Here is a 57,671-nt window from a genome sequence, read left to right as displayed (position 1 = left end):
GGGGTCCGGCACTGCTGGGCCACGCCCACCCGGAAATCCAGGCAGCCGTGCACGCGGCGGTGGACCGCGGCCTGTCCTTCGGCGCATCCACCCCGGATGAGGCCAAGCTCGGCGCGCTGATCAAGTCCCGCATGGGCGGGGTGGACCGCGTGCGCATGGTCTCCACCGGCACCGAAGCCACCATGACCGCGGTGCGCCTGGCCCGTGGCTACACCGGCCGCGACCTGGTCATCAAGTTCTCCGGCTGCTACCACGGCCACCTCGACGGCCTGCTGGCCGACGCCGGCTCAGGTGTTGCCACCCTGGCCCTGCCGGGTTCCGCCGGGGTCACCGCAGCCACGGCGGCAGAAACTCTGGTCCTGCCCTACAACGACCGATCGGCCATCGAGGCGGCCTTCGCGGAGCACGGTGCGAACATCGCCGCGGTGATCACCGAATCGGCTCCGTGCAACATGGGAGTTGTCGTTCCCGAAGACGGCTTCAACAAGTTCCTGCAGGAAACCACCGCCAAGCACGGCGCGCTGCTGATCCTCGACGAGGTGCTTACCGGCTTCCGCGCATCTTCCTCGGGCTACTGGGGTTTGACCGGAAAGGAAGAGGGCTGGAACGCAGACCTCTACACCTTCGGCAAGGTCATCGGTGGCGGCCTGCCTACCGCTGCCTTAGGCGGACGCGCCGAGGTCATGGACTACCTCGCTCCGCTGGGCCCGGTCTACCAGGCAGGCACCCTGTCGGGCAACCCGGTGGCCATGGCCGCCGGCATCGCCCAGCTGACCCACGCCACCGAGGACGTCTACGCGCACCTGAACAAGCAGTCCGAGGCGCTGCAGACCGCGATCACCGAGTCTTTCAACGCCGCAGGCCTGGATCACTCGATCCAGCGCGCAGGCACCTTGTTCTCGGTAGCCTTCGGCACCTCCGAAAAGGGCGTGCACAACTACGCCGATGCGCAGGGACAGGAAGCGTTCCGCTACGCACCGTTCTTCCACTCAATGCTGGACTCCGGTATCTACCTGCCGCCTAGCGTCTTCGAGGCATGGTTCGTCTCGGCAGCCCATGATGATGCGGCGATGGAGAAGATCTTCGCTGCCCTTCCAGCAGCGGCCCAAGCTGCTGCGGCCGCTACGGCTTGATCGTAGTCACTGGAACGAAAGGCTAGGCCTGGCAGGCACCGCGCGGTGCCTGCCAGGCCTAGCCTTTTAATTGCTGCTGTTCCATCCCGGACAGCGGCGGGAAACGCGACTGCCCGAGCTCCTTGCAAGGAACTCGGGCAGTCGCGGATCACGCAGGGACTACGCCCCGTGGCTGGAAAACCGGATTAGAAAGCGGCGATAACGCTGCCGTCGGTCCAGGTCTTCTCGATGTAGTCGCGGACCTCATCGGAGTGCAGCAGCTCTTCGAGCTTCGCAATTGCAGGAGTTTCTTCGCCGTCGCGCCAGGTCAGGAAGTTGGCGTTCGGATTGTTCTCGCCGGATTCCTGGGCAAGAATTTCATCCTTGTTCAGCTTCGCCTGGACGATGTAGTTGCCGTTGATAACTGCCAGGCCGATGGAGTCATCGGACTTGTAGTACTGGACGACCTGCTCTGCGTTGGCGTCAGTGATTTCCAAGTTCAGCGGGTTCTTGTCCTTGTTGCCATTCACGGTCAGCAGGGAGTCGTCATCGCTGAGGTTCTGCAGCAGGCCAGCTTCTTCCAGTACACGCATGCCGCGGATCTGGTTCACCGGGTCGTTGTTCAGCAGCACCTTGGTGCCTTCGGCGACATCCTTCGGGTCCTGGAACTTCTTCGAGAAGACGGTCATCGGTTCCACGTGCACGCCCGCGCCGTGCGCGAACTCGTAGCCCTTTTCCTTCATTTCGGTAGCCAGGTAGGCCTCGGTCTGGAAGTAGTTGGCATCCAGCGAGCCGTCGGCAAGTCCTGTGTTCGGCGTGACGTAGTCGTCGATTTCCATGACGTCCAGGTCGATGCCGGCATCCTTGGCCAAATTCTCATCGATGAAGTTCAGGATGTCTGCCTGCGGGACCGGGCTGGCGCCCACCTTGATCACCGTAGGGTTTGCTGGATCCAAGGTAGCTGCGGTGTCTGCAGTTGGTTCGCTGCTGCCGCAAGCGGCCAGGGCGAATGCAGTGGCAACACCGGTGATGGCGAGTGCGAGTTTCTTGCGCATAACTTGTCTTTCCTTAGGTAGAGCCGTGAGGCACAATGCCAGTGGTTGGCCGTGTCCTCAGCGATTCGACGGCTCCGCCGGATCAACCGGCGGAAGTTCTAATTAGCGGTGATCAACCTTGCGGGCAATGGCATCGCCGATTATTTGCACCAGCTGGACCATGATCACGATAATCACGATGGTCGCAAGCATGATGGGCATGTTGTAGCGGACGTAGCCGTAGTTGTAGGCCAGACGGCCCAAGCCGCCGCCGCCTACGAGGCCGGCCATGGCGGAGTAGCCGATCAGGGTCACCATGGTGGTGGTGACCGCCGAGATGATGCCGGGCATGGCTTCCGGAACCAGGACCTTGCGAATGGTTTGCAGCTTCGTTGAGCCCATGACCAGGGCAGCATCGACCTTGCCGCTATTGACATCGCGCAGGGCGGTTTCCACCAGGCGGGCAAAGAACGGGATGGTGCCGATAGTCAATGACACGGAGGCGGCGATCGGGCCCAGCGCGGTGCCGATGAGCATCGCGGCGAATGGGATCAGGGCAACCATCAGGATGGCGAACGGGATGGAACGGGTGATGTTCACGATCACCGTGGAGAGAATCGCGTTCAGCCAGCGCACGGGCGCCAGGCCGCCCTTGCCGGTCACATGCAGCAAAATGCCCAGCAGCAGACCGATGACGACGGTGATCACACCAGAAATCACGACCATCTGCAGGGTTTCGACGGTCGCTTGGCCAACGGCCTTGAGCACGGTGGGGGTGAAGAAATCCATTGCTTACTTGGCTCCCTTCACGGTAACGGCGATGCCGCTGGACTTCAAGTAGTTCACGATTGTCTCCAGGTCCGCGTCGGGAGCCAGTTGCAGGCGCAAGTGCGCGTACTGCTGCTGGCCGAGCTGCTCAACGGATCCGGCCAAGACATTGACATCGGTGTTGAACATGCGCGAAATGGAAGAGATGACTGGTTGGGTCGCCTGGTCGCCGGTGTAGAGCAGATCGAGGATCGGGCCCTCACCGTCCACGCGTGGTGCATCGCCCGGAAGCGGGAGCAAAGTGGAAGCCAGGCTTCCTGCGGCGTTGGTAATGACCTGCTCGATGTTGCCGTGCTCCACGATCTTTCCGGCTTCAAGCAGCGAGACGGAATCGCAGGCCTGCTTCACGACATGCATTTCGTGGGTAATGATCAGCACGGTGATGTTCAACCGATCGCGCAGCTTCTTGACCAAATCGAGAATTTCGTCGGTGGTCTTCGGATCCAGTGCACTGGTCGGCTCATCGCAGAGCAGGACATCCGGATCGGTTGCCAGCGCCCGGGCGATGCCCACGCGCTGGCGCTGGCCACCGGATAGCTGGGATGGGTAGCCCTTGGCGAACTTGGACAGTCCCACGAGCTCCAGCAGTTCGGCGACCTTTGCGTCGATTTCCGCCTTGGGCGTGCCGACTAGCTCTAGCGGGTAGGCCACGTTCTGCTCGGTGGTGCGCGAATCGAAGAGGTTCGCGTGCTGGAACACCATGCCAATTCGACGCCGCGCGTTCCGCAACTCGTCGGGGCTGACGTTGGTCAGCTCCTTGCCGTTTACCGCGACGGTCCCGGAGGTGGGCTGGTCGAGCAAGGTCAAGCAGCGGACGAGAGTGGATTTACCCGCTCCGGAATGTCCGACAATGCCATGAATTTTCCCGGTAGGGACTTCAAGGCTGACACCATCAAGGGCAACAACATCTTTGCCGTCTTGCTGGTAGACCTTGCGCAGGTCACTAACTGTGATCACTAGGCGTGTTCCTTCAGATTCTCATAGGGTGTAGAGAGTACCCTCTATTGAATCACTATCGAACAAAATCGCCCGAATCAAGGGAAAACCGCGGTCAAGATTCTTAGTATGAGGACTTAGTAGGCAAGCCTTCGAATATAATTTGCTGAATTATGACAGAAAATGAACGTTTGACTTCCGCATAGTGGTCCTCGCGCCCAGCGTGACCTATGTGAAATGGCGCACAGGAAGCAGGATCTCTTGAAGTTACGATTCCGTGATGGGCCACGCACCATCGACAACCGCTTCGGGCTTCGTCTTGCGCAGGTATTTCTGGAAACTTTCGGCCTGCTCTTTTGCCCAGCCAATCTGCCAGCCGTGCAGGACCATCGGATCCACTTGCAGCTGCGGGTAGCGTTCTCCCAATTGGCGGGCAACCTCCACGCAGGCGATGGCATCAGCCAGAGACGTGTGCGCGTTTTCAAGGACTACGCCGTAGAACTCGCACGCCGCGGCCAGGGTGCGCTTGCCCTTGCGGAATTTGTCGACCTGCTTGTCAATGATGAACGGATCGATCACATTGCCCGGGAAGAACGGTTCGAGGTCGTAGCGAACGGCTTCGCTATAGAGGACCGAAAAATCATAGGAAGCGTTGAATGCAACAATCGGCGCTTGCTCAGAGGCGAACTTCAGCAAATTCAAGATCTCCTGCACCGACTGCTTCGCCGGGGCGCCTTCGGCACGAGCCTTCTCGGTAGAGATTCCGTGAACTGCGGCTGCAGCCTCCGGGATCTCGACCCCGGGGTTCACCAGCCACTCGCGGTTGTTCACCACCTTGCCCTCAGCGTCGAGCAGCACCACCGAAGCGGTCACGATGCGAGCCGTGTTGGTATCAACGCCAGTAGTTTCCAGATCAAAGCCAATCGCCAGGCCCTTATGCCATTCAGTCATGGATACAACGCTACAGCCAACGCATGACAGGACAGCCCCGCGCATTGCGTGTTGTGGAGGACTGCAAGCTAATTGGCAGAATAGGGCTATGACATCTGACGCAGCCGAAAAGCCTCTGGACTATTCCGAGGCGGTGCATCGACTCGCGGCGATGGTCCCCGCCGGTGCGGTGATCAGCTACAAGGACGTAGCGGAACTACTCGGCAGCGGGGGAGCACGCCAGGCCGGCAAAGCGATGGCCAGCGCTCCGGCCGGGACGCCGTGGTGGCGGATCATCCGTTCCAACGGTTCCCTGACCGAGGCACTTGCCGAAGCAGCGGAACAGCACTGGATTTCCGAAGGGCTGGCCGTGCCAGGCCGGCACGTGAACATGGCCAAAAACCGCTGGAACCCCAGCGAAACGGCCTGGGGAAAAATAGATGCACTTCGTTCCGCGCTGGGCAACCCCAAAATGTCCGAGATGGGTGATCAACTATGAGTATGGAAGAAACCCGAACCCAGTCCCGAGAGGACACCGCCAAGCTGCGCGGCCACCTGCATCCGGTGAAAGGCCCGGTGCTGGTCACCGGGGCGCCGGGTACGGGAAAAACCAGCCTGCTCATCGACACCGCGGTTGCGCATCTGGACACCGGCCTTGACCCGCAGTCCCTGCTGATCATCGGCCCAACTCGACTGGCCGCAGCCTCGATCCGCGACGAGCTCAGCCGCCGAGCCGAGCGGACCTTCACCGAACCGATAGTCCGCACCTGGTCGGCCTATGCCTTCGATTTGATCCGCCGCGCTCGCGTCGAAGGGCTCTTGCCCCAGCTTGAACGGGTTCCCCGACTGCTCTCCGGACCGGAACAGGACACACTGATCGGGCACCTGCTGGAAGGGCATGCTGCGGGGCTCACCGAAGGCCCGCCGTGGCCAAGCGAGCTGGCGCTGGCAGTGGAGACTCGCGGCTTCCGCAAGGAGATCCGCGAGTTCTTCGACCGTGTCTCCGAGCTCGGATTGGAACCTGCCGACATCGCCGACCTCGGCCAGAAAGCCAACCGTCCCGAATGGCACGCTGCGGCGCTGTTCTACCAGGAATACCGCGACCTGCTGGATTTGGGCAGCGCCGAGGCATTCGACCCGGCCGGGCTGATTACCCGTGCGGCGGAAATCCTGGAAGACAACGAGGCGTTCCTGCACGCAGAGCAGGATCGGCTGGCCCTGATCCTCGTGGACGACCTGCAAGAAGCCACCCTGTCGCAGCACCGCTTGCTGGCGCTGCTCGGCAAGGACCGCGCGCTGGTTGCCTTCGCGGCACCCGACAGCGTAGTCCAGGGATTCCGTGGTGCACGCACCGATGAATTGCACCGTTTCGCGCAGAATTACGCGAGCACTGGCGAAGCAACGAGCCTTGAATTGACCCATGGTTATCGCATGTCCGGACCGATCACCGAGGCCTGGCAACGCATCGTCAGCCGCATACCGCTGGCAGCAGGCTTGAGCGGACGGGCCATCGAGTCGATGAATACCCCGGAGCATGCGCTCTGCGAGTCGTTGGTCTTCGAGAATTCCACGCTGGAAGAACGGTTCATCGCCCAGCGGATCGTGCAGCTGAACCTCTACGAAAACCGCAGCCTCGAGGATATCGCGATCGTGGTGCGCAACGGTTCGCAGGTGCGATCCTTGAGCCGCTTTCTCGAGGGCCAGGGAATCGGCGTGCAAGTGCCACCGGCTGAAATTCCATTAAAGGACGAGGGCGCGGTCCGCCCGCTGCTTGACCTTCTGTCTTTGGCATTCAGCGATTCCGTCGCTGACGATCCGTTGCTGATGCAGAACTTGCTGCTCTCGCGCTACGGGATGAGCACCGCGTTGGAAATTCGGCGGATCCGCCAGCTATTGCGCCAGCAGGAAGCCACGGCAGGCGGACGCCGCTCCAGCCAGGAACTGCTTGAAACCTGCCTGCGTGAACCGGCCATGGCCGAGAATCTGGGAAAGCCGGGGTACGGGCTGCAGCGCCTGCTGAAAATGTACGCTGCCCTGCAAGCGGAACTGGCCAGCGGAACCGCTACACCGGAAACAGCGCTCTGGGCAATGTGGGAAGCTTCGGGCCGTGCCAAAGCCTGGCGCGACGAGGCTCTGGGGGCCGGAACCGCCGCCCGCCGGGCTGACCGTGACCTGGACGCTGTCCTGTCGCTATTCCAAGCCGCAGAGCGTTTCGTGGACCAGCTCCCCGGAGCCAGCGTCCAGCAGTTCATTGAGCACATCCTGCACCAGGAACTGCCCATGGACTCCCTGGCCACCCGTGCCGCCGGCGGGCAAACCGTCACGGTGCTCACCACCGCGGCAGCCGCCGGGAAGCAATGGCCGGTGGTGTTCATTCCCGGGCTGCAGGAAGGATCCTGGCCCAACCTGCGGCTTCGAGGCGAGCTGCTCGGCTCCAATGCGCTCGCCGATGCCGCGGAGCACGGCATTGAGTTCCTGGCCACGCGAACGCCTACGCATTTGGTGCGCCAAATCCGCAACGACGAATTGCGCAGCTTCAGCAATGCCGTCTCCCGTGCCGCCGACCAGCTGATCTGCACTGCGGTGGACAACGAGGACAGCCAGCCATCCTCCTTCCTGGACCTGGTCGAGCCGCCGGGACCAGAAGGCAGGAAGCCCACTGCGGTTCCGCGCATCCGCTCGCTTCCGACCTTGGTGGCTGAGCTGCGCAGCACCGCGGAAAGCGCCAAGGCGGCAAGCCTCGGGGCAGTTCCGGCCGCGGACGATGCCGATGCGCAGAGCCTGTACCAGGATGCCGTCCACGTGCTGGGGCGCCTGGCGCATGCGCAACCCGCTGTGCGCGGAGCGCATCCCGACACCTGGTGGGGACTGCGCGAGCTGTCCACCCAAGGCCCGGTGATTCCACAGGACCAGCCCCGGCGGGTATCGCCATCCAAGGTGGAAACCCTGGTCAAATCTCCACTGAACTGGTTCGTGCAAAGCGCCGGTGGCACCGCCGCCCACGATTTCGCGGCATCCCTGGGCACCCTGATCCACTCCATTGCCGAAGAGCACCCCGAGGCCAACGGACACGAATATGAGCAGATCCTCGAACAGCGCTGGCCGGAACTGGAAAAACCGGAAAACTGGGAGGGCCAACGGGACTTCGACCGCGCCAACGCCATGCTCAAGAAGTTCTCAGCCTACTGCGTCACCATGCGCCAAGAAGGACGCGAATTGGTGGCCCGGGAAATGCCATTCCAGCTGGAGGTACCAGCCCCTGACGGCACGCAGATCCAGCTTCGCGGAATCATTGACCGCGTGGAAGCCGGCGCCGACGGGAACGTTCGGGTCGTGGACCTGAAAACAGGGTCCACCGCACCAACCAAGGACGCGACCTTGGAGCACCCGCAGCTGGGCGTCTACCAAACCGCAATCCAGCTGGGCGCATTGCAAGAGCACGAGGCAACTGCAGGGCTTTCCGATGAGCCGGCCGGCGCGTCCTTGGTCTACGTGGGTACCAGCACCAAGAGCGCCTCGGTGCGAGAGCAACCATCCATCGGCGAAGCGGACTGGGCCCGCACGCTCATCTTCGAAGCCGCCGCCCTGATGGGCAACAGCGAATTCATCACCCGGCACGTTTCGGGAGCCGCCGGGATACTGGGCAACTGCACGCTGCCTGAAATCTGCCCGTTATGCGCCCAAGGACGACAGGTTACCGAACCATGAGCAATATCAGATTCACCCCGGAAGAGCTCTCAGCAGCGCTCGGCGAGCAATTTCCGCCCACCGCCCAGCAGTCCGAAATTGTCGCCGCGCCGCTGGAACCCATGCTGGTCATCGCCGGCGCCGGCTCGGGCAAGACCAAGACCATGGCGGACAAAGTCGTCTGGCTGGTCGCCAACCAGTTGGTCAGGCCGGAACAAATCCTCGGCGTGACCTTTACACGAAAGGCCGCCGGAGAGCTGTCGGTCCGCATCCGCGCCAAGATCGCCCAACTGGTGTCCACCGGGCTGCTCAGTGCCGAAGAAACCCGCGACTTCCTCGATCCTGCGGTATCCACCTACCACTCCTACGCCAACACGCTGGTCCAGGATCATGGGCTGCGGCTTGGCCTTGAGGAAGACAGCGCCTTGCTGGGCGCGGCCCAGTCGTGGCAGGTGGCGCACTCGGTGCTGGAACGGTACACCGGCAATTACGAGCATCTGAACAGCGCCACCAGCACGTTGATTGATGCCATCGTCTCCTTCAGTTCCGAAGCCTCCGAGCACCTGGTCACCGCACCACAGGCGCACCAGTGGATCGATCAGCTGGTGGCACGCCTGCGCAGCCTGCCGATGGACGCAGAAAAGCCGAAGAAGCCGACCCAGGCAGCCCTTAAGCTCATCGACAAGCTGGCCTCGCGTGCCACGATCGCCGAGCTTGCCGAGGAGTACGCGCAGGAAAAGAAGCGCCTCGGGGTGATGGACTATGGCGATTTGGTAGCCCACGCGGCGCGTATCGCCCAAGAGGTGCCGGCGGCTGCGCTCGCCGAACGGGAGAGCCACAAGGTGGTGCTGCTCGATGAATTCCAAGACACCTCGCACGCGCAGATGGTGCTCTTCTCGCAACTCTACGGCGAGGGCCATCCGGTTACCGCAGTAGGCGACCCCAACCAGTCAATCTACGGATTCCGCGGGGCCAGTGCCGGACAGCTGTTCCGATTCCCGGAAGTCTTCCCGATTGTCCGGGACACTGGCCGGGAAGTTGCCCATGTAAAGCACCTGACCATCGCATGGCGCAACACCGTCAACGTGCTTGCCGCAGCGAATAGCATCACTGCTGGCGGACCGCAGCATCAAGGTCCGGTCTCGGTCAAGCCGTTGGATTCCTCCGCGCATGCCAAGGCCGGCCGGGTGGTGCTTAACCGCTGTGCGACGGTTCGCGAAGAAGCGGAAGCCATAGCGGACATGATTGTTGCCGAGAATCGGTCAACTTCCGAGCCGAAAACCAGTGCAGTGCTCTCGCGCAATCGCACCCAGCTGAGCATCATGGGCGAGGTGCTTGCCGAGCGCGGCATCAAGTACCAGCTCGTGGGACTTTCGGGATTGCTCAGCACCCCTGAGCTCACCGACCTGGTCGCATGCCTGCACGTGCTGGTGGACCCGCTGCGCTCGGATAAGCTCATGCGCCTGCTGGCAGGAGCCCGCTGGCGCCTGGGCGCCTCCGACCTGATGGCTTTCGCAGATTGGTCCCGCCAGCTGGAACGGCGGCGGGCCCGCGGCCTGCAGCCAGATCCGGCCGAAGACGAAGAAACGCCAACCCCGGACGAAGCAGCCGCTGAAGCTGCCCGCGCCGAACTCAACGATGCCGCTAGCCTTGTCGAAGCATTGGACTTCCTGCCCAAGGAAGGCTGGAAAAGCAATGACGGCCGGAGCATCAGCGCTGCCGGCTACGAACGGCTGGCTGCCTTGCGCGATGAATTGGCAAGCTTGCGGCTGGTGGCCAATGATGACCTGGAGACCCTGGTTCGCGAGACCGAACGCGCCATGAACCTGGACATCGAGGTGGCCGCCCGCCCGTGGATTTCCCGAGACAAGGCACGCGCCAATCTCGACGCCTTCGCCGATGTGGTGCGCGAATACTGCCGCAATGCGCCACGTGTCGAGCTGGCTGGATTCCTGATGTGGGTGGAACAGGCCGCCGAAAAGGAAAAAGGCCTCCCGCTGCCCAGCGAAGATGCGGATCCGGCCGCTGTACAGTTGCTGACGGTTCACGCTTCCAAGGGATTGGAATGGGACATCGTGGCGGTGATGACCCTGAACGACGGGGTGTTCCCGGGTGCCAAGTCGGATCGCTGGACCAGCGGCGACAAGGCGCTGCCCTGGGAACTTCGTGGCGATGCCCGCGACCTGCCCCAATGGGACACCGAGCAGCCGGCCCTGAAGGAGCTGCTGGAAGCCGAATCGATCTTCAAGGGCCAGGTCGAAGACCATCATATTGCTGAAGAACGCCGCCTGGCCTATGTCGCGGTAACCCGCGCCAAGTCCCTGCTGATTTGCAGCAGCAGCGTCTGGACGAGCACCCGCACCAAGCCCACCGAGGCCTCGGAATTCTTCAACTGCCTGCTTCCGCTGACCGAAGGCGAAGACCCCCAGGCTGAAATCGGCCTCTGGGTGAAGGATGAGGAAGCTCCGGAACAAAACCCGAGCACGTTGACACCCCTCGAAGCGCTGTGGCCCTACGACCCGTTGGAAGGTCCCGTGGTCACCGGGGGAGTGCAGAAGACTCCCTATCCGTACTCACGCCGCAAGATCATTGCGGATGTGGCGGAGGATCTTGAATCCATTCCAGCCGACTATGAGCCGTTGACCGGTATTGGCCAGCAGTGGGCTGAAGAAGCGGAGAAACTCCTAGGCCAGCGAGAGTTCTTGGCTGTTCGTGAGCGCAGCATCGAGGTACCAGAGCATGTACGAGCTTCATTGTTTGTCGAGCTGGCCGAAGACCCGGTAGGCGTGCTGGAAAACCTTCGGCGCCCGGTGCCACGTCGCCCGGGCCTGGCGGCACGGCGAGGTACCGCGTTCCACGCCTGGATCGAGGAGTTCTACGAGAAGACCTCCATGCTGGATCTGGGAGACCTGCAGGAACCAGCCGATGGCTATCTTGACGAAGCACTGGACCTCGAAGCTATGAAGGAAGCGTTCCTGGCGAGCGAATGGTCCAAGCTGCAGCCCGCCTACGTCGAGGTGCCCTTGGAGACCCGTGTGGGTCCGGTCGCTGTGCGCGGCCGCATAGATGCCGTCTTCCAGATGGATGACGGGACCTGGCTGATGCTGGACTGGAAAACGGGCCGGGTACCGAGCGGCAAGGATTTGAGGAGCAAGCTGGTCCAGCTCGCAGTGTATCGCTTGGGCTGGTCACGCCTGCACGGAATCCCGCTGGAGGAGATCAAGGCCGCCTTCTACTATGTGTCGGCGGGCATCACGATCCACGCGGAGCATCTCTCCGATGAGCAAGAACTGGAACAGATGATCAGCAGTGCATTCGAACAGCTCAACGGCTAGCGGCCGGAGGATGCCGGGAAGTGCCTACTTCCCGGCATCCTTGGCAGGCTCGTTCTCGTCTCGAGCAGGCTTCTTCGCGTCGGCTGTCCCATCTGCAGACGGCGGTGCTTCCGCTGCCTCTTTCTCCTGATCGGCGGGCTTTTGCCCGGGCTCCTGCTTCGATGGGGTGCTGCTATCTGAACCAGCCTCGTCAGCATCCGCAGTTGGCTGATCCGCAGATTCTCCGGAATCCTGCTGGTCCTGTGGCGAGGCGCCCTGGGGCGTTGCGGACTTCGGCGGTTCGGCGGCCAGGGCAGTGACCTTGTCGGTGTTGATGCTTGGGGCGGTGATCGCCACCGGTTTTTCCGGAACCTTCTGGGACGAAGTTTCCGGCTGGGCAGCCAACGGACGCGGGGCCTCCACGACCGACAACGGCTGGCCGCCATACTCGGCAATGTTCTGGTCCAGTTCTCGAAGCATCTCCTCGGCCTCGGCGATGCGTTCGTAGTCCTTGGAATCCAAGGACTTCACTAGCCACTGCGCCAAAGCGAATTCTGCGGCCAGCGCGGCGCGGCGCATGATGTGCGGATCGGCGGCCTTCCCGCGAGCTTCGACGTAGGCGGAGAACACGCGCTCGCTGAAGCTCTGGTCTTCGATGGCTGAGAGCCAAGCGAAGTCATCTGCTGGGTCGCCGACATGCAAATCGGTCCACCCTTTGACCGCAGTGATGCTGGAATGCGAAATCTGCAACTGCTCTTCATCGAAGTCGCCGTGAACTACGGCAGCGTTGAAACGCCACAGTGCCACGTCCTCCATGGCGTGTTCCCAGCGGCGCAGCAAACGGCTTGGCACCTTGCCGGTCGCCGCTGCGGTATCCAGCTCGTTGAGCTTGCGCTGGCGGATCTCGTCGGCGGTATAGGTCGGCAAACCTGCAACTTCGACTGCTTCATCGGGAATCTGGTGGATGGCAGCCATGCAATTGCCCAAGGACTTGGCCAGGTTGCTGCCCACATCAACCAGTTCGTCGAGGCTAGGAACATGACCGGGCATGTCCTTGTAGACAAAGGTCCGCAGTGGGCCCTGGCGCACTGTACCGGCTACGGCTGGCAAGGAAAAAGGCAGTGAAGCGCGGACCTTGGCTGAAAAAGCGCGCAAGGCCGAAAGTTCGGCTTCCAAGCGCATGCTTGCTTCATCGTGGCGAGGTGAACGGACGCGCCAGCGATGCTTGAGTGCGTCGACGACCAATGCTGAATCAAAGTCTTCCGCATCGTCGGACAGCGCCGCGAAGCCAACCGGGGTCAATCCGGGGACGGCGGCGGTGGCAATTGCGGCGAGTTCCATGGCAGTGCGTTTCACAAGTTCCACCGTATGCGAGATTCTCTTTTCTATCGTTGAATGACGCACGGAATATGGCGGGATTCACCGGCAACGTTCAGAGTTGCGATGAATCTCATTCATCAACTGCAATCCACAATGAGAATGCATCAAGATTCTGGGGTGTAATGTGCATTAGGTTAGAGGTATGGCTCTGGCAGAAATTTATCGAACCCCGCTTACCGGACTTCACTTCGGGCAGTCGCTGATCGAGCGACCGCTGACCGAAAAGCAGGATCCGACGCTTGTGCCGAACCTGTTGAATCAACCCAGTACAAAGGTGCTGCTGATCAGTGGCGCTGGCGCGGCAACTTCCGGAACTGAACTCTTCTTCCTCGACGGAACGCAGTATCGTGCGAAAGACTCTGAACGCCAGGTGTATTTGGGGCGCGCGGCAGGCACCGAATACGTGTTGGCTATCGTTGATGCCGAAGATTATGCCACCAGTGGTATTGACCGCTGGGTGACTTTGCGTGAAGGTTTCACCGTGCTTCGCGAACTGCATGCAGAACTTTTCGTGGAAGCGCAAGCGATCGCCAACTGGATTCGTTCGGAGAAGTTTTGTCCGCGTTGCGGATCGCCAGTCGTGGCAGCCACCTTCGGCTGGGGCCAGCGCTGCGTAGAGAATGACCACGAGCTTTTTCCACGCACCGACCCGGCAATCATTGCCTCGGTGATAGACAGCCAAGATCGACTTCTGCTGGGATCCAATGCCACCTTCAAGCACCGGATGTATTCGGTGCTGGCAGGATTTGTCGAGGCGGGGGAGTCCCTGGAGTCTGCCGTGCGCCGCGAGATTTATGAGGAATCTGGCGTGCGCGTTGGCGATGTCGCCTACCGCGGTTCCCAGCCCTGGCCAATGCCGCGTTCTCTGATGCTTGGCTTCGCGGCTGAAGCCCTGAGCGAAGAGCTGGTTCCCGACGGCGCAGAAATCATGGACCTTCGCTGGTTCACACGAGCTGAACTGCGTGAGGCCCTGGAATCAGGAACAATAGATATACCGCGTGGAGTCTCGATAGCCCACGCATTGATCCGTACGTGGTACGGCGAACCCCTTCCGGAGGCCCTGAGCAAGTGACCGAGTACGACAATCCGCCAGCAACCGATTTGCTAGCGGGACTGGATGCTGAACAGCGGCAAGCAGCTGAAACCCTCAGCGGTCCACTGTGTATTCTGGCAGGCGCAGGAACCGGAAAGACCAGAGCCATTACCCACCGGATTGCCTACGGCGTGCATACCGGCATCTACAACCCGACCAGCGTTCTGGCTCTGACCTTCACCACTCGTGCTGCCGCAGAAATGCGCACCCGCTTGCGTCAGCTCGGCGCCCCCGGCGTGCAGACGCGAACTTTCCACGCGGCGGCGTTGCGCCAGCTGCAGTACTTCTGGCCGCAGGCCATTGGCGGAACCCTGCCGAACCTGGTTGAGCATAAGGCCCCGTTGATCGCAGAAGCAGCGCGTCGTCTGCGCATTTCCAGCGACCGTGCCATGGTCCGTGATCTTGCTGCCGAAATCGAGTGGGCCAAGGTGTCCATGCACACACCTGAGAGCTATGCCAAGATCGCAGCATCCCGCGAACTGCCCAACGGTCTTGAATCAGTCAGCATGGCTCGAATCTTCCAGACCTACGAAGAGCTTAAAGATGACCGCGGTGTGATCGACTTCGAGGATGTGCTGCTGCTGACCATTGCGATTCTGGAAGACAACGAAAAAGTCGCAGCCAGTGTACGCCAGCAGTACCGCCACTTTGTCGTGGATGAGTATCAGGACGTGTCGCCGCTGCAGCAGCGGCTCCTGGATCTCTGGCTCGGACAACGCAACGAGCTGTGCGTGGTGGGCGATGCCTCCCAGACCATTTACTCGTTTACCGGTGCGCGCCCTGACTACTTGCTGAACTTCAGTGCACGCTTCCCGGAGGCGAAAGTCGTGAAGCTGGTCCGCGATTACCGTTCCACACCTGAAGTGGTCAATTTGGCTAACAAGGTGCTGGCTAACCGGCGCATTGAATCCCAGGTCCCAGACCGCCATGTCACCTGGCCAGAACCGCTGGAACTCATCGCGCAACGCGACCACGGTCCAGCCCCCGAATTCTTTGAAGCGACTGACGACGAAAACGAAGCCGATGAAGTCGCACAGCGGATCAAGCAGCTGCTCAAAAACGGCCAGGACATTTCCGAAATTGCCATCCTGTACCGCACCAACGGACAGTCCCAAGCCTTTGAGCAGGCTCTGACGGGACATTCCATTCCCTATGTGATGCGTGGCGCAGAACGATTCTTCTCCCGCCGCGAGGTGAAGGAAGGCATGCTCGCGCTGCGGGCCGGCTTGAGTGTTGCCGCGGATGCTCCGGTCGCGCAGATGGTACGCGATATCCTTTCCTCGCATGGCTACTCGGTGAACGCTCCGAGTGGCGGCACCGGTGCAGTGCGCCAGCGTTGGGAGTCGATGTCGGCACTGGTTCGCCTGGCCGATGAAGTCGTTGCTTTCAAGAAAGAACAGGACATCGATGCCACGCTGCACGATGTGGTCAAGGAGCTCGAAGACCGCGCGGCGATCCAGCACGCGCCGACGCTAGATGGCGTCACTTTGGCGTCCTTCCATGCGGCTAAGGGGTTGGAGTGGGACGCCGTATTTCTTGTCGGGTTGAACGAAGGCTTGGTCCCGATTTCCTATGCCAAAGACCAAGCGGGCTTCGACGAAGAACGGCGCTTGCTGTACGTGGGCATTACCCGTGCACGGAAGCACCTGTACCTGTCCTGGTCGCTTGCCAGGACGCCGGGTGGACGTGCGCACCGTTACCCATCGCGATTCCTGGATGGGATTAAATCAGTACGCCAAGCCAGCAGCAGGCAGCAGACCAGCTATCGCAAGCGTGAACAGAAAATCACGCCAGCCGTCTGCATGACCTGCGGCTCGTTCTTGACCAGTGCGAAGGAGCGAAAGCTTAAGCGTTGCGCCTCATGCCCGGCCGCTTATGATGAGGCACTGTTCGAGGAGTTGCGTGAATGGCGATCGGAAGTTGCCCAGTCCAATGCGGTCCCGGCTTTCGTCATCTTCACCGATGCAACCCTCATGTCTATCGCGGAGCACCAGCCGGATTCAATCCAGGGATTGTCGAAGATTCCAGGAGTGGGGCGCAACAAGCTTGAACGATATGGTGAGGCGGTATTGGCGGTCGTTGGCGAGCGCCGCGCCTAGGGTTCTCCACAGCCGGTGTACCGGAGGCGAAGTGCTTCGGGCCCCGGGCTTAGCTTAATGAGATGACTCAGTGGGTGGATAGGACGATCCGCTTCACTGCCAGAATCGAGGAATGGGGCGCTGTGCCATGCCAGCTTTTCCAAATACTGTCGACTTCGTAGCGCCGGACGAAATTCCCGTGCGGATTCTCCGTTCAGCCAAGCGCAAGAAAACTATTTCATCCCAATGGCGCGATAATCGGCTGATTATCCAGGTTCCTGCGGCGCTGGACGAAAGAACGGAACGTGCCTTCGTTGAAGAGATGATCGCGAAGTATCGCAAGGGACGCCAGGCACGCACAGCTGGTCTTACCGATGACGCGCTGGCACACCGTGCTGCGTCGCTCGACCAGCAGTATTTTGCCGGCAAGGCCGCGCCGCAATCGGTGCGCTGGGTAGCCAACCAGAACAAGCGCTGGGGCTCGGCTTCATATCGGCAGCGCAGCATCCGCTTATCGGTCACGTTGCAGCATATGCCCAGCTGGGTGCAGGACTATGTGCTCGTCCATGAATTAGCGCATCTCGTGGCTCCTAGTGCCGGCCACGGACCAGGATTCCAGGCGTTGCTGAACCGATTCGAACGCAGAGCGCATGCGGATATTTTCTTAGAGGCCTTTCACGCCGGATACAACGCCCACGCCAAGGAACTGGGCCGTGACGAAGATGAGCTGTCCGGTTTCGGCCATGACGAGGAACAGTAGTCCAACACAAAAAGGAGGGGTGTGCACGTGTGCACATCCCTCCTTCGATGTCTTAGCACCTAGTCAGCTCTTTGGATTCTCTGGCTTACCAGGATCGTCGTCCTCGGAATCGGATTCGACATTGTCGAAACCGCCGTCCAAGAGCTTGCCCAACGCCGCGTCGAAGTCATCGAACTCGGTTGCGGCAACTTCACGGCGATGCGTAAACCCCTTGGGATCGGTGAGATCTTCTGCAGTAGGCATCAGGTCAGGGTGGTCCCATACGGCGTCACGGCCGTCGATACCACGCTCATCGTACAGATGCTCCCAGAGTGCAGCCGCTTCACGAAGCTTGCGCGGGCGCAGTTCAAGGCCAACCAGAGATGCGAAAGCGGTCTCCGCCGGACCACCGGATGCACGGCGGCGACGCATCGTCTCGCGCAGGTGGCCGGCAAATGGCAAGTTCTGGGCAGCCAAGGAAACTACGTGGTCAACCCAGCCTTCGATCAATGCCAACGTCAGCTCGAGGTTCTCAAGAGCTTTCTCCTGGGCTGGGGTGCGCTGCGGGGTGAATATCCCTTCGCCCAGCATCGACTGCAGGGCTTCCGGGTTGGACGGATCAATGCCGCGTACGGCATCTTCGATTCGCGACATGTCGATGTGGATGCCGCGAGCGTAGGATTCGACGGAGCCAATCAACTTGGAGCTCAGCCATGGCACCCGGTTGAACAATCGCGTATGTGCGTTCTCGCGCAGAATCACATACAGCAGGACTTCCTGCTCCGGGATTTCAAGGCCGTCGCCAAACTTGCTGACATTGGTCGCGATAATTCCGGGAGTGGTTCCTGCCAGCGGCAAGCCGATATCGGTGCCGCCAAGAACATCGGTTGCCAAGCCGCCCAAAGCAGCGCCCAGCTGCATGCCGAACATGCTGGCCCCGAGGTTGCGGAACATGCCATCGGCGTTGCCGAGCATGCCCTTCATCTCTTCGGGAATCTGGTCTTTCATCGCGGTGGTGATGGCCTTGGCCACGGACTCGGCAACAGGTTCGGTGACCTGCTTCCACGTGGCCAAAGTCTTGTCGTACCATCGTTTGCGAGTCCACACCTCTGTCGCGTGGCCGTTCGACTCGAACACCGTGGCGTTATCCAGCCACAATCCCGACAGGTTTGAAGCATCGCTGATGGCGCTGTTCCGCGCTTCGGAAACAGCAGGATCATCGCTGGCATATGCCTGCAACGCTGTGTCGGATGCAAGCTTCCAGTTCACCGGACCAGAAGAAGCGTTATTGCTCATCATCGCGGTCATCATGGCCTGGGCCTGCTGCATCATTTTCTGCATCGCAGCCGGATCGCCTTGAGCGCCAAGGGCATCACGAAGCTGCGGCGGGAGGTCATTCGGGTCGAATCCGCCACCGAAGAGCTGACCAAACATCGCAGAAAATGGGTCCTGCGGATTGTTTTCGTCGTCATCGCCGTTTGGGCGGTTGTTCGGGGGGTTCTGTGCCATGCCTTTAAAACTACCGCGAGCGCCTGATAGTTCCCATCAATCTGGGCTCCAGTTCGCTTTCGGCACATCGAATACGCCTTGGTGCTGATGTTTTTAGACCCATGGCTTCAGTAGGCTAAGAGTGGGGATGTCTGCGAGGACGGATCCGCGTATTTTTTGACAGTTGGCGGGAGCAAGATCAGTGCACGTACGGGAACCACAAGACTCGACTCAGGAGCCAGGTAATTCCGGCCGTGCTCCTCAAGGTTCCAAAACCATGAAACGCACCAGTTCCGGCATCGTTGCACTGCTCCTGATCGGCGTAATGATGTTTCTCCCCACGCATTTCATGATCCGATCGCCGGGCCCCGTGTTCAACACGTTGGGCGAGGACAACGGACACGATGTGGTGTCCATCAAGGGGGCCGAATCATACCCTTCGGACAGTGTATTGGACCTGTTGACCATTTATGTCCAGGGTGGCGGGCAGAACCGGATTACCATTCCTGTCGTGCTCGAAGCACTGATTAATCCGGCCAAGGATGTCGTCCCCGAAGAAACGATTATTTCCCGTGGAGTCTCCTCGGAAGAAAAGAATGAGCAAAACGATTTCCTGATGACTTCTTCGCAGGACTTGGCTGTAGCGGCGGCGTTGACCGAGCTCGGCAAAGACTTCACCGAATGGCTGACAGTCGCGGACTTCTCCGCCGACACGAATGAAAAGGTGCTGGAACCGAAGGACCGCTTGCTGGAGTTCGAAGGGGAGAAGATTACTTCGCTGGAGCAGCTGAAGGAGAGCCTGAACGACCACGGGGCAAAACCAGCAACCCTTACCGTCGGCCGACCGGATAAGCATGGTGTCTACAGCAATGTGGACGTCACCGTGCATACCAAGGAGGCCGAGAATGGCGAACGCCAGTTGGGTGTCTTCTTGGGTAGTGAATACGAGTTCCCCATCGACGTGAGTTTCGGGTTGGAAAACGTAGGCGGTCCGAGCGCCGGGATGATGTTTGCCTTGGCGATCATTGACCGCTTGACTGAAGGCTCGCTGGCGGGGGACCACCACATTGCCGGCACCGGCGAAATTTCTGCCGATGGTGCGGTCGGTCCGATCGGTGGCATAGCCCAGAAGATGGTGGCAGCCAAGAACAATGGGGCGACGGTGTTCTTGGCACCAGCCGATAACTGTGCTGAAGTCATTGGCCGAGTTCCCGCCGGACTCGATGTCATCAAGGTAGCGACCCTGTCGGAGGCCCGCCATGCCTTAGAGAAAATCGCCAATGGGCAAGACCCGGCGACTTTCACGACATGCGAATAGATTTAGCCGTGCATCAAAGGAAGAATTGATGCAAGGAAACCAATCTCGTGCATAACGCCCGTTCATGAATTAGGTACACGAGTTCTCCCGTTGGAAACGGCGGGAAGAACCCAAAGTAAGGAATAGATAGTGTCATTCGGATCGGATAGTCCGTTCGGGGGTCCTCCGCGACCCCAAGAGCCACAACGACCTTCCAACCCTTCAGGCAAGAAAGCGTCGCCGCTGACCCTGACCATCTTCGCGGTGGTCATCCTCGTCGCGGTCTTCGTTTTCTTGTCGAATTTCTACGCTGATATCCTCTGGTTCAACCAGCTGGGTTTCTCCGAGGTCTACTGGACTGAGCGGATCGCCAAACTAGTGATCTTCCTGATCGCTTTGGTGTTGATGGCGGTTCCCATGTGGTTCTCGATGCGCAGTGCCTACAAGCACCGCCCGGTCTATGCACCCAACTCGAACCGTCCCGATTCCATGTCGCGCTACCAGGCCCAGTTGGAACCAGTGCGCCGTTTCCTGATGGTGGGCATTCCACTGGTGATTGGCATTTTCGCCGCCGTTGCCGTGGCAGGACAGTGGCAGACGATCTTGCTGTTCTTCAACCAGGTCGGTTTCGGAAGCACTGACCCCCAGTTCAATATGGATCTGGGCTTCTTTGTCTTCTCCCTTCCCTTCATTGCGCTGGTCAACGGCTTCTTGATCTCGGTCGTGCTGCTCAGCGGCGTGGCCGGTCTGCTGACCCACTACCTCTACGGCGGAATCCGTGTCGAAGAACGCGGTGGCATTACTGTTGGCAAGGCTGCTCGCGTGCACACCGCAGTTGTTGTGGGAATCTTTCTGCTCTTCCAGGCCGTGAACTTCTGGATCGGCCAGTACGAGACCCTCACTGACCAGTCAGGGCGTGTCGCCGGTGCGCTGTACAAGGATGTCCATGCAGTCATCCCGGCGCAGATGATTCTGGCCATCGTGGCGATCCTGATCGCCATCACCTTCGTGATTGCGGCGATCAACGGGCGTTGGCGCTTGCCATTGATTGGCACCGCCATGCTGGTAGCAACGATGATTGTTGCCAGCGGCGTCTACCCGTTCCTAGTCCAGCAGTACAAGGTGGTCCCTTCGCAGAAGGCGCTGGAGAGCGAGTACATTGAGCGCAATATCGAGATGACTCGTTTGGCATTCGGCCTGGATGACGTGGAAGTGACCGACTACGACGCAAAGATCTCGACCGAGAAGAATGCGCTGGCTAAGGAAACTGCCACCACCGCGAATATCCGTCTGCTGGATCCGAACCTGGTTTCGGCTGCTTTCGCACAGCTGCAGCAGTTCCGTGGCTACTACACCTTCGCAGAGACCCTGAACGTTGACCGCTACGAGATCGACGGCAAGGTGGAAGATACCGTTATTGCCGCCCGTGAAGTGAACGTCGATCCAACCGACACCTGGGTGAACCAGCACATCAACTACACCCACGGCTACGGCCTGGTGGCCGCATACGGCAACCGTGTGGCTGCAGGTGGCCGTCCGGACTTCATGCTCGGTGGCATTCCGACCTCTGGTGATTTGATCACCGACAAGGAATACGAACCGCGGATCTACTTCGGTGAGAATTCTCCGTCCTATTCGATTGTGGGCGGACCGGATGAGGGATGGACCGACCAGGAACTTGACCGCCCGGGTACCGGTGGCGAGAACCAGGACACCCGCTATACCTTCAAGGGCGATGGCGGTCCGAACGTTGGCAACTTGTTCAACCGCTTGGTCTACGCGCTGAAGTTCGCCTCCACCGATCTGTTGCTCTCGCAGAACGTCAATAGCGAATCGCAGATCCTGTACGATCGCGACCCTCGCGATCGTGTCAGCAAGGTTGCACCATACCTCACGTTGGATTCCCAAGCGTACCCTGCCATCGTCGATGGCCGGGTGCAGTGGATCATCGATGGCTACACGACCTCGAATGACTTCCCATACTCCCAGCAGCAGCAGCTGGATTCGGCAGTGACCGACTCGCTGACCAACGCGCAGGACCTGTCGCTGACCGGTCGCGTGAACTACCTGCGCAACTCGGTGAAGGCCACCGTCGATGCCTATGACGGATCGGTCAAGCTCTACGCCTGGGACACCGAAGATCCAATCCTGCAGTCTTGGCAGAAGATCTTCCCTACGGCCTTGAACCCGCTGGATGACATGTCCGCAGAGCTGATGGAGCACGTGCGCTACCCGGAGGACATGTTCAAGGTGCAGCGTGAAGTGCTGACCACCTACCACGTGGACAACCCGGATGCATTCTACGAGTCCAACGATGCATGGGCCGTGCCTGACGATCCAACTTCGTCTGCTGCCGGCGTGAAGCAGCCGCCATACTTCATGTCCTTGAAGATGCCTACCCAGGATGAAGCGTCGTTCTCGTTGACCTCGACCTTTATCCCGGCTGCGGCAGCCAACGGCCAGCAGCGCAACGTGCTCTTCGGCTTCCTGTCGGCGAATGCCGATGCCGGCTCCACGCCGGGGGAGAAGGCCGACGACTACGGCAAGCTGCGGCTGCTTGAGCTGCCACGAGACACTGCAGTTCCTGGCCCGGGCCAGGCTCAGCAGAACTTCGATACCAACACCCGAGTGACCACCGAACTGAACCTGCTGCGCCAGGGCGCCTCGGAAGTCAAGAACGGCAATCTGCTGTCCTTGCCAGTTGGCGGCGGTATCCTCTACGTCCAGCCTGTATACGTCCAGTCTTCGGGCCAGACCAGCTACCCGACCTTGCGCAAGGTTCTGGTTTCCTTCGGTGACAAGGTCGGCTTCGCCGATACGCTGGCTGAAGCACTGGATGAAGTCTTCGGTGGCGATTCCGGTGCGGTAACCGGTGAGACCGAAGGCGTGTCGCCGAGCGAAGACCCTGAGGGCGAGGCGGAACCGACACAAACCGATACCGAGAAGCTGACTGAAGCTCTGGCTGATGCGAACGAAGCGATCAAGAATGGCCAGGAAGCATTGGCCAAGGGTGACTTCGGGGCTTACGGTGAATCGCAGAAGCAGCTGGAGGACGCCCTGAACCGTGCGATGGAGGCAGATGCTGCCATCAACGGCACCGAGGTTGAGGGAGACGTGAAACTGGACGAAGGCCAGAACAACGACGCCTCCCAGTCGCCAGCGCCAACCGATGGCGCGGAAGGCTAGGAATAGCAGTAACCGCCGATTTGCTTTCACTCCGCGATGATGCAAGAATTGTCTAGTCATCGCGGGGTGGAGCAGTTCGGTAGCTCGCCGGGCTCATAACCCGGAGGTCAGAGGTTCAAATCCTCTCCCCGCCACGAATGGCAAAATGGAGATCCGAATGGATCTCCATTTTTCGTTAACCCGAAACTCTCCAGCCACCGAACCCGAAGGACGCCCGGGAGGCAATTGTTGCTAACCCGTACGCAGGAAAATCGTCGGGTGGCAGAAGACAACGTCTCCCTGGCGCCGTCCCGAGGTCAATGAATGCCCGTTACACGGCTACGGGCAAGGGCATTGGCAGATGCATTTGATGACCCAGGTCAGAGCAAGTACGCTCGCGACTTTCCGGGCCGGGTGCAGCCAGTGCAAGAAATATGGTCAGCACCGCAGAGCAATTCGGGTCAGGTGGGACATTCGAGGGGAGTGGGATTAAGGACACGCTTTTCGATTCGCTATTGAGTTCAACAGTTGGTAATGTTGTATTTACCGACGCGGGGTGGAGCAGTTCGGTAGCTCGCCGGGCTCATAACCCGGAGGTCAGAGGTTCAAATCCTCTCCCCGCCACGAAAGTGGAAACGGAGATCCGAAAGGGTCTCCGTTTTCTTTGTCTTGGCGGCTTGGCGGCTTGGCGGCTTGGCGGCTTGGCGGCTTGGCGGCTTGGCGGCTTGGCGGCTTGGCGTCGCTGCCGGATCACTGCCAGTCGTTGATCAGACCCACGAAATCAGAAACTCGGATCTCTGCCCCTGCTGCGAGTCAGTACGAGCGGCCATCTGGTTCCCGACAGCTAATTCTCTTGTCTGCCTACCAGGTGCATCTGAAAAGATCCTTCGTTACCCGCTCATGCTGCGGGGGACTGGTGCTTTGTTCGATGCCTCCAGAGTGCTGGATCTTTGCGTGACCAAGCGCACTTCCTCAGGATTGGCCAAGTCATTCACCGATTGGTAAAGTTGTATTTACCGACGCGGGGTGGAGCAGTTCGGTAGCTCGCCGGGCTCATAACCCGGAGGTCAGAGGTTCAAATCCTCTCCCCGCCACGAAAGTGGAAACGGAGATCTGAAAGGGTCTCCGTTTCTTGTTTAATCATCAAAAGCAATTGGCTGGCATGCTTGCGCACTGCCAGCCAATTGACAATATCCCGTTATTCGAGTTCCTAGCTTTCCAAAGCACCAGTCTGCTTGGCCTTCAGGGCCGCCAGACGAGCTTCGACTTCGGTCTGCTCACCCAGATCTTCCAAGGACTCGAACTGGGCGTCCAGGCTTGACGCCTGTAATTCTGCAGCACCGCGGACTCGGGCTTCTTCGCGGCGAACCTTTTCCTCGAAGCGGCCGATCTCGCTGGATGGATCCATGATGTTCACGGATTTGATGGCTTCGTTGACCTGGTTCTGAGCGTGAGCCGACTTGGCGCGGGCGACCAGCTCGTCGCGCTTGCTGGCCAACTCGGTGCGCTTTTCCTTCATCATGTTCAAACCGCTCTTGAGTTTGTCCACGATTTGGCGCTGCGATGTAATCGTTGGCTCTGCGGTCTTCATCTCGGACTCGGCCTGCATTTGGCGCTGGATGGCGACCTTAGCCAAGTTGTCGAACTTCGCGGCATCATCTGCCTTGCCTGCGGAGCGGAACTCCTCCGCCTTGTTGGACGCTGCCAGAGCTTTGGCACCCCACTCGGAAGCTGACTGCTCGTCCTCGCGGTAGTCGTCTTCCAGCATGCGCAGGTTGCCGATGGTCTGGGCAATCGCCTGCTCTGCTTCGGCGATATTGTCGTTGTAGTCGCGCACCATCTGATCCATCATTTTCTGAGGGTCTTCAGCTGCGTCGAGCATCGCATTGATGTTGGCCTTGGCCAGCTGGGAAATGCGTCCGAAGATTGACTGCTTGATCATGGTTGGACCTTTCTGTCCGTCAGGAAAAAAATAGGTACTTCAAAACAACTAGTGAATCTATTCCGGCAAACTAGAAATTGCCGCCTCCGCCGCCTCCGAAGTCACCTCCTCCGAACCCGCCTCCGTCGCCGAAGCCGCCGAAGCCGCCCCCGCCGAAGAATCCTCCGCCGTCGCCGCCATCCGAATGACCGCCGTGGCTTCCGCCACCGAGGATAGTATTTATCAGGATGCCGCCGAGCATGGCACCGCCGATGCCATCAAACATCCCGCCGCCGCGGCCGCGGCCGTAGTTGCCGTAATTTCCGTATCCGCGGGAGCCGCCAAAACCGTCAAATCCACTGACATCGTTTTCGGCCATCTGCGCAGCCTGATCAGCCAACTGAATTGCACGCTGCGCCGAACCCACGGCACGCAGCGGATCGCTGCCGGAAAGCGAACGGGCTTCATCGAAGGTGCGTTGCGCTTCAGCAAGACGGGTGCGTGCCGAGGAACGTACGCCACCGCGCCGGGCACGGATGTAATCGTCCGTGCCGCTGATGCGTGATGCTGCCGTATGCAAGAGCGAATCAAGCTGCGCACGGGCAGACTGTTCCTGCTGCGCCCGGTCACGCGAACTAGACAGGGCCTCTGAGAGCGGTCGCACGGCCTCGTCGAGCTGGGTGATCAACGCCAGCGGGTTGTATCGGTCGCTGTTCAGAGCTTGCTTGGTATTATTCAGGGCGCTTTCCACACCGGCCACGGCACTCGCCAACCCGGGATTCGAACCGTTTGCCATGAAAGCTTTCGCTTGGGCCAGGTCCCGTTCGGCAAGTGCCATTGACGACTTCAGATCTTGCTGGGCTTGCTCCAACGCTTCGCCGGCTTTGTTGATGGCTTTGAGCAGTACGTCGGCTTGGTCCTGCGCTTCTTCCGCGTTTTGGATCAAGATCGCGGCATTGGGACGGTCATTGGCCAGTTTCTCCGATGCCTGCTTCAAGGCAGATGACGCAAAGGACAAACGTTCTGCGGCTTGTTCGGCATTGTCCTTGATCTGTGCAACTGCGCTGGCATCGTATCGGCCAGCGAGGCGTTCCAAATCGGCAACTCGAGCCGAAAGCCTCTGATTGAGCGGTTCTTGATTCGCTGAAACCTCAGTTATGCGATCCTCCGCGTTCTGCTCCAGCTGACGCAACTGCTTGAACTCGTTGGCATGAGCCTGCAGGGAATGATTAACCTTCTGGCAACGGTCAATGATTTCATTCAGCCAAGAACGCTGATCCTGTTCGGTATCCGGGATATCGTCATCCAACTGCTGCTGCAAACGGAAGGATTCCGACAGGTGGGTCTTGGCCTGTTCGATATCTTCGAGATAGACCTGGACCGCTTGCTTCCCGTACTGAGCCTCGGCGAAGCCCAATTCCTGCTGGGAAGAACGAATCGAGTCGTCTGCTGCTACCAGCAACTGATCTGCCTGCAAACGGAGCTTGTCCAGCGGGATCAACTGTTGCTGCGGCGCAGGAGAGCCATAATTTCCAGGGTGTTGACCCCGGCCCTGGCCGAGTGGGGCGGTCTTGTTCTTGCTGCGCCGTGAAAGGAACAGGTACCCAACCACAGCGACGGCGCCAATGACCAGAACGACTGTCAGGAAACCGCCGCCGGAGGAGGAGCCATCGGGGCTGCCACCGCCTTCGACACTGCGCATGCCATCGATAGCGCCTTCAACGGCGCCAGCCCAGTCATTTTCGCCGAGTGCTGGACTGATCTGGCTGCTGTAGATTTCGGTGGCGGCCGAGGCAATTGGGCCTCCCTTCGCGCCAGCAAAATATGCCTGCCGGGTTTGGGTCGCTACCACCAAGATGGAGTCGGCACTGCCCAGCCCTTTCTTGTTGGTAACCTCGGTGGCCCATTGATCAGCTTGGGCTGGGTTCGAGAACTCATCGACGAATACCGCAAAGAGATTCAACCCTGTATCGCTGCGGAGCTCTTTGATTTCGGACTCCAAGCGCGCCTCGTCCGAACCAAGCACACCTGAAGAATCGACTACGAAATCGCCGGGTGGAATAGTAACCGGCGATTCAGCCATTGCCGGTGCCGATAAGCCGAAAGAGGCTGCGGCTGCCAATAGTGCTCCAGCAATGAGCCGTCTAGCTTTCATACGCATGTCTTGTTTCCCGCCTGAAATACAACAGCCAATCCAAAGATCAGGAGAGGGCCGATCTGGCAATCCCCAGAGATTGGGTTCACACTTATGATTGATTCTATTTGCCCTAATGAACCACGTCTACGCCATTCAGCTGGCAGAATAGTTAACTCACAGCAGGTGCTCAGACACCACAATTCGATGCCACAGACCTGAGTTGAATAATTGAACTCAAGAGAATTCGACAGTTCGAAAGAGGCAAGCCATGAGCCAGACACCGAATGAGCCACGTGGGAACGATGCGGGCAATTCATCAGAGCCAAAGAACAACAACACCGACCCAGTGGCTTCGAGTGAACCAACAGTGAGCTACCCGAGGGTGAACCCGGGCCCAAGCACCAGCGAGCAGCCAACTAGCGCATACCCAACGGCGGCTGCCGACAGCACGCCGAATTCGGCCCACCAACATGGCCAGCATTCCGATGCCCAGCCAGTCCAGAACGGATCTGCTTACGGTTCGGGCTACGGCTTGCCGTTCAACGGGCCAGTGCACTACCCAGTTCCACCGGAGAAGCCTTCCAAGAACAAGAAGTCCTTCTCCGGCAGCACCCTCATCGCGGGAATGGTCGCGGCGGCACTGGTCGGCGGCGTCACCGCCGCTGGCACCACCTATCTTATGAATGACAACGCAGGCTCTTCCTCGGTCACCAGCTCGCCGCGCGAGGGAGTGGTGATCAACAATCCGGACAAGGTCACCGAAGTCACCGCAGCCGCCGCCAAGGCCAGTCCCAGTGTGGTGACCATCGAAGTATCCGGCAACGGCTCCGGCGGATCCGGATCGGGCATCGTCTTGGATGACAAAGGAAACATTCTGACCAACACCCACGTGGTCACCCTAGGTGGAGAAGTTGCCAATCCAAAGATTTCGGTTCAGATGAACGACGGTACCGTGCATAGCGCCACTGTCGTCGGAACCGATCCGCTATCTGATCTGGCTGTCATCAACATCCAGGCCGACGGTCTGGTTCCGGCCACCTTGGGCTCATCGGCCGAACTGAACGTCGGGGATACCGCGGTCGCCATTGGCGCCCCTCTGGGCCTGAGCGGCACCGTCACCGACGGCATCATTTCCACACTGAACCGCACTATCTCCATCGCGTCTTCGGCCGTGCCCGAGGAAAGCGACCAGAGCGATGGCGGAGACGGCAATCAGTTCAACTTCCAATTCCCCGGGCAAGAACAGCAACAGCAGCAATCAAGCGGTTCGATCTACGTGAATGTCATCCAGACGGACGCGGCGATTAACCACGGCAACTCCGGCGGCGCACTGGTTGACGCCAATGGTGAAATCATCGGCGTCAACGTCGCCATCGCCTCGGCTGGCAACAGCGAAGAAGGCGGTTCGATTGGCGTGGGCTTCGCTATCCCTATCGACTATGCAAAGCGTGTTGCCCAGGAACTGATCGACAACGGCGTCGCAACGCACGGTCTGCTCGGTGCCACGGTGACGCCACAGGGCGCCTCGGGATCCAACCAGCAGAACGCATCGGCCTTCTCGGTTGGTGCCCGCATTGTTGAAATCAGCCCTGACTCGGCAGCTGACAAGGCGGGCCTGAAATCCGGCGACGTGATCACCGGCGTCAATGGCCGCGCGGTCCAGGACTCGCAGACGGTGACGGCCGCCATTCGCGAGATCCCTGCCGGGGGAGAAGCGAAAATCAGCTATCTTCGCAATGGCCAGGAGCATACCGCAACCGCAACGGTCGGGACGCTGTCAAATAACTAAACAAATCGTCATGATGACGTTGTGAATCAAGTGACGCAGGCTGGTGACGAACCAGCCTGTGTCACTTGATGTTCTCAGAGCGATAAACGCCCAGTGAACTGCATTGTGTCGATACGATAGAGGCTGAAGGAATAGGCCTGCGCCCGTGTATTGCATCGGAGCGGGCATGGAAGCTTATAGGAAGGCGCGAATGAGCGAGGAAAGCACCACGCCACTGAAAATAGTGGTTCTGGTCAAACACGTCCCAGATGTTCAATTTGACCGTCACATCGATTCAGGGACGTTGCGCCTTGACCGTGCGGAATCAGTTCTCTCGGAGCTGGACGAATACGCTGTGGAAGCTGCTGTTTCCATCGTGGAAGCCAACGGTGGATTCGCCGCGGGACATGAAGTCATCGCTGCGACCATGGGTGGCAAGGGATCGGGCAACTCGGTCAAGAAGGCCTTGCAAATGGGCGCCAGCTACGGCCTGCACCTCAATGATGAAGCCCTGGCAGGCTCCGATACCGTCGCCACATCCAAAGCGCTCGCCGCTCTGGTTGAACATGTCGGCAACGTTGACCTGGTTGTTACCGGCATGTCCTCAACCGACGCAGAGACTTCGGTTGTCCCAGCTCAGCTCGCAGAGCGACTGGGCTTTGCACAGCTGACTCACGCGCTCGCCGTCGAGTTCGACGCAGCACAGCGCGAACTGGCGATCAAGCGCGATCATCTGGCTCGTACCTTGACCCTGACAGCTAGCCTGCCTGCAGTGCTTTCGGTCACCGACCAGGCCAACGAGCCCCGCTACCCGAATTTCAAGGCCATCATGGCTGCCAAGAAGAAGACCGTTACCGAGCTGGATTTGGCGGCTATCGGCTTGGATGCTGCGGCTGTTGGAGCCATTGGTTCGAACACCGAGGTTATCGGAGCCGAAGCCCGTCCTGCACGTGAAGCCGGAACTGTCATCAACGACAGCGGCCAGGCAGGCATTGCCTTGGTTGATTTCTTGGCCGAACAGAAGCTGATCTAAGGAATATTGAACATGCCTTCAGCCCTTGTATTTTTCTCTGAATTTTCCGAAGCACCGTCCAAGGCCCAACGCGAACTGCTGACCCTGGCATCCGGCTTCGAGAACCCAGCTGTGGCCGTTGCAAGCCAAGTCAGCGCCGCAGCCCAGGAAGTGCTAGCTTCCTACGGCGTGGTGAAGCTCTACACCGCCTCCAGCGAAGCGCAGGTTTTCGGAGCGCACGAGCTTTCCGTGCTTGACGCAGCCCTACAGGCTACCGGCGCCGGATTGGTTTTGCTTGCCAACGACAACTTCAGCCGTGAACTCGGGGCCCGCCTGGCTGTCCGCCACAACGGTGCGATTATCACTGACGTCATTGGCATCACCGGCGACTTGGTGGCGACCAAGGACGAGCTGGCCGGAAGCTACAGCGTTCAGGCCAAGCCAACCAACGGGACCCTCTTCGCCACTTTGAAGCCAAACAGCATCGAGGACGCTCCTGCTGCTGCCAACATCCCGTTGGCGGTAGAAGAACTGGCGCTGGAGAATTCCAGCGATGCCAAGGTCCGTATTGCGGCCGCCGAGGCCAAAGCAGCCAGCGACCGCCCGGCACTGACCGAAGCGCGCGTCGTGGTTGCTGGCGGACGTGGTGTCAATGGAGACTTCGGTCCGGTTGAAGACCTCGCGGATGCCCTGGGAGCCGCCGTGGGCGCTTCTCGAGCAGCAACTGATGCCGGCTGGATCTCGCATGATGCGCAGATCGGCCAGACTGGTGTAACCGTCGCACCGCAGCTGTACATCTCTGCAGGCATCTCCGGAGCAATCCAGCAGAAGGCCGGCATGCAGACCAGCAAATTCATCATCGCCATCAACAAGGATGTCGACGCTCCAGTCTTTGAAATTGCCGACCTGGGCATCGTTGGCGACCTGGCCAAGGTCCTGCCGCAGGCAGCCGAAGAGATCCGACGTCGCAAGGCATGATCGATACAGCGAAATTCATTGGCACAGGCGCCCAGCGGGTTCTGGCCTTCGGCGCCCACCCGGATGATCTGGATTTTGGGGCGGCCGGCACCATCGCGGCACTGACCGCTGCGGGTGCAGAAGTCCAGTATTGCATCATGACCGACGGAGACGCCGGCGGCTTTGATGATCGGGATCCCGAAGAAACCGCCAGGCTCCGCCACGAAGAGCAGAAGCAGGCCGCTGCCAAGGTGGGCGTGAAGACCGTCCATTTCCTCGGTGAACGCGACGGCTTCTTGGAAGCCAGCCACGATGTCATGCGCAAGGTGGTTCGGCTGATGCGCCAGGTGAGGCCTACCATCGTGATTGCCATGCACCCAGAGCGCAAGTGGGATCGGATCCAGGCCTCGCACCCAGACCATCTGGCTTGCGGTGAAGCGGTCACCCGCGCGATATATCCGGCGGTGGAGAATCCGTTCTCCTATCCAGAACTGCTGCATGCCGAAGGGCTGGAACCGTACAAGGTGCCTTGGCTCTGGTTGTGCGGTGCTCCGCAGGAACGCGAGAACGCCTACGTGGACATCACCGAATTCTTCGGCAAGAAGATGGATGCCTTGCGTTCGCACTTCACGCAGCATCCGGACGTTGCGGCCATGGAGAACTATGTTCTGCAGCAGTGCGAAGAAAACGCCGTGCGGGGACAACTAGGAAAAGGCAAGATTGCCGAAGCCTTCCATGCAGTGGCGGTGAACGCCAGCGACACGATTGCCGGGTTCTAGCGATCCGGGTGATGTGCATATGACAAAGAGCTCGGGGCGAAGACCATTTATTGGTCTTCGCCCCGAGCTCTTTGCAAAGCCGGTGGCGAGTTGCTAACTCGCGTCCTGCGTTTCCTGATCTTGGGCCAGCGGAAGGTCCACTGAAGCTTCAGCATCTTCAGACGGCATGTCCGGGATCTTGGCACCCTCAATGGTGATGTGAAGCGCAATCACATCATCGGCTGGGGTCAGTCCAGCCGAGGCGTCTTCACCGGTGCTGGAAACGATCACCGAGACACTGCCGGACTCGTGCACGGCCCATGCAACGTATTGTTCCGAACCGTCCAAGGCCGGCAGCTCGGAGAGCTCGACACCCACAGCATTTTCGGACTTGGAGGAGCTGAGCACCGCTTGCCCGCCGCTCTTCAACTCGACGGTCTGGGTGACTGCATCATCGGCTTTGGACGCCTTGGATGCTTTCGTGCCTCCATTGAGCAGGGTGAAAATCACCAATGCCAGGACAACGATGATGGCAAGTCCTGTAACTGCGAAGATCCAGCGCTTGGGCTTTGTCTTCGCTGCACGTGAACTGCTGGCCACTTGGCTCACCAGGTCTAGACCCAGGTTCTCGTCCTGGGGTTCGTCGCGGTGCTGGGAATGGCTACCGTTCATGGTCTTGGAATCTCCCGGAATGTAGTCGGCACAGTTCAATACCCGTGAAACTTCGGGTACAAACTCGAGCCTACTTTATAAAGATTAGGTAAAGCTGTATGCGTGGCGCTGGCGAGCTGGTACTTTATGCGCCAGCGAAGCCGTGCTGGCGCCACGCTTCGAAGGCCACTACGGATGCCGTGTTGGCCAGATTCATCGAGCGGCGTCCTGGAAGCATCGGCAAACGGACCAAATCGGTGACGCGAGGATGCTGCTTATCCTCTGCGCTCAACCCAACAGATTCACGGCCGAAAAGCAGGATGTCGCTGGTCTCGTAGCGGATGTCCGAGTAGACAGTGGTCCCTTCGGAGGTGAAGGCATAGACCCGGCCTTCGCCCAACGCATCAAAGGCCGCATCAAGATTTTCATGCACCGTGACGTTGGCCAGATCGTGGTAGTCCAATCCAGCGCGACGCAGATTGGCGTCCTCGAAGTTGAAGCCTAGTGGCTTCACCAAATGCAGTTCTGCGCCGGTGATGGCGGCTAGTCGGATGGCGTTGCCGGAATTACCCGGGATTTCTGGGGCATTGAAAACGATACGAAACACTCAATTAGTTTAAGCTCTCGCCGTCAAGATTTAAGCCATTGACCTTAGTACATCGCCTCACGTAACTTCGCCAGGGCCAGACGGTCAACAACATTTGGAGATGGACCGGAGCCCAGGAAGAGTTTCAACTCGCGGATCAATCCCGCTGCGTTGAGCACATTAGGCGTCGATGCCAGGGTTGGATCGGCATTGCGGCGGTACTCGATAACCGGTTCGTGATGATTGCCGTTGGCAGAAAGCACCAGGGTGAACGCGACAACGTTCATCTGCATGAACTGGCGTTGCATGCCGGAAATCGAGAACTGCGGAGGCTGTGTCAGCTTATTGCCGTGGCGCAAGACATTGCCATCAAAGGAATAGTAGCCATCGGGCAACGTCATCGTGTTGATCACTGCCATGCGGTAACCGGCAAACAGCACATGGTCGTAGTGGCCGGATGCCGGCGAACGCAATCCATTGACCAAACGGGCCGCCGGCAAGATATTCATTACATTCTTAGCCAGCAAGTTGATGGTCTGTGCTTCGCGAATCAGCCGCGATCGGTTGGAGAACAGGCCGCGCTTGCGAGGCTCACCGTGCACCCGCTGCTCACAAATCTTCCTCTCCGGCAGCGACAAGGAGGATTCCGACAATGGCGGTACATACTCGGTGGGCAACTGGGCCTTGGGTTGCTGTGGGCTCTTGCGCAATCGCTCGTCGAACGGACGGGCACTGAATCCGGCGCGCGGAGCGTTGCCCGGAGCCGGGAAGCTCTGCTCATAATCCAGCGGAGTCGCCAGCTCGTTCAGCTGCTGGAAAGCGCGTTGCACTTCTTTGAACTTGTCCTCGCTGCCACCGAGATCTGGATGTGTGGCGCGAGCGGCTCTCCGGTATGCGATCTTGATCTCTTCCAAGCTCGCAGTGGGCGCGACACCAAGAATTTCATAGGGGCTTGGTGTGCTCATTGAACGGAAGAATCCTCTCGGTGCAAACGACCAAATGGCCAGTGCTTCCCAGTTTAGCGAACGCAACCCAGCAAATTCTTTGTAGAAGCGTCAAGTTGCTGGGTAATCTCTATGCTCATGAGCTCGATTGCGCACGCCGAAAAAATCCGAATCATCTTCCACCCTTCCTCAGGACGAGGACGGGGGATGCGCCGTGCCCAGCAACTTGCCCAAGAGCTGGGGGCTCTGGGGCTGGAGCATGAGCTGGTTGATACTTCGGTAACGAGTGTGGAACAAGTCGGCGATCAGCTCAGAGGTTCGCGGATCATCATCATCATTGGCGGTGATGGGCTGATCCACCACTGCATCCAGCACGTTGCGGGTACTGCGATTCCCGTTGGGGTTGTTCCCGCCGGCAGCGGCAACGACTTCTGGCGCATGACAGGGGACAGCAAGGCAGACGACTCCTTGGCCAAGATGATTGCATTTTGCAGGCAACCGGGAGCAACGACGCCCATCGACCTGTTGGAACTGCGGTTCGACCAGGCCGGGGGATCACCGCGATATGCGCTGGGTGCGGTCTCCTGGGGGTTTGAAGCCACCGTCAATGCGAAAGCCAACGCGCTGCCACGGCAACTCGGAGCCTTGCGGTACATCGCCGGACTGGTCCTGTGCATCCCGCAGTTGCGCGGATGGCACAGTGAGGTCAAAGCCAACGGAATGGAATTCAGCGGGAGTGTCCTGGCCGCCAGCTTGGCCAATATCAAGTCCCTGGGCGGAGGGATCAAGCTCTTCCCGCGTGCCGAAATAACCGACGGCACTGCAGAATTGGCGATCATACGGGGACCCCGGATTCTGCGTGTCCTTCCATATCTGCCAAGAATCCTCACTGGCGCACCACACCCATGGAAAGTCAGCGCACACCTTGCCCAAGCCCGCGTGGAAACAACTCGGAGCAGCTATGCCGACGGGGAATGCGTTGGCGAGGGGTCATTCGACCTATCAGTTATTCCGGCTGGGATTCAGCTGATCTCCTGAACCGGTAGTCGCAGAAGAGCATGCTGTCCTCTTCGAAAAGGGAATGCAGCTCGAACTGGAGGAAAGCCTGCTGCTCGTGAACCGCAATTCTCATGCCATCGCCAGCCACCAGCACCGGGGAGTGGCTGATGCAGGCTGAATCCACGGCGCCAGCCGCGGCGAATTGTCCAAATATATGGGGACCACCCTCGGCATGGATGAAGCCAAGACCTCGGGAATGCAGGTAGTCGACAATTTCCTGCGGCGCACATCCGCCGTCCTTGTCAGAAACCTGCACGAGGGTGGCATTGGTCCCGAAAGCTTCACGCTGTTCGTCAGATACGTCGACGCTGGTGAAAAGCAACACCGGAACTGGGGATTTGGCAAAGACCGGCGCAGTTGGCTCCAGATGCAATCCGTGGGAAACGAGCGCCAGCACAGGCTGTGGTGGCATCCCACGCTCGATTCGCCATGCCATGTCCTCTTCGGATAGGAGCTGGCCTTCGTATCCCTCGGCACGCACCGTTCCCGTACCGACCAGGATTACGTCGGCAAGTCGGCGCAAGAGCGAGAAAATCCTTCTATCGCCCGGTGAACCCAAACCGCCGGAAAGCCCATCAACCTGGGCGCTCCCATCGATGCTGCTGACAAAGTTGAAACGCACGAAAGGGCGTTGCCCACTGGCGTAGCGTTCAAGCAGGAACTGGTCATCAACCTGATCAGCTGGTTGGGGGAGCAGGGCACGCATCGGGAGAACTCCTTACTGGCTGGCTTCGCGTTCTGGGTGAGCAGGAGGATTGACATCCCCCATGTTGTGAATCTGGTAGGCAGGTTCCCGCCAACCCTGGGCTGCTTCGAGCAGGCGTACAGTCTGCACCGATTCAGGAATGTTGTGCATCCGCAGAATCCGGGCGCCATTCATGGCGCAGATTGTTGCTGCCACCATGGATCCAACCATGCGCTCGGCCTTCGGCAAGTTCAGCGTCTCGCCAATGAAGTCCTTATTCGAAACTGCAGCCAATGCCGGATAGCCCAAATCAGCGAAGGCCTGGAACCCGGCGGTCAGATCCAGCGTGTGGCGGGTGTTCTTGTTCAGGTCATGGCCCGGATCGACAATGATCTTCGCCGGCGAGACACCAGCGTCCAACGCGACCTGGACCTTCTCCACCAGGTACTGGCGGATTTCGGCCACCACATCGTCATAGTGCGGGCGCGGATAGACGGTGCGGGGCTTGGCCAGCGAATGGGTGATCACCACGTGCACATCGTTCTTGGCCACCACCTGGGCCAATTCCGGGTAGGAAAATCCTGTGGTGTCATTGATGACATCCGCTCCGGCATCAATGGCGACTTGCGCCACCTGGGGGTGGAAAGTGTCGGCCGAGATGATCACCGAACTGCGTTGGCGCACTTGGCGGATCACCGGGACAATTCGCTCCACCTCTTCCTGCCACGGGAGTTCGGGGCCAGGGGAGAAGGGCACCCCGCCGATGTCCACCCAATCTGCGCCCGCCTCAACCGCACGCATGGCAGCGGCTACTGCATCGTCCAAGCCAAAGGTCGACCCTGCATCGTAGAAAGAATCCGGGGTGCGGTTGATCACGGCCATCACCGCGATGCGCTTCGAGAAATCCAAGGAACGCTGCGAAAAATCATGGACGGGAACCAAGAAATCAGGCTTGAACATGCAGGAAGGCTCCCTTTGCTGGTTTCGACAAGTCATCTGTTGTTCTTCTATTCATACCACCGACCATGGCAGGGAGACGGAATTCCTCTGCTGATCTCGCTAGGCTTGGAGCATGCAGTTTTCCCACCTCTCCGCAGATCACGGGCAATGGATCGCGTCCGCTTGCGCATCGGCTGACCCCAGCACGGTTGTTGCCCAAATCCCTCACGGCTTTGAACGCTACGTTCGCATCTTGCACCCAGCCCTGGATGAAGATGACCAGCTGGTGCGCTGGGAGACGGTGGCGCAGAGCCGTAAGCACATCATCACCGCGGCCGATCTTTTCGAAACCGTGGCCGGACTGGACGCGCAAGGCAATCCTGAAACCGAGGACGCCTGGGTGGATTCCGATCTGCCCCTTGACCAGCTCCCGGAATCCCAATGGCAAGCCTTGGCCGCAGAACTTGTCGCGGCTTCCCCGCAGGACCAGAAGTTCGTGGTGGGCTTGTGGGCAGGCTATGCCTTTATCGAAGGCGGTGATCGAATCCAGATTGAGCGCGAACCGGATCCTGCTTTGAACGATGAAGAGAACCAAAGGGAGTACGAGCAGGCGCTCGCCGAGGCCCAGAAGCCGGCCTTTGGCCCCGAGGTCATCCAGGCGGACCTGCTGGAGCTGGGTGGCGGGTACCGGAACTACCACCTGTTCGAAGCGGACGCCGAGTTCCTGGCACGACCCGAATGGGCAATAACTGCCGACGGTGCCCAGCGCCAGCGCCCTGCCTTGGCCTTTGCGGCAGACCACTCGTGGATGCTGTCAACCGAACCCTTCGATGACTGCACGATCCTGGGCGGTCCCGCGTCATTGATCGAAGCGATCCTGGATAATCGGGAGCTGGAAGCCATTGAGGTCGGCCAATTCACACGGATCGGCCATTCAAACTAGGGCACCAAACCCCGTACCATTGAAGAGTTATGAATACTTCCGCCGTATACCTGGATCACGCGGCAACCACCGATCTGAATCCAGCAGCTTTGGCTGCGATCACCGAGCAATATTCCCGCACCGGAAACCCGTCGTCCTTGCACACGGCCGGACGTCGAGCCAACCGTACGGTGGATGATGCACGCCAGGCTATTGCCAAGGCCGCCGGAGCGCACTCCAGCGAATTGATCTTCACATCTGGCGGAACCGAATCGGATAACCTGGCGCTGAAGGGACTGTTCTGGAACCGCGTAGCGGCCAATGAGCAGGCGCGCGCCATCGTGCTCACCGGCATCGAGCACCACGCGATCCTGGATACTGCAACATGGTTGCAGGACCACGAGAATGCCACCTTGCTGTGGCTGGCCGTTGACGAGGACGGCGTGGTTGACCTGGAGGCGGCAGAAAAGCTTTTAGCAGAGCATCACCAGCACATTGCCTTGGCGACCTTGATGTGGGCCAACAATGAAGTCGGCACCGTGCAGCCAGTCCGTGAATTCGCCGCTTTGGCTGGCCGCTACGGGATCCCTGTGCACTCGGATGCGGTCCAGGCCTTCGGTGCAGTGGAGGTTGACTTCGCCTCCTCGAATTTGGCCACCATGGCGATCAGCGCGCATAAGATCGGCGGCCCGGTAGGAATCGGCGGACTGCTGGTTCGCAGGGATGTCGTGCTCACCCCTGTGCAGCACGGCGGCGGACATGAACGCAAGCTGCGTTCGGGCACCCTGAACGCCGCCCACGCGGCCGGCTTCGCCGCTGCGGCCACTGCGGTGCGTGCCGAATTGCAGCAGGAAGCCGCGCGGCTGAGCGGACTGCGCGACTACGCTGTCGAGAAGATCAGCGGCCTAATCCCGGAAGCCGTGCTGAATGGTCCACGGGACCAGGCCAATGAAGGCAAGCGGCTGCCCGGCAATCTGCACTTCACTTTCCCCGAATGCGAAGGGGATTCCTTGCTTTTCGGCTTGGATATGGTGGGCATTGCTTCATCCACCGGGTCGGCATGCACTGCTGGTGTTCCGCAGCCTTCTCATGTTTTGCTGGCTATGGGACGTGATGCGCGCACCGCTCGCAGTGTGCAACGCTTCACATTGGGGCATACATCCACACGCGCCGACGTTGACGCATTACTAGAGGCTTTGCCGCAAGCATATGCGCAGGCAAAGAAGGCTGGCATGGCAGCCGATGAAAGCAGCATCCACACGGCAGGAACAGGTTTTACACGATGAAAGTACTAGCAGCGATGTCCGGAGGCGTGGATTCGGCGGTTGCCGCCGCCCGCGCAGTTGAAGCCGGCCACGATGTGGTCGGCGTGCACCTGGCCCTGTCCCGCATGCCAGGGACCCTCCGCACCGGTTCGCGCGGTTGCTGCACCTTGGAAGACTCCAATGATGCCTGGCGTGCCTGCGACAAGCTGGGCATCCCGTATTACGTTTGGGATTTCTCTGACCGCTTCGCCGAGGACGTGGTGGATGACTTCGTAGCTGAATACGAGGCCGGCCGCACCCCGAACCCGTGCATGCGCTGCAATGAGAAGATCAAGTTCGCCGCCTTGCTCGAGAAGGCCTTGGCCCTGGGCTTTGATGCGGTTTGCACCGGCCACTACGCCAAGGTGCTGCGCGACGAGCAGGGCAACCCGGAGCTGCACCGCGCCGCGGACTGGGCCAAGGACCAGTCCTACGTCTTGGGCGTGCTGACCCACGAGCAGCTGGAGCACTGCATGTTCCCGCTGGCCGAGACCCCCTCCAAGGCGGAAGTCCGTGCCGAAGCAGCCGCGCGCGGCCTGACGGTCGCGAACAAGCCCGACAGCTATGACATCTGCTTCATCCCTGATGGGGATACCCGTGGTTGGCTGGCTGAACGCATTGAGATGAAGCCAGGCGAGATCGTCGATCACGAGGGCAACCAGCTCGGCGAGCATGAAGGTGCGCAGGCCTTCACCGTTGGCCAGCGCAAGGGCCTTCGCCTGGGCCGTCCGGCAGCCGATGGCAAACCGCGTTTCGTGCTGGAAATCCGTCCGAAGGAAAACAAGGTGATCGTCGGTCCGGAAGCTCTGCTGGCAGTCGACCAGTTGCGCGGCATCCGCATTTCCTGGGCAGGCGTGCCAATTGCTGAAGTCTTAAGCGGAGAGACCTTCGAGTGCATGGTGCAGGTGCGTGCGCACGGCGATCCGGTGGCCGCTGTGGCTCACATGGAGCGCTCCGACGAAGGCCGCGACGAGCTGGTAGTCAATCTCCCCGAAGGCATGCGCGGAGTCGCGCCGGGCCAGACCATGGTCGTCTACCAGGGCAGCCGCGTGCTGGGTCAGGCAACCATCGATTCTGCCCGTTCCAGCGCCTGGGACTCCAGCAAGGTCAACTGATTATGCCGACGCAAGGAAGCCCTTGGTTCCATTCGAAAGAGAATGGAACCAAGGGCTTCTTTGCGTCATAGGCTCTTTAGCTTCGCCAAAGGGCAAAAGATGGGTTGTTGCCCCGCTCGCGGAATGTCCGAGCAGCCGGGCGAGCCAATTGAAACGGATGGAGACAGCTTCTAGTCCTCGTCGACAATGCCGAACATATGGGCCGAAATATCCTGGTACTCCACGCGGGTCTTGCCTTTTTCCAGCTTTGGCAGCTGCGCCGGGGAGTGCGTGTGGCAGTGCACGAAATCGAAGGCAGGCCACCACTTCTTGGGACGCTCGTATTCGCTGAAGCCGCAGACTTCGCAGACCAGGTGAATCCACACGGGCCGTTTGCCGGTGCGATTCGCACGCGACTGGGCCAGCCATGCAGGCGGGTTCGAATTCAGCTCACGAAACTCGGCTTCGCTCAACTTCGACGGGATGCCGTGCTTCTTGGCCATTTCTACTGGGATATCCAACGCGATTGCCGCGTCTCTACGAGTCATCATTGGTATCTAGCTTATGCCACCGGGCGGACGCCCGGAAAGCCATGCCAGCCCATCGCAACGGTGAGTTAGCGCGGCTATGGGCTGAAGCGCAAAGAGCGGGCGTTGAGACCGCGCTTTTGCAAATTTCCACCTCTTCCATTCGTATTTCGTGCCCTGCATCACATAGGCTATGTGAAGCATGTGCTAATCATCACAGTGCATGCATGTATCTAGACGAAGGATGACTCATGACTCGCAAGAAGGACGGACTGCGACTCGCAGCAGCCGTTGTGGGTATCTCTGCCCTGGCTCTGACCGGCTGCACCCAAGCTGCAGACAGTGGCAATGACGGCGGCGGCAATGGCGATGCCAGCGCCCCGATCACCCTGGGCACCACCGACAAAGTGACCTCTCTGGACCCTGCTGGATCCTACGACAACGGTTCGTTCATGGTCATGAACCAGATCTACCCCTTCCTGCTCAACTCAGAGCCGGGCAGCCCGGATCCATCGATGAGCCTTGCCGAGTCCGCAGAGTTCACCACCCCGACCGAATACACGGTCAAGCTGAAGTCGGGCTTGAAGTGGGCCAACGGCCACGACCTAGACTCCAAGGACGTCAAGTTCACCTTCGACCGCCAGCTGAAGATCGCGGACCCCAACGGTCCTTCCTCGCTGCTTGGCAACGTCGAGTCCATCGAAGCGCCAGATGCCACCACCGTGGTCTTCAAGCTGAAGGTCGCCAACGACCAGACCTTCCCGCAGGTGCTGACCTCTCCGGTCGGCCCGATCGTTGATGACGAAGTGTTCTCTGCGGACAAGGTCATGGACGACCAGGAGATCGTTGAGGCCAAGGCCTTCGGCGGCCAGTACGTCATTGATTCGTACAACAAGAACAACCTGATCTCGTTCAGCGCCAACGAGTCCTACCAGGGCGTGCTGGGCCCAGCTGCCAATGACAAGGCGGCGATCAAGTACTACGCCGACGCCAACAACCTGAAGCTCGAAGTCCAGGAAGGCAAGATCGACGTCGCATGGCGTTCGCTGACTCCAACCGACATCGAGGACCTGGGCAAGGATGAGAACCTCGTGGTCCATAAGGGCCCAGGCGGCGAGCTGCGCTACATCGTCTTCAACTTCGATTCCATGCCGTACGGCGCCAAGACCGATGACGCTGATGAAGCGAAGTCGCTGGCCGTGCGCCAGGCCGCCGCGCACCTCGTAGACCGCGAAGCCATCGCGAAGAACGTCTACAAGGACACCTACACCCCGGCCTACTCCTACGTGCCGCAGGGCTTCACCGGTGCGATTGAGCCGCTGAAGGACCTGTACGGCACCGACGGAAAGCCGGATGCCACCAAGGCCAAGAAGGTACTGGAGGATGCCGGCGTCGAGACTCCGGTCAAGCTCGCACTGCAGTACAACCCGGACCACTACGGCCCGAACTCCGGTGACGAATACGCACTGGTTGAGAAGCAACTGGAAGCCGATGGCCTGTTCGTCGTCGACCTGAAGTCCACCGAATGGGTGACCTACCAGAAGCAGCGCGTCTCGGATTACCCTGCCTACCAGCTGGGCTGGTTCCCTGACTACTCGGACGCCGACAACTACCTGTCGCCGTTCTTCGCCAAGGACAACTTCCTGTCGAACAACTACGACAATCCCGAGGTCGACAAGCTGATCTCCGAGCAGCGCGGCATGACCGACGCTGCCGAGCGCACCAAGGCCATCGAAGAACTGCAGACAATGGTCGCCGAGGATCTGTCCACGCTGCCGCTGCTGCAAGGTGCCCAGGTGGCCATTGCAGGCAAGGACGTCAAGGACGTCGACAAGACCCTGGACGCTTCGTTCAAGTTCCGTCTCGGTGTGCTGAGCAAGTAATTCCGCTCCAGCCTCGCAGACAGCAAACCTGAGGGGATCCGCCACGCGCCAGCATTGGCGAACGCGGTGGATCCCCTTGGCATGCGCCGTCAACGGCAACTCTCCACGGCGCATCGCCATGCATCCTGAACCAAAAGGACAGACGATGACTATCACGTCGCCACCGGGCCAAGAAGCAAGCCCGCTAGCAACACCCAAACCAGCAAAGCAGAAGGGCGGGGGATTCCTCCGGTACCTGATTACCCGATTCTTGCTGATCATTCCCACTGTCTTCATCCTCATCACAGTGGTGTTCTTCCTGATGCGCGTGACCGGCGACCCGATCACCGCGGCCCTGGGCGGACGGCTCACACCGGACCAGCTGGCCCAGCGCATCCACGAAGCCGGCTATGACCGGCCGATCCTGATCCAGTACTTCGAGTACCTGGGCCAGATCGTCACCGGAGACCTGGGCCGCACCATGAGCGATAACCGCGCGGTCACCGAAGTGCTGGCCACCTACGGCGCAGCCACCTTGGAACTGGCCATCAATGCGGTAATCGTCGCGCTGCTGGTCGGCATCCCGCTGGGCCTGGTCGCCGCAAAGTTCCGCGACCGCTACCCCGATGCCGTGCTGCGCATCCTGGCCATCCTCTCCTACGCCACCCCGGTCTTCTTCGCCGGCCTGCTGCTCAAGCTGGTTTTCGGCGTGTGGCTCGGCTGGCTGCCCATCAGCGGACGTGCCGACTGGCAGACCGAACTCGAGCTCACCGGATTGCAGAGCCCCAGCGGCATCTACTGGCTGGACGCGCTGCGCAGCGGCAACATGGAAGCATTCGCCAACGTCACCGAGCATGCGATCCTGCCGGCATTGGCGCTGGGCCTGCTCACCGGCGGCGTGTTCCTGCGCCTGGTGCGCACCAACGCGATTGGCACGCTGGGCCGTGAATACGTCGAAGCCGGCCGCTCGCGCGGTGTCAGCGAATACCGGCTGACCACCAAGCACGCCTACCGCCCGGCATTGATCCCGATCATCACCGTCATGGGCCTGCAAATCGCCATGCTGCTCGGCGGCGCGGTGCTCACCGAGACCACCTTCGAATGGTCGGGGCTTGGCTTCAAGCTTGCCGAATACCTCACCGCCCGCGACTTCGTGGCAGTGCAGGGCATCGTGGTGCTGCTGGCCATCATCGTCGCCGTCACCAACTTCATTGTCGACGTGCTGGCCGCCTTGATCGACCCGAGAGTCAGGTACTAATCATGAGCACAGCAACCCTGCCCACCTCGAACAAATCCTGGCTTGACCGGCTCCCGGTCATTTCCCACCTGCGCATGTCCTCGGGCCTGCAGCGCGGCATGCTGATTGCCGGCCTGACACTGTCTGGGCTGTTCATCATCACCGCCTTGTTCGCACCGCTGATCGCGCCCTTCGACTTCGCGCAGTCCTCGGACGCCTCGGGCGACTTCCCGCGCCAGGCTGCCCCGGACAGCAAATTCATCTGGGGCACCACCGCCACCGGCTACGACGTGTTCTCGCGCACCCTCTTCGGCGCGCAGACGGCCATCTGGGTGATCCTGGCCGCCGTGGTCATGTCCCTGTTCCTCGGCGTGCTGCTGGGGCTGGTCTCCGGCTACCTCGGCGGCTGGTTCGACCGCATCGCGGTGGTGCTGTCCGACGCGATCTACGCCTTCCCGTCCCTGCTGCTGGCCATCGTGATGTCCATCGTGATCTCGCAGGGCCAGTCCTCGCTCTTCGGCGGCGTGATGGCGGCCGCCATTTCCATCACCGTGGTGTTCATCCCGCAATACTTCCGCGTGGTCCGCGCCGAGGTGATGCGCCTGAAGGCCGAGCCGTTCGTGGAATCCGCCCAGGTGATCGGTGCCAGCCCATGGCGGGTGATGTTCGCCCACCTGCTGCGCAACGCCACCCGCACCCTGCCGCTGATCTTCACGCTCAACGCGACCGAGGCGCTGCTGACCCTGGCCGGCTTGGGCTTCCTGGGCTTCGGCATCGAGCCGACCAGCGCGTCGGAATGGGGCTACGACCTGAACCGCGCAATGTCCGATGCGACCAGCGGCATCTGGTGGACTGGCCTGTTCCCGGGCTTGGCCATCGTGCTCACCGTCATGGGCCTGACCCTGGTGGGCGAGTCCATGAATGACCTCAATGACCCGCGCCTGCGCCGCTTCAGCCGCAAGAAGGCCAAGCGCATCACCCAGTCCGGACAGGTAGGAGCAAGCAAATGACCAATAGTCCTGTCCTCAATCCAGCGGCCAACGCCGGCACCCCGGAGGTGCTGCGCGTCGAGGATCTGAACATCGATTTCGTCACCGACGCGGGCGCCGTGCCAGCGGTGCGCGGTGTCGACCTGCAGGTCAAGACCGGCGAGATCCTGGCTATCGTGGGCGAATCCGGTTCCGGGAAGTCCGTCACCGCACGCACCGCCTTGGGCATCCTTGCCGAGAACGGCGCCTCGCGTGGCGGCGTCTACCTCAAGGGCAAGAACATGCTGACCCTGCGCGGCCACGAGCTGCGCGAAGCCCGCGGCCGGGATGTGGCCATGGTCTTCCAGGAGCCATCCACCGCGCTGAACCCGGTGTACACCGTGGGCTGGCAGATCATGGAGGGCATCCGCGCGCACAACAAGATCTCCAAGAAGGAAGCCAAGGCGCGCGCCATCGAGGCGATGCGCCAAGTCGGCATCCCGGATCCGGAGCAGCGCGTGGACTACTACCCGCACCAGTTCTCCGGCGGGCAGAAGCAGCGCGTGGTCATCGCCGCGGCGCTGGCCCTGAAGCCGGAGCTGATCGTGGCCGACGAGCCGACCACCGCATTGGATGTCACTGTTCAGGCCGAAATCCTGCAGCTGCTGCGCGATTTGCGTGACGAGCTGGGCACCGCGATTGTCATCATCACCCACAATATGGGCGTGGTGGCCGATATCGCGGACCGCGTGATCGTGATGAACCAGGGGCAGATCGTCGAGCAAGCACCGGTGATCCAGCTCTTCGAAGCCCCGCAGGAGGACTACACCAAGTCCCTGCTGGCCGCCGTGCCGCACCTGGGGCGCGAAAGCGCCTCTGAAGGGCTGGCCGAACGCCCGCACCAGGATGCTGAAGTGCTGGTGGAAGCGGCGGGCCTGAAAGTGCATTTCCCCGGTCGCCTCGGCGCTCCGGGCTTCACCGCGGTCAACGAGGTGGACCTGAAGATCCACGTCGGGGAGGTCTACGGCCTGGTCGGCGAGTCGGGATCGGGCAAGACCACCATCGGGCGCAGCATTGCCGGGCTCAACCGCATCACCGGCGGCTCGCTGAAGGTGCTGGGCTACGAAATGGCCCAGTTCAAGGAACGCACCTTCAAGCCGCTGCGCGAGCAGATCGGATTCGTGTTCCAGGATCCAGCGGCGAGCTTCAACCCGCATCTGACCGTGGGCGAATGCGTTGCCGAGCCGCTGGCAGTGCACCGCGACCTGAATCCGCCGCAGACCCGTGCCAAGGTGGCCGAGCTGCTGGAGTCGGTGCAGCTGCCGGCCGGATTCGCGAACCGGTACCCGCACGAGCTCTCCGGCGGCCAGCGCCAGCGCGCCTCGCTGGCCCGCGCCCTGGCCCTGGAACCGAAGCTGCTGATCGCCGATGAGCCAACCAGCGCGTTGGACGTTTCGGTGCAGGCCAAGGTGCTGGAGCTGTTCCGCGAATTGCAGGCCGAACTGGGCTTCGCCGCCCTGTTCGTTTCGCATGACCTGGCAGTGGTCGACCAGCTGGCGACCTGGGTGGGCGTTCTGTTCCGCGGCAGCCTGCTGGAAGAAGGGCTGGGCTCCAAGGTGCTGGCCAACCCGATGCACGAGTACACCCAACGGCTCATTGCCTCGCTGCCGGTGCCGGACCCGCGCGAGCAAGCCCAGCGCCGCAAGCTGATCGAGCGGCTGAACGGATCCTGAGCCATCGGCAATCAAGGAACCACGGGCATGCCCCGGACACGGATTGGCACCGTGTCCGGGCACGTCACCTTGTGCGCAATCCGGCATGTGAACCCGTAAACTGGTGCCATGAACGAGCCGAAGAACACTGAGACCACCCAGTCATTCGACCCGCACGCGAGCTCGTTGCAGGGCGAGGTGAAGGATGAAGTCCTCGAAGAGCTGTACGCAATCCGCGGCAGCATCGACAACTTCGATGCCCAGCTGGTCTTCCTCTTGGCCGAACGCTTCAAGGCGACCCAGCGCGTCGGAATCCTCAAGGCCAAGCACCAGCTGCCGCCCAGCGATCCGAATCGCGAGAAGGCGCAGATCGAGCGCCTGCGCGCCCTCGCCGACGAAGCGCATCTTGACCCGGAATTCGCTGAGAAGTTCTTGAATTTCGTGATTTCTGAAGTCATCCGCCACCACCAGAACATTTCAGACTCGCACAACAATGCCTGAGCAAGAACTGCAGGTCGCTGAACGCCACGATGTCCACGCCACTGCCTTCTGCCAGTTCCCGGGCACCGACCCGCTGGCCATCCATGAAGTGGTGCGCGGCGAGTTGGGCGAGCCCAACCTCGCGGTCTTCCCGCAGCTGCCCGACCGCGGTGTCGGTGCGGACGCGGTAGGCCGCAGCGCCGCGCTGCTGGCAGACCTCGGCTTCGATTTGCAGCCGCATGGCTGGAGGATCGGCGTCACCGACGGCATCGATGCCCGCCGGGCGCGCAGCATCCTGCGCAGCGACGAGAACCTGCTCGCCGATGTTCTGGGCGCCGAAGCCCGTCCTGCCCAGCGGCTCAAGCTCACCCTGCTCGGACCGTGGACCCTGGCCGCCAGCCTGTACCTGCCCAACGGGGAGCGCGTGATCAGCGATCACGGGGCCCGGCGCGATGTCGTCGAGTCCTACGCCCACGGAGCCCGCGAGCAGCTGGACCGCCTGGCCCGCATCACTTCGCTGGCCGACTTCACCATCCAGCTTGATGAGCCGCTGCTGGGCGACGTGCTTGACGGCACCATCAGCACCGCCAGCGGCTACCGGACCCTGCGCTCGATTCCGCGCGCCGAAGTGCGCAGCTCCTATGAGCAGTTCTTCAAGGTGCTCGGCGGCGATTCCCAAGGCCAGCGGGTTGCCTCGCTGCTGAACCTGCCAACCCAGGACGAGCACTGGATTAAACGGGTCGATCTGCTGCACCAGGCCGGTGCCGGCGCGATGGTCATCGACCCTTCCGGCCTGACGCACCGCAAATGGGAACGGGTCGCCGGGCTGGTCGAAGGCGGGGATCGCGTCTTCTTGCAGGTGCTGGCCCCTTCCGAGCGGGCCCCGGGTGTTGTCGAGGCGGTGAACTCCATCCTGCGTCCATGGCGCCAGCTGGGATTGGGACTGGGTCAGCTCGGGGCGCTGACCCTGATGCCGCGCGGGGATTTCTCCCGCAGCAGCTCGGCCCAGGCCATCGAGAACCTGCAGCGGCTGGCCAGTTATGCCCAAGCGTTGGAACAGACACGCGTCGATGCCTAGCCAACGCCCTGATTCCTGCCGGTCACAGCGGAAAGGGGCCGTTGATCATGTATCTTAGGAATAGTGGGGTAGCGGATCTACCCGGTTTGGCCAGTTGGCGGAAAACCTCAGACCTACGGTTTCAGGGGGACATGGGATGAAGGCCCGGATTTTAGTCGTTGACGATGACGAAGCGTTGTCGGAAATGATTGGCATTGTGCTGCAAAACGATGGCTTCGATGCCTCGTTCTGCTACGACGGTTCCGGCGCTCTCGAAGCGTTCCGCGAAGCCAATCCGGACTTGGTGCTCCTTGACCTGATGCTGCCAGGCATCGACGGCATCGAGGTCTGCAAGCAGATCCGTGCCGAATCCGACGTTCCCGTCGTAATGCTCACCGCCAAGTCGGACACTGCCGACGCAATCCGCGGCCTGGAATCCGGTGCCGACGACTACGTGCCCAAGCCTTTCAAGCCAGCTGAACTGGTAGCCCGCGTGCGTGCACGCCTGCGTCCGAGCGAAACCCACGCCGCAGAGACTTTGCAAGTTGGCGAAGTATCCATCGATGTCGCCGGCCACCGCGTGACCCGCGGATCCGCTGTTGTTTCGCTGACTCCGCTGGAATTCGATCTCCTGGTGACCATGGCTCGAAAGCCTTGGCAGGTCTTCAGCCGCGAGCAGCTGCTGGAAGCGGTCTGGGGCTACCGCCATGCGGCAGATACCCGCCTGGTTAACGTCCACGTGCAGCGCCTGCGCTCGAAGATTGAAATCGATCCAGAGAAGCCGCAGATCATCCAGACCGTTCGCGGTGTCGGATACAAGGCTGGTTCGGCAAGTTGAGTTCGCACACGTCGGCCGGTACAGAGTTGGTTCCGGTCGATGTGCATGTCCATTCGCAGTCCAAGCCCGCGCGGTGGAGCAATATCGAGCAGTGGATCAAGCGCCCGTGGCACACGGCCAAGCTGCGCTGGCAACGCCACCTGCTGTTCCGCACCGTCATATCGACGCTGCTTTTCACCGCTTTGGCCCTGGTTGCGGCAGGCGCCTTCCTCTCCAACCAGATCGCGTCCACGCTCTACGAGGAGCGCGTCAACCAGATATCCAAGGAATCCGAGCGCGGCTTGACCCAGGCGCGCTCGATTCTTGAATCGGCATCCACCACCGACCGCGCCTCCACCCAGGCCCTGGTGAATTCCACCTTGGCTTCGCTGGAAGGCGATGGCGCAACCGTGGTGCGCGATTTCGTGCTGATGCCCATTGCCGGCGACCAAAGCCTTTATGTCGGTCCGATGGCTTCCGGTTCGCTGACCACCCGTGTGATCCCCGGCGATCTCGCGGAGCGGGTTGCAGGGGAGCAAGGCATCTATTGGCGTTCCATTGAACTGGGGGCCGATAACGCAACCAAGCCCGGACTCATCGTCGGCACCAAAGTCCTGATTCCGCCTGGCCGCGAATACGGATTGTACCTGGTCTATGACCTGTCCAGCGTGCAGGACACCCTCGAATTCATCAACCGCGCAATGGCTTTCACCGGCCTCATCCTGCTGGCTGTCGTAGGCTTCGTCGCGTGGTCGGTGGCCCGCACAGTGGTCCGCCCGGTGGCCGATGCCGCCTACGTTTCGGAGAGGATTGCCTCCGGTGATCTGGACCGGCGAATGAAGGTCGCAGGCAAGGACGAGGTGGCCCGATTGGGTACTGCCTTCAACCACATGGCGCACTCGCTGCAAGAGCAGATCACGGCGCTGAATAATCTCTCGGCCATGCAGCAGCGCTTCGTCTCCGACGTCTCGCATGAACTGCGCACCCCGCTGACCACCGTGCGCATGGCGGCCGAAGTGATCCACGATGCCCGCGAAGACTTCGATCCGCTGACCGCGCGCTCGGCTGAACTGATGTACAACCAAATCGAGCGTTTCCAGCACCTGCTCAACGACCTGCTGGAAGTATCCCGCTTCGATGCCGGTGTTGCGGTGCTTGACCGCGAATCCACCGACTTGAACGTCATCGCCCGCAAGGTCATTGACATCGCCACCCCGGTAGCCGATGAATACGGTTCGCTCATCCGCCTGAACGCGCCGAGCGAAGGCTGCGTCGCAGAGGTTGATCCGCGCCGGGTCGAACGCGTCATCCGCAACCTGGTGCTCAACGCGGTGGAGCATGGCGAAAGCAAGCCGATCGACATCACCATCGGATCCAACCAGAACGCGGTAGCGGTCACCGTGCGGGACTACGGCATCGGCATGACCGAGGAAGCATGCAACCATGTCTTCGACCGATTCTGGCGTGCCGACCCCGCCCGTGCACGGACGACCGGAGGCTCTGGCCTCGGCCTGTCCATCTCCATGGAAGACACCCGGTTGCACGACGGCCGGCTGGAAGCATGGGGCAAGCCGGGCATCGGATCGGTGTTCCGCCTGACCTTGCCGCGCAGCGAAGACCTGGAAATCGTGTCGTCGCCGCTTCCATTGGAACCGCCAGTTCCGGAGAGCCTGGCTAGCGTCATACTGGGGGACAGCTTCCCGCTGACCGGCGAGGTGCCGAAGATCGGGTATACCCCGCTGGTTCTCGATCCGGATATGGATGAGGAACCGCTGCATGATGATGTCACCGATCCGACCCTGGGCAGCAGCGAACAGAAGAAGGAAGGGGAGAACTGATGAGGAAGAGAATCTTTTCCAGCCTCGCCATCATTCTCTCAGCGGCGCTCGCGCTCTCGGGCTGCGCTTCGATTCCCAGGACTTCCACTGTCCAGCAGATCGAGGCCGAGACCGATGCCAGCGGCGCCGAAAGCTACAGCTACGCGGCGGAGGGGCCTGCAGCAGGTGCTGACGCGCGGGCCATCGTCGAAGGTTTCGTCGAGGCAGGCCGCTCGGTATCCGAGGACTACGCGGTCGCCCGCGAATTCATGGACGCGCAGCTGAGCAACACCTGGCGTGGCGACACGCAGACGCTGATCTACGATGCCTTCAACGTGGTCAACGGCGCGGATGCGAACCAGTACACGGTTCAGCTCGAAATCACCGGCGAAGTCGATGAGCATGGCGTGCGCACCAACTACCCGGATCATTCCACCCGCGCCGTGGATATCGAGGTCGCCAAGGTGGACAATGAATGGCGCATCACCAAGGCTCCGGACGGCACGATGCTCGAAGCCTCGACGTTCACCAAGATCTTCGCGGCGCAGACCCTGTACTTCTACGACTCGAGCTTCGCCTACCTGGTACCCGACATCCGCTGGTTCACCTCGGGTTCGGGCACCACCACCTCGATGGTGGAGGCCTTGCTGGACGGCCCGGCGCCGTACCTGCAAAATGCCGTCATCTCCGCTTTTTCAACGGCCAGCGAGCTGGTGCGTTCCGCGGTGCCGGTGCGCGATGGCGAAGCCACCATCGACTTGAATTCCAATACCTTCGCGGAAGCCACCGACCGGAACATCCTGCTGATGCGCCAGCAGCTGGAAACCACGCTGACCGGCCTTGCCTCGGTGGACTCGGTCAAGCTGCTTCGCGAGGAAAACGAAGTCAACCTGTCCACCGAGGACACGAATATCGAGCCGGCGAAGGTCAACCCCAGCACGCAGGATACATTGATCGGCATTTCGGACCAGTACCTGGTCTACGTCAAGGGGCTGTCGATCATCCCGGTGGGCGGGGTGCCGGATATTTCCGGCTACGACCCGCGCGACCCGGCCATGTCCCCGGTCGGCAATCGCTATGCCTTCCTCAATGGCCGCCGCACCCAGCTGTGGGGCATCGACGACAGCGGCCAGCTGCGGCTTTCGCTTGAAGGCCAGGAGCTGATCCAGCCGTCAATGGATCTGGCCGGCTGGACCTGGACCGCGGATAACGGGGCATCCACACCGATCAGGGCGGTCCCTGCCGACACCGAAATGAAGGGCGAGGCCCGTCCCATCGACGTGGCCTGGCTGGAAGGCGCCCAGATCGATTCACTGCGGATTTCCCGCGACGGCGCGCGGGCCCTGATCGTGGCCACCGAGGGCAACAGCACTTCGGTCTACGTCGCCGGAGTGATTCGCGATGCTGAAGGCGTTCCACGCGGGCTCACGGATTCGCCAATGAAGATCTATCCAGAAGTACCGGTTAACACCGCATTATGGGATTCCGACAGCTCCATCATCGTTGCCGAGCTCGGTGATGACGAAGCCGTTGAAGCGGCCCAGATTACCTTTGAAGGCGGCAGCGAGCACCTGCAGCTGCTGCTGGGCATGGTCGGCATCGCTACCGGGGTCGGCAACCGGCGCGAGGTATATGCCGAGACCAATGAAAAGCTGTATACCCGGGTCGGAAACTCATGGCATGAGCTTGACGATTTCGCCCAGGATGTCGCCTATCCAGGTTAAGCCGGGGCCGGTTCCACAGTTCGCCGGCGGCTAGTCCGGCCCAGTCGGATCATCCGCCATTCTGGCCGCATGGAGATTCCCCAGGAGTATTTGCGCTTCCTTGATGAGCTGTGCTGCAGCCGATCCCTGCGCTGGCTGGGATTCGGCACCAGGGAACTTGCCAACTTCCTGCTGCCCGCCAGTTGCGCGGTCTGCGGCCGAGCAGATTTTCGGCTTTGCCCCGAATGCCGCAGCGAGATCCAACGCCAGCTGAGCCTGCCGCCATTGCCCGACAACCAGCATCTCTACGTCGAGCTTCCGGCGCTCGGGCTGCAGCTCCCAGTGACGTCTTGCGGCACCTACGGCAAGGCGCTGGCTCGCGGATTACTGGCCTACAAGAACAAGCAGCGCTACTTCCTGGGCGCCGTCTTCGCCCCGTATCTGGCTGCCGCGCTGAACGCGGGGTGCATCCCGCAACGTCAGAACCTTCCTACTCTGGTGGTGCCGGTGCCCAGTTCCCTCAAAGCCACGGCGCAGCGAGGATACTCGCCGGTGATGACCATGCTGGAGCACGGACAAGCTCGGGGGCTGCTCTCGGCAGCTCTCCAGTGCCGTTCTCTGCTTCACTACCGTCTGGGTTCCGCGCTGGGAGGTGCGCAGAAAACCAAGAGCGGCTCAGACCGGCGCGGCGGCCAAACCCACTTCGTTGCCGAGCGTGCCAGCACCATAGGCCAGCCGGTTATCCTGGTCGACGACGTGCTCACCACCGGTTCTACCTTGCGGCACGCGGCCATGGCCTGCCATGAGGCAGGATATGACGTCACCTGCGCCGTCGTTCTGGCATTGACGAAACCGCCCAATACCGGCCCTGAACAGTGATTACGCTAAACGCGATCGGAATTTGTGGGCTTGGATACTTGAATCTTGGCCACGGTGGCATAAGGTGAAGTATGGGTTGCATCACAGATGCAGCGAAAAGCCCATCTTCAGTCCGGAAGGATGGATCTTTCGGACTGTTGTGTCACCCGACTCTCTATTGGAGGACACCATGGAGCTGAACTACAGCGGACGAAACATCACCATTTCGGATCGTTTCCGTGAGTATGTTGATGAGAAAATCACCAAGGTCGACCAGCTGGCCACGAAAGTGCAGCGCATCGACGTTAAGGTCCTCAAAGAAGCACATGCTCGTGATCAGAGCACTGCACTGTCCGTTGAGTTGACCGTTGTTGGCCGTGGTCCAGCAATTCGAGCCGAGGCTCGTGGAGCAGACAAGTTCGCGGCTTTCGACATCGCGTTCGCCAAACTGCTTGAACGCCTGCGCAAGGCCCGTGACAAGCGCAAGGTCCACCGTGGCAACCACACTCCTGTAGCTGTCCACCAGGCAACCGGCAGCCTGCCAACTGCATCCAGCGGCAAGACGCTGGTTGAAGAAACCATTGAAGCCCAGAAGGCCGCGGAAGCTGCCGAAGCAGAGGCCAACGCCGAGTACTCGCCAGTGGTCATCCGCCGCAAGTCCTTCCCGGCTGAAGTGATGAGCGTGGATGACGCTGTGGATCGCATGGAATTGGTCGGCCACCCGTTCTACTTGTTCATCGACGAGGCCACCGGTGAGCACGCTGTGGTCTATGGCCGTACCCAGTACCAGTACGGTGTCATCACCCTGGACCCATCGCTGAACGCCAACGAAGAAGCCACCAAGGAAACTCGTGGCTATCGTGATAAAGCACTGGCCGCCGAAGGCTAGTCATCGCAACTGCAACTAGCATGGGCGGCCAACGCAACCTCAGCCTCTCACAGGCACGGAGAGTCGCGTTGGCCGCCCAAGGCCTGTCCAAAGGCAGGAAAGAACAAGCTGTCACCGCACGGAAAATCGCCGCTGCCATTAGTGGCATTGCGCAATTGCAGATTGACTCGGTGAACGTGGTTCGCCGGGCCCACTACATGCCGATGTTCGCCCGGCTCGGCTCTTATGACACCGGCATCCTGGATCAGCTGTTGGCCAAGCCGCGCAGCCCGATCACCGAATATTGGGCCCATGAGGCTTCGGTGGTCAGTTCCGAGCTGATTCAAGACCTGCGCGTATGGCAGCGCCGTACCTGGGTAGACCGATCGGACGGGTTCTCCGCAGAACAGCTGGAGCTCTCGGATCGCGTCCTTGACTATTTGTCCGACAATCCCGGCTCCAGCGCACGGCAAATCAGCCGCGCGCTGGATGTCGCCCCGGTCCAGGAAAAATCGCATTGGGGATGGAACTGGAATGACACCAAGTTCGTCACCGAATCGCTTTTCGCCCAGGCCAAGATCCTCTCGCTGGGACGCAACTCCCAGTTCGAACGCCGTTACGCACTGGCGGCGGATGTCGTTGGCGAGCAAGGAGAAGTTGATACGCCGCACCGGCAGGAAGCCCTCGCCCGTTTGGTCGCCCGCGCCATGGATGCCCTGGGGATTGCCACCGCTCACTGCGTCGCAGAATACTTCCGGCTACCCATGCGCGCTGCCAAGGAAGAGCTCGCGCGGCAAGCGCACGACGGGCACGTCGAAGAAGTGGCCGTTACCGGCATCTCCGAGCCCTGCTACCTGCAGGCCGGGACCAAGATCCCGCGCAAGGTCGATCACGACCTGCGTTTGCTCTCGCCTTTCGACTCGATGGTTTTCAACCGCCGCCGGCTGGAAATGTTCTTCGGGTTCGAGTACCGTATCGAAATCTATGTGCCGGAAAAGCTGCGCCGCTATGGCTACTACGTCTTCCCGATGCTCTACGGCGAAGAATTCGTGGGTCGAGTGGATCTGAAAGCCGACCGGGCCAAGTCGGTGCTGCATGCTAAGCAGGTGCACTACGAACCGGGCATCGATGCCGTCATCGAACCTGAATTGCGAGCCGAGCTGGATCGACTAGCGCGCTGGCTGGATCTTGGAGAAGTGAAAATCGGGCTGTGAAAGGCCTGTTGCCCGGATCGCCGTTCGCTATAAGAACAGTGCAAACGGGATAGAAATAGACAAATGCGCTGTTTTCCTCACGTAGACTGAAGACGCCAGAAATTACTGTGCTTGAGATATTGGGAGCTACCACGTGGCATCATTGCTAGAACGTATTTTGCGTACCGGCGACAAGAAGACCTTGAAGACTCTTCGTAAGTACGCCGACACGATCAATACGTTGGAAGTCGAAATTCGCGAACTTTCGGACGAAGAGCTCAAGGGTGAAACCGACAAGTTCCGCGAACGTTTGGCTAACGGCGAGACGTTGGATGACCTGCTCCCAGAAGCTTTTGCAGTGGTCCGCGAGGCCTCGGACCGTGTCCTTGGCATGCGCCACTTCGATGTCCAGCTCATGGGCGGCGCCGCCCTGCACATGGGAAACATTGCGGAAATGCGCACCGGCGAAGGCAAGACCCTGGTAGCGACCGCACCGGCCTACCTGAACGCCTTGACCGGCAAGGGCGTGCACGTGGTGACCACCAACGACTTCCTGGCCCAATACCAGTCGGATCTGATGGGCCGCGTCTTCCGCTTCCTCGGCTTGAGCTGCGGTTGCATCCTTTCGAACCAGAAGCCTGCCGAGCGCCGCAAGCAGTATGAAGCCGATATCACCTACGGCACGAACAATGAATTCGGCTTCGACTACCTGCGCGACAACATGGCGTGGAGTAAGGACGAGCTGGTCCAGCGCGGCCACCACTTCGTCATCGTCGACGAGGTCGACTCCATCCTCATCGACGAGGCCCGTACGCCGCTGATCATTTCCGGTCAGGCCTCGGGCGACGTGAACCGCTGGTACACCGAATTCTCCAAGATCGTTTCGCGCCTGAAGCGCGAAGACGATTACGAGGTCGACGAGAAGAAGCGCACCATCGGCGTGCTGGAGACGGGCATCGAAAAGGTCGAGGACTACCTCGGCATCGACAATCTCTATGAAGCCAACAACACCCCGCTGATCGGCTTCTTGAACAACGCCATCAAGGCCAAGGAACTGTTCAAGAAGGACAAGGACTACGTCGTGGTCAACGGCGAAGTCATGATCGTCGACGAGCACACCGGCCGCGCGCTGCAGGGCCGCCGCTACTCCGAGGGCATGCACCAGGCAATCGAGGCCAAGGAAAGCGTTGAGATCAAGGCCGAGAACCAGACCTTGGCCACCGTGACCTTGCAGAATTACTTCCGCATGTACGAGAAGATCTCCGGGATGACCGGCACGGCGCAGACCGAGGCCGCTGAATTCATGAGCACATACAAGCTCGGCGTGGTGGAAATTCCTACCAATAAGCCTGCTATCCGCATTGACCAGTCGGACTACATCTACAAGAATGAAGTCTCCAAGTTCAACGCTGTGGTCGAGGACATCGCCGAGCGCCATGCTACCGGGCAGCCGATCCTGGTGGGCACCACCAGCGTCGAGAAGAGCGAATACCTCTCGCGCCTGCTGTCCAAGAAGGGCATCCGCCACGAGGTGCTCAATGCCAAGCAGCACGCTCGCGAAGCTGCAGTCGTCGCGATGGCCGGCCGCAAGAACGCTGTCACCGTTTCCACCAACATGGCCGGCCGCGGTACCGACATCATGCTCGGCGGCAACGCGGAATTCCTTGCCGTGGCCGAGATGGAACGCCGCGGCCTGGATGCCGAGAACAACCCGGAGGAGTACAACAAGCTCTGGGACGAGGTCTTTGCCAAGGCCAAGGAAACAGTTGCCAAGGAGGCGAAGGAAGTTGCGGAGCTTGGCGGCCTGTATGTGCTGGGCACCGAGCGCCACGAATCACGCCGCATCGACAACCAGCTTCGCGGCCGTTCCGGTCGCCAGGGCGACCCGGGCGAATCGCGCTTCTACCTGTCGATGACCGATGACCTGATGCGCAGGTTCAACTCCGGCATGGCCGAACGCATCATGAACAACCCGTCCATGCCAGATGATGTGGCGCTGGAATCCAAGATGGTGTCCCGTGCCATCGAATCCGCCCAGGCCCAGGTGGAAGGCGTCAATGCCGAGCAGCGCAAGAACGTGCTGAAGTACGATGACGTGATGAACCGCCAGCGCGAAGCGATCTACGCTGACCGCCGTTCCATCCTGGAAGGCGGGGACCTCGAAGAAAAGGTCGGCCATTTCCTCGAGGATGTCGTCAAGGCCATGGTCCTGGAAGCAACCCAGGTTGGCGGCCCGGACGAGTGGGAGCTCAAGCAGCTGTGGACCAACCTCAAGCAGTTGTACCCGATTGGCATCACCATGGATGAAGTCATCGAAGAGGCTGGAGGCGTGGGGCACCTGTCCGCGCAGTTCCTGGAACGCGAGATCCTCTCGGATGCCCAGTACCAGTACGAAGAGCGCGAGAAGCTGGTAGGTTCCTCCACCATGCGTGACCTGGAACGCCGTGTCGTGCTCTCCACCATTGGCCGCAAGTGGCAGGAGCACCTGTACGAGATGGATTATCTCAAGGAAGGCATCGGCCTGCGTGCCATGGCCCAGCGCGACCCTCTGGTCGAGTACCAGCGCGAGGGCTACACCATGTTCCAGACCATGATGGAAGGCATCCGCGAGGAAAGCATCGGCACGCTCTTCAATTTGGAGATCCCCACCGGCGCCGATGCGGCCGCCGCACCGGTGATCGACGAATCAGCGAAGCCGAAGAACCTGCAGTTCACCGGACCGGATGAAGATGGTGAAGCCAGCACCACCCGCGC

At 60.5% G+C, this 57,671-nt stretch carries 44 protein-coding genes and 3 tRNA genes (2 of these 47 running past the window's edge); 33 read left to right on the top strand and 14 right to left on the bottom strand.

Annotation, left to right across the window (positions count from 1 at the left end; genetic code table 11):
* Nucleotides 1-1,133, top strand: the 3' portion of a protein-coding gene (hemL, locus tag ATK23_RS07635) for a glutamate-1-semialdehyde 2,1-aminomutase (protein WP_066140442.1). The gene continues 175 nt to the left of window position 1, outside the view; only the last 1,133 of its 1,308 coding nucleotides appear in the window; the start codon falls outside the window, past its left edge; the stop codon is at nucleotides 1,131-1,133.
* 185 nt (nucleotides 1,134-1,318) lie between these two features.
* Here hemL and ATK23_RS07630 read toward each other — a convergent pair whose 3' ends face one another.
* The 4 genes from ATK23_RS07630 to ATK23_RS07615 all read right to left on the bottom strand — a co-directional run bounded on the left by ATK23_RS07630 (nucleotide 1,319) and on the right by ATK23_RS07615 (nucleotide 4,861).
* Nucleotides 1,319-2,167 carry a MetQ/NlpA family ABC transporter substrate-binding protein gene (locus tag ATK23_RS07630; RefSeq protein WP_038990585.1) on the bottom strand — a complete coding sequence of 283 codons (849 nt, stop codon included), beginning with the start codon at nucleotides 2,165-2,167 and terminating at the stop codon, nucleotides 1,319-1,321.
* A 102-nt stretch (nucleotides 2,168-2,269) separates the two neighbouring features.
* Complete coding sequence (locus ATK23_RS07625; protein ID WP_066140440.1) at nucleotides 2,270-2,935, bottom strand: methionine ABC transporter permease; 666 nt, start codon at nucleotides 2,933-2,935, stop codon at nucleotides 2,270-2,272.
* 3 nt (nucleotides 2,936-2,938) lie between these two features.
* Nucleotides 2,939-3,931 (bottom strand): methionine ABC transporter ATP-binding protein, encoded by a 993-nt coding sequence (locus ATK23_RS07620; protein ID WP_066140437.1) that lies wholly within the window; start codon nucleotides 3,929-3,931, stop codon nucleotides 2,939-2,941.
* A gap of 246 nt (nucleotides 3,932-4,177) precedes the next feature.
* Nucleotides 4,178-4,861 (bottom strand): 3'-5' exonuclease, encoded by a 684-nt coding sequence (locus tag ATK23_RS07615; protein ID WP_066140434.1) that lies wholly within the window; start codon nucleotides 4,859-4,861, stop codon nucleotides 4,178-4,180.
* An 88-nt stretch (nucleotides 4,862-4,949) separates the two neighbouring features.
* Between ATK23_RS07615 and ATK23_RS07610 the strand changes: the two genes are divergently transcribed.
* Genes ATK23_RS07610 through ATK23_RS07600 form a run of 3 tightly spaced genes read left to right on the top strand, consistent with a single transcriptional unit; the run spans nucleotide 4,950 to nucleotide 11,862 of the window.
* Nucleotides 4,950-5,339 carry an MGMT family protein gene (locus tag ATK23_RS07610; RefSeq protein WP_066140431.1) on the top strand — a complete coding sequence of 130 codons (390 nt, stop codon included), beginning with the start codon at nucleotides 4,950-4,952 and terminating at the stop codon, nucleotides 5,337-5,339.
* Nucleotides 5,336-8,548 (top strand): ATP-dependent helicase, encoded by a 3,213-nt coding sequence (locus ATK23_RS07605; RefSeq protein WP_066140428.1) that lies wholly within the window; start codon nucleotides 5,336-5,338, stop codon nucleotides 8,546-8,548. The genes ATK23_RS07610 and ATK23_RS07605 overlap by 4 nt, the downstream gene beginning before the upstream one ends.
* Nucleotides 8,545-11,862, top strand: a complete 3,318-nt coding sequence (locus ATK23_RS07600) for an ATP-dependent helicase (protein WP_066140425.1) — start codon at nucleotides 8,545-8,547, stop codon at nucleotides 11,860-11,862. Before ATK23_RS07605 ends, ATK23_RS07600 begins: the two co-directional genes overlap by 4 nt.
* A gap of 24 nt (nucleotides 11,863-11,886) precedes the next feature.
* Here the strand turns inward: ATK23_RS07600 and ATK23_RS07595 are convergent, their stop codons facing one another.
* A complete protein-coding gene (locus ATK23_RS07595; protein ID WP_083515573.1) occupies nucleotides 11,887-13,197 on the bottom strand; it encodes a phosphotransferase in 1,311 nt (436 codons plus the stop codon).
* A gap of 166 nt (nucleotides 13,198-13,363) precedes the next feature.
* Between ATK23_RS07595 and nudC the strand changes: the two genes are divergently transcribed.
* The 3 genes from nudC (at nucleotide 13,364) to ATK23_RS07580 (ending at nucleotide 17,152) form a co-directional block, all read left to right on the top strand.
* Entirely contained in the window at nucleotides 13,364-14,293 is a 930-nt protein-coding gene (gene nudC, locus ATK23_RS07590; protein WP_066140423.1) for an NAD(+) diphosphatase, read from the top strand.
* A complete protein-coding gene (locus tag ATK23_RS07585; RefSeq protein ID WP_066140417.1) occupies nucleotides 14,290-16,413 on the top strand; it encodes an ATP-dependent DNA helicase UvrD2 in 2,124 nt (707 codons plus the stop codon). The genes nudC and ATK23_RS07585 overlap by 4 nt, the downstream gene beginning before the upstream one ends.
* 127 nt (nucleotides 16,414-16,540) lie before the next feature.
* Nucleotides 16,541-17,152, top strand: coding sequence for a M48 family metallopeptidase (locus ATK23_RS07580; RefSeq protein WP_245858329.1), 612 nt, complete (start codon nucleotides 16,541-16,543; stop codon nucleotides 17,150-17,152).
* Nucleotides 17,153-17,215: 63 nt separating this feature from the next.
* Here ATK23_RS07580 and ATK23_RS07575 read toward each other — a convergent pair whose 3' ends face one another.
* Nucleotides 17,216-18,640 (bottom strand): zinc-dependent metalloprotease, encoded by a 1,425-nt coding sequence (locus ATK23_RS07575; RefSeq protein ID WP_066140414.1) that lies wholly within the window; start codon nucleotides 18,638-18,640, stop codon nucleotides 17,216-17,218.
* Between the two features lie 181 nt (nucleotides 18,641-18,821).
* On the opposite strand from ATK23_RS07575, the gene ATK23_RS07570 reads away from it, so the two are divergent.
* From ATK23_RS07570 to ATK23_RS07550, 5 genes are all read left to right on the top strand, one after another.
* Nucleotides 18,822-19,937 (top strand): YlbL family protein, encoded by a 1,116-nt coding sequence (locus ATK23_RS07570; protein WP_157066362.1) that lies wholly within the window; start codon nucleotides 18,822-18,824, stop codon nucleotides 19,935-19,937.
* A gap of 129 nt (nucleotides 19,938-20,066) precedes the next feature.
* Nucleotides 20,067-23,102, top strand: a complete 3,036-nt coding sequence (locus ATK23_RS07565; RefSeq protein ID WP_052253641.1) for a UPF0182 family membrane protein — start codon at nucleotides 20,067-20,069, stop codon at nucleotides 23,100-23,102.
* 60 nt (nucleotides 23,103-23,162) lie between these two features.
* Nucleotides 23,163-23,236, top strand: a tRNA-Met gene (locus ATK23_RS07560).
* 395 nt (nucleotides 23,237-23,631) lie between these two features.
* Nucleotides 23,632-23,705, top strand: a tRNA-Met gene (locus tag ATK23_RS07555).
* A gap of 396 nt (nucleotides 23,706-24,101) precedes the next feature.
* A tRNA-Met gene (locus ATK23_RS07550) sits at nucleotides 24,102-24,175 on the top strand.
* A 116-nt stretch (nucleotides 24,176-24,291) separates the two neighbouring features.
* Here ATK23_RS07550 and ATK23_RS07545 read toward each other — a convergent pair.
* Together ATK23_RS07545 and ATK23_RS07540 are read right to left on the bottom strand one after the other, a co-directional pair.
* The gene (locus ATK23_RS07545; protein ID WP_066144162.1) at nucleotides 24,292-25,023 is read right to left on the bottom strand and encodes a PspA/IM30 family protein; all 732 of its coding nucleotides are present in this window, start codon (nucleotides 25,021-25,023) and stop codon (nucleotides 24,292-24,294) included.
* Nucleotides 25,024-25,093: 70 nt separating this feature from the next.
* Nucleotides 25,094-27,226, bottom strand: coding sequence for a TPM domain-containing protein (locus ATK23_RS07540; protein WP_157801642.1), 2,133 nt, complete (start codon nucleotides 27,224-27,226; stop codon nucleotides 25,094-25,096).
* 181 nt (nucleotides 27,227-27,407) lie between these two features.
* On the opposite strand from ATK23_RS07540, the gene ATK23_RS07535 reads away from it, so the two are divergent.
* The 4 genes from ATK23_RS07535 to ATK23_RS07520 all read left to right on the top strand — a co-directional run bounded on the left by ATK23_RS07535 (nucleotide 27,408) and on the right by ATK23_RS07520 (nucleotide 31,655).
* A complete protein-coding gene (locus ATK23_RS07535; protein ID WP_066144167.1) occupies nucleotides 27,408-28,928 on the top strand; it encodes a S1C family serine protease in 1,521 nt (506 codons plus the stop codon).
* A 190-nt stretch (nucleotides 28,929-29,118) separates the two neighbouring features.
* Nucleotides 29,119-29,940, top strand: a complete 822-nt coding sequence (locus ATK23_RS07530; protein WP_100339254.1) for an electron transfer flavoprotein subunit beta/FixA family protein — start codon at nucleotides 29,119-29,121, stop codon at nucleotides 29,938-29,940.
* 12 nt (nucleotides 29,941-29,952) lie between these two features.
* Entirely contained in the window at nucleotides 29,953-30,897 is a 945-nt protein-coding gene (locus ATK23_RS07525; protein WP_066144170.1) for an electron transfer flavoprotein subunit alpha/FixB family protein, read from the top strand.
* The gene (locus ATK23_RS07520; protein ID WP_066144173.1) at nucleotides 30,894-31,655 is read left to right on the top strand and encodes a PIG-L deacetylase family protein; all 762 of its coding nucleotides are present in this window, start codon (nucleotides 30,894-30,896) and stop codon (nucleotides 31,653-31,655) included. The genes ATK23_RS07525 and ATK23_RS07520 overlap by 4 nt, the downstream gene beginning before the upstream one ends.
* A 93-nt stretch (nucleotides 31,656-31,748) precedes the next feature.
* On the opposite strand, the gene ATK23_RS07515 is transcribed toward ATK23_RS07520, so the two are convergent.
* The 3 genes from ATK23_RS07515 to ATK23_RS07505 all read right to left on the bottom strand — a co-directional run bounded on the left by ATK23_RS07515 (nucleotide 31,749) and on the right by ATK23_RS07505 (nucleotide 33,836).
* Nucleotides 31,749-32,306, bottom strand: a complete 558-nt coding sequence (locus tag ATK23_RS07515) for an anti-sigma factor domain-containing protein (RefSeq protein WP_066144175.1) — start codon at nucleotides 32,304-32,306, stop codon at nucleotides 31,749-31,751.
* A 124-nt stretch (nucleotides 32,307-32,430) separates the two neighbouring features.
* Nucleotides 32,431-32,892 carry a tRNA (cytidine(34)-2'-O)-methyltransferase gene (locus ATK23_RS07510; protein ID WP_066144180.1) on the bottom strand — a complete coding sequence of 154 codons (462 nt, stop codon included), beginning with the start codon at nucleotides 32,890-32,892 and terminating at the stop codon, nucleotides 32,431-32,433.
* Between the two features lie 44 nt (nucleotides 32,893-32,936).
* A complete protein-coding gene (locus tag ATK23_RS07505; RefSeq protein ID WP_083515710.1) occupies nucleotides 32,937-33,836 on the bottom strand; it encodes a J domain-containing protein in 900 nt (299 codons plus the stop codon).
* 111 nt (nucleotides 33,837-33,947) lie between these two features.
* Between ATK23_RS07505 and ATK23_RS07500 the strand changes: the two genes are divergently transcribed.
* The gene (locus ATK23_RS07500) at nucleotides 33,948-34,853 is read left to right on the top strand and encodes a diacylglycerol/lipid kinase family protein (protein ID WP_083515711.1); all 906 of its coding nucleotides are present in this window, start codon (nucleotides 33,948-33,950) and stop codon (nucleotides 34,851-34,853) included.
* Here the strand turns inward: ATK23_RS07500 and ATK23_RS07495 are convergent.
* Together ATK23_RS07495 and folP are read right to left on the bottom strand one after the other, a co-directional pair.
* Complete coding sequence (locus ATK23_RS07495; protein WP_066144189.1) at nucleotides 34,822-35,580, bottom strand: dihydrofolate reductase family protein; 759 nt, start codon at nucleotides 35,578-35,580, stop codon at nucleotides 34,822-34,824. The genes ATK23_RS07500 and ATK23_RS07495 overlap by 32 nt on opposite strands.
* A 12-nt stretch (nucleotides 35,581-35,592) precedes the next feature.
* Nucleotides 35,593-36,519: a dihydropteroate synthase gene (gene folP, locus ATK23_RS07490; RefSeq protein ID WP_066144192.1), complete on the bottom strand. Its 927-nt coding sequence runs from the start codon at nucleotides 36,517-36,519 to the stop codon at nucleotides 35,593-35,595.
* Between the two features lie 112 nt (nucleotides 36,520-36,631).
* Here folP and ATK23_RS07485 point away from each other — a divergent pair, with 112 nt between their 5' ends.
* From ATK23_RS07485 to mnmA, 3 genes are read left to right on the top strand one after another with little or no spacing between them, the layout of a single operon-like run.
* On the top strand, nucleotides 36,632-37,441 hold the full coding sequence (locus tag ATK23_RS07485; RefSeq protein WP_066144195.1) for a hypothetical protein: 810 nt from the start codon (nucleotides 36,632-36,634) through the stop codon (nucleotides 37,439-37,441).
* A gap of 29 nt (nucleotides 37,442-37,470) precedes the next feature.
* The gene (locus ATK23_RS07480; protein ID WP_066144198.1) at nucleotides 37,471-38,706 is read left to right on the top strand and encodes a cysteine desulfurase family protein; all 1,236 of its coding nucleotides are present in this window, start codon (nucleotides 37,471-37,473) and stop codon (nucleotides 38,704-38,706) included.
* The gene (mnmA, locus tag ATK23_RS07475) at nucleotides 38,703-39,839 is read left to right on the top strand and encodes a tRNA 2-thiouridine(34) synthase MnmA (RefSeq protein WP_066144201.1); all 1,137 of its coding nucleotides are present in this window, start codon (nucleotides 38,703-38,705) and stop codon (nucleotides 39,837-39,839) included. Before ATK23_RS07480 ends, mnmA begins: the two co-directional genes overlap by 4 nt.
* 170 nt (nucleotides 39,840-40,009) lie before the next feature.
* Here mnmA and ATK23_RS07470 read toward each other — a convergent pair whose 3' ends face one another.
* The gene (locus ATK23_RS07470; protein ID WP_038990554.1) at nucleotides 40,010-40,369 is read right to left on the bottom strand and encodes a hypothetical protein; all 360 of its coding nucleotides are present in this window, start codon (nucleotides 40,367-40,369) and stop codon (nucleotides 40,010-40,012) included.
* A gap of 227 nt (nucleotides 40,370-40,596) precedes the next feature.
* On the opposite strand from ATK23_RS07470, the gene ATK23_RS07465 reads away from it, so the two are divergent.
* From ATK23_RS07465 to secA, 13 genes are all read left to right on the top strand, one after another.
* Nucleotides 40,597-42,228 (top strand): ABC transporter substrate-binding protein, encoded by a 1,632-nt coding sequence (locus ATK23_RS07465; RefSeq protein ID WP_066144204.1) that lies wholly within the window; start codon nucleotides 40,597-40,599, stop codon nucleotides 42,226-42,228.
* 145 nt (nucleotides 42,229-42,373) lie between these two features.
* The gene (locus ATK23_RS07460) at nucleotides 42,374-43,465 is read left to right on the top strand and encodes an ABC transporter permease (protein ID WP_066144207.1); all 1,092 of its coding nucleotides are present in this window, start codon (nucleotides 42,374-42,376) and stop codon (nucleotides 43,463-43,465) included.
* A gap of 2 nt (nucleotides 43,466-43,467) precedes the next feature.
* Nucleotides 43,468-44,454 (top strand): ABC transporter permease, encoded by a 987-nt coding sequence (locus ATK23_RS07455; protein WP_066144210.1) that lies wholly within the window; start codon nucleotides 43,468-43,470, stop codon nucleotides 44,452-44,454.
* Complete coding sequence (locus ATK23_RS07450) at nucleotides 44,451-46,145, top strand: dipeptide ABC transporter ATP-binding protein (RefSeq protein ID WP_066144212.1); 1,695 nt, start codon at nucleotides 44,451-44,453, stop codon at nucleotides 46,143-46,145. Before ATK23_RS07455 ends, ATK23_RS07450 begins: the two co-directional genes overlap by 4 nt.
* A 108-nt stretch (nucleotides 46,146-46,253) precedes the next feature.
* Nucleotides 46,254-46,625 carry a chorismate mutase gene (locus ATK23_RS07445; protein ID WP_066144215.1) on the top strand — a complete coding sequence of 124 codons (372 nt, stop codon included), beginning with the start codon at nucleotides 46,254-46,256 and terminating at the stop codon, nucleotides 46,623-46,625.
* Nucleotides 46,618-47,682, top strand: a complete 1,065-nt coding sequence (locus ATK23_RS07440) for a uroporphyrinogen decarboxylase/cobalamine-independent methonine synthase family protein (RefSeq protein ID WP_066144217.1) — start codon at nucleotides 46,618-46,620, stop codon at nucleotides 47,680-47,682. Before ATK23_RS07445 ends, ATK23_RS07440 begins: the two co-directional genes overlap by 8 nt.
* 136 nt (nucleotides 47,683-47,818) lie before the next feature.
* On the top strand, nucleotides 47,819-48,499 hold the full coding sequence (gene mtrA / locus ATK23_RS07435; protein WP_066144220.1) for an MtrAB system response regulator MtrA: 681 nt from the start codon (nucleotides 47,819-47,821) through the stop codon (nucleotides 48,497-48,499).
* Nucleotides 48,496-50,316, top strand: coding sequence for an MtrAB system histidine kinase MtrB (mtrB, locus tag ATK23_RS07430; protein WP_066144223.1), 1,821 nt, complete (start codon nucleotides 48,496-48,498; stop codon nucleotides 50,314-50,316). The genes mtrA and mtrB overlap by 4 nt, the downstream gene beginning before the upstream one ends.
* The gene (locus tag ATK23_RS07425) at nucleotides 50,316-52,019 is read left to right on the top strand and encodes an LpqB family beta-propeller domain-containing protein (protein WP_066144226.1); all 1,704 of its coding nucleotides are present in this window, start codon (nucleotides 50,316-50,318) and stop codon (nucleotides 52,017-52,019) included. Before mtrB ends, ATK23_RS07425 begins: the two co-directional genes overlap by 1 nt.
* 69 nt (nucleotides 52,020-52,088) lie before the next feature.
* Nucleotides 52,089-52,877: a ComF family protein gene (locus ATK23_RS07420; protein ID WP_083515712.1), complete on the top strand. Its 789-nt coding sequence runs from the start codon at nucleotides 52,089-52,091 to the stop codon at nucleotides 52,875-52,877.
* Between the two features lie 169 nt (nucleotides 52,878-53,046).
* Complete coding sequence (gene hpf / locus ATK23_RS07415) at nucleotides 53,047-53,745, top strand: ribosome hibernation-promoting factor, HPF/YfiA family (protein ID WP_038990704.1); 699 nt, start codon at nucleotides 53,047-53,049, stop codon at nucleotides 53,743-53,745.
* Between the two features lie 20 nt (nucleotides 53,746-53,765).
* Nucleotides 53,766-54,938 (top strand): winged helix-turn-helix domain-containing protein, encoded by a 1,173-nt coding sequence (locus tag ATK23_RS07410; protein WP_083515713.1) that lies wholly within the window; start codon nucleotides 53,766-53,768, stop codon nucleotides 54,936-54,938.
* 133 nt (nucleotides 54,939-55,071) lie between these two features.
* Nucleotides 55,072-57,671, top strand: partial view of a preprotein translocase subunit SecA gene (secA, locus tag ATK23_RS07405; RefSeq protein WP_066144234.1) — the 5' portion only. Its footprint extends 55 nt past the window's final position; only the first 2,600 of its 2,655 coding nucleotides appear in the window; its start codon is at nucleotides 55,072-55,074; its stop codon lies off the right edge, out of view.

It is taken from the genome of Glutamicibacter nicotianae (assembly GCF_002797775.1).
Classification (GTDB): Bacteria; Actinomycetota; Actinomycetes; order Actinomycetales; family Micrococcaceae; genus Glutamicibacter; species Glutamicibacter nicotianae.
Note: the sequence above shows the minus strand (reverse complement) of the source record. Positions and strands in the feature narration are given on the sequence as shown.

What these genes read in the sequence shown, in the direction of transcription:
- ATK23_RS07630 (WP_038990585.1), bottom strand. Translation starts at nt 2,167, where the DNA reads ATGCGCAAGAAACTCGCACTCGCCATCACCGGTGTTGCCACTGCATTC.
- ATK23_RS07625 (WP_066140440.1), bottom strand. Translation starts at nt 2,935, where the DNA reads ATGGATTTCTTCACCCCCACCGTGCTCAAGGCCGTTGGCCAAGCGACC.
- ATK23_RS07615 (WP_066140434.1), bottom strand. Translation starts at nt 4,861, where the DNA reads ATGACTGAATGGCATAAGGGCCTGGCGATTGGCTTTGATCTGGAAACT.
- ATK23_RS07610 (WP_066140431.1), top strand. Translation starts at nt 4,950, where the DNA reads ATGACATCTGACGCAGCCGAAAAGCCTCTGGACTATTCCGAGGCGGTG.
- ATK23_RS07605 (WP_066140428.1), top strand. Translation starts at nt 5,336, where the DNA reads ATGAGTATGGAAGAAACCCGAACCCAGTCCCGAGAGGACACCGCCAAG.
- ATK23_RS07600 (WP_066140425.1), top strand. Translation starts at nt 8,545, where the DNA reads ATGAGCAATATCAGATTCACCCCGGAAGAGCTCTCAGCAGCGCTCGGC.
- nudC (WP_066140423.1), top strand. Translation starts at nt 13,364, where the DNA reads ATGGCTCTGGCAGAAATTTATCGAACCCCGCTTACCGGACTTCACTTC.
- ATK23_RS07580 (WP_245858329.1), top strand. Translation starts at nt 16,541, where the DNA reads ATGCCAGCTTTTCCAAATACTGTCGACTTCGTAGCGCCGGACGAAATT.
- ATK23_RS07575 (WP_066140414.1), bottom strand. Translation starts at nt 18,640, where the DNA reads ATGGCACAGAACCCCCCGAACAACCGCCCAAACGGCGATGACGACGAA.
- ATK23_RS07545 (WP_066144162.1), bottom strand. Translation starts at nt 25,023, where the DNA reads ATGATCAAGCAGTCAATCTTCGGACGCATTTCCCAGCTGGCCAAGGCC.
- ATK23_RS07535 (WP_066144167.1), top strand. Translation starts at nt 27,408, where the DNA reads ATGAGCCAGACACCGAATGAGCCACGTGGGAACGATGCGGGCAATTCA.
- ATK23_RS07530 (WP_100339254.1), top strand. Translation starts at nt 29,119, where the DNA reads ATGAGCGAGGAAAGCACCACGCCACTGAAAATAGTGGTTCTGGTCAAA.
- ATK23_RS07525 (WP_066144170.1), top strand. Translation starts at nt 29,953, where the DNA reads ATGCCTTCAGCCCTTGTATTTTTCTCTGAATTTTCCGAAGCACCGTCC.
- ATK23_RS07520 (WP_066144173.1), top strand. Translation starts at nt 30,894, where the DNA reads ATGATCGATACAGCGAAATTCATTGGCACAGGCGCCCAGCGGGTTCTG.
- ATK23_RS07515 (WP_066144175.1), bottom strand. Translation starts at nt 32,306, where the DNA reads ATGAACGGTAGCCATTCCCAGCACCGCGACGAACCCCAGGACGAGAAC.
- ATK23_RS07505 (WP_083515710.1), bottom strand. Translation starts at nt 33,836, where the DNA reads ATGAGCACACCAAGCCCCTATGAAATTCTTGGTGTCGCGCCCACTGCG.
- ATK23_RS07500 (WP_083515711.1), top strand. Translation starts at nt 33,948, where the DNA reads ATGCTCATGAGCTCGATTGCGCACGCCGAAAAAATCCGAATCATCTTC.
- ATK23_RS07495 (WP_066144189.1), bottom strand. Translation starts at nt 35,580, where the DNA reads ATGCGTGCCCTGCTCCCCCAACCAGCTGATCAGGTTGATGACCAGTTC.
- folP (WP_066144192.1), bottom strand. Translation starts at nt 36,519, where the DNA reads ATGTTCAAGCCTGATTTCTTGGTTCCCGTCCATGATTTTTCGCAGCGT.
- ATK23_RS07485 (WP_066144195.1), top strand. Translation starts at nt 36,632, where the DNA reads ATGCAGTTTTCCCACCTCTCCGCAGATCACGGGCAATGGATCGCGTCC.
- ATK23_RS07480 (WP_066144198.1), top strand. Translation starts at nt 37,471, where the DNA reads ATGAATACTTCCGCCGTATACCTGGATCACGCGGCAACCACCGATCTG.
- mnmA (WP_066144201.1), top strand. Translation starts at nt 38,703, where the DNA reads ATGAAAGTACTAGCAGCGATGTCCGGAGGCGTGGATTCGGCGGTTGCC.
- ATK23_RS07470 (WP_038990554.1), bottom strand. Translation starts at nt 40,369, where the DNA reads ATGATGACTCGTAGAGACGCGGCAATCGCGTTGGATATCCCAGTAGAA.
- ATK23_RS07465 (WP_066144204.1), top strand. Translation starts at nt 40,597, where the DNA reads ATGACTCGCAAGAAGGACGGACTGCGACTCGCAGCAGCCGTTGTGGGT.
- ATK23_RS07460 (WP_066144207.1), top strand. Translation starts at nt 42,374, where the DNA reads ATGACTATCACGTCGCCACCGGGCCAAGAAGCAAGCCCGCTAGCAACA.
- ATK23_RS07455 (WP_066144210.1), top strand. Translation starts at nt 43,468, where the DNA reads ATGAGCACAGCAACCCTGCCCACCTCGAACAAATCCTGGCTTGACCGG.
- ATK23_RS07450 (WP_066144212.1), top strand. Translation starts at nt 44,451, where the DNA reads ATGACCAATAGTCCTGTCCTCAATCCAGCGGCCAACGCCGGCACCCCG.
- ATK23_RS07445 (WP_066144215.1), top strand. Translation starts at nt 46,254, where the DNA reads ATGAACGAGCCGAAGAACACTGAGACCACCCAGTCATTCGACCCGCAC.
- ATK23_RS07440 (WP_066144217.1), top strand. Translation starts at nt 46,618, where the DNA reads ATGCCTGAGCAAGAACTGCAGGTCGCTGAACGCCACGATGTCCACGCC.
- mtrA (WP_066144220.1), top strand. Translation starts at nt 47,819, where the DNA reads ATGAAGGCCCGGATTTTAGTCGTTGACGATGACGAAGCGTTGTCGGAA.
- ATK23_RS07425 (WP_066144226.1), top strand. Translation starts at nt 50,316, where the DNA reads ATGAGGAAGAGAATCTTTTCCAGCCTCGCCATCATTCTCTCAGCGGCG.
- ATK23_RS07420 (WP_083515712.1), top strand. Translation starts at nt 52,089, where the DNA reads ATGGAGATTCCCCAGGAGTATTTGCGCTTCCTTGATGAGCTGTGCTGC.
- hpf (WP_038990704.1), top strand. Translation starts at nt 53,047, where the DNA reads ATGGAGCTGAACTACAGCGGACGAAACATCACCATTTCGGATCGTTTC.
- ATK23_RS07410 (WP_083515713.1), top strand. Translation starts at nt 53,766, where the DNA reads ATGGGCGGCCAACGCAACCTCAGCCTCTCACAGGCACGGAGAGTCGCG.